The 56,695-nt window shown below is 54.6% G+C and carries 54 protein-coding genes and 1 other RNA gene (2 of these 55 running past the window's edge); 43 read left to right on the forward strand and 12 right to left on the reverse strand.

Annotated features, from left to right (window positions below; translation table 11 throughout):
- The 15 genes from nnr to ACQE3Z_RS08345 all read left to right on the forward strand — a co-directional run.
- Positions 1-873, forward strand: the 3' portion of a protein-coding gene (gene nnr / locus ACQE3Z_RS08275; RefSeq protein WP_426973248.1) for a bifunctional ADP-dependent NAD(P)H-hydrate dehydratase/NAD(P)H-hydrate epimerase. The gene continues 651 nt to the left of window position 1, outside the view; only the last 873 of its 1,524 coding nucleotides appear in the window; its start codon lies beyond the left edge, outside the window; its stop codon occupies positions 871-873.
- Positions 870-1,346: a tRNA (adenosine(37)-N6)-threonylcarbamoyltransferase complex ATPase subunit type 1 TsaE gene (gene tsaE, locus ACQE3Z_RS08280; RefSeq protein ID WP_426973249.1), complete on the forward strand. Its 477-nt coding sequence runs from the start codon at positions 870-872 to the stop codon at positions 1,344-1,346. Before nnr ends, tsaE begins: the two co-directional genes overlap by 4 nt.
- Entirely contained in the window at positions 1,346-3,001 is a 1,656-nt protein-coding gene (gene amiB, locus ACQE3Z_RS08285) for an N-acetylmuramoyl-L-alanine amidase AmiB (RefSeq protein ID WP_426973251.1), read from the forward strand. The genes tsaE and amiB overlap by 1 nt, the downstream gene beginning before the upstream one ends.
- An 85-nt stretch (positions 3,002-3,086) precedes the next feature.
- A complete protein-coding gene (gene mutL, locus ACQE3Z_RS08290) occupies positions 3,087-5,027 on the forward strand; it encodes a DNA mismatch repair endonuclease MutL (protein WP_426973253.1) in 1,941 nt (646 codons plus the stop codon).
- The gene (gene miaA, locus ACQE3Z_RS08295) at positions 5,020-5,970 is read left to right on the forward strand and encodes a tRNA (adenosine(37)-N6)-dimethylallyltransferase MiaA (protein WP_426973254.1); all 951 of its coding nucleotides are present in this window, start codon (positions 5,020-5,022) and stop codon (positions 5,968-5,970) included. Before mutL ends, miaA begins: the two co-directional genes overlap by 8 nt.
- A 102-nt stretch (positions 5,971-6,072) precedes the next feature.
- Positions 6,073-6,384 carry an RNA chaperone Hfq gene (hfq, locus tag ACQE3Z_RS08300; RefSeq protein WP_103059170.1) on the forward strand — a complete coding sequence of 104 codons (312 nt, stop codon included), beginning with the start codon at positions 6,073-6,075 and terminating at the stop codon, positions 6,382-6,384.
- An 80-nt stretch (positions 6,385-6,464) separates the two neighbouring features.
- On the forward strand, positions 6,465-7,745 hold the full coding sequence (gene hflX, locus ACQE3Z_RS08305; RefSeq protein ID WP_426973256.1) for a ribosome rescue GTPase HflX: 1,281 nt from the start codon (positions 6,465-6,467) through the stop codon (positions 7,743-7,745).
- A 68-nt stretch (positions 7,746-7,813) separates the two neighbouring features.
- Complete coding sequence (hflK, locus tag ACQE3Z_RS08310) at positions 7,814-9,052, forward strand: FtsH protease activity modulator HflK (RefSeq protein WP_250650965.1); 1,239 nt, start codon at positions 7,814-7,816, stop codon at positions 9,050-9,052.
- Between the two features lie 3 nt (positions 9,053-9,055).
- Positions 9,056-10,063, forward strand: a complete 1,008-nt coding sequence (gene hflC, locus ACQE3Z_RS08315; protein ID WP_250650964.1) for a protease modulator HflC — start codon at positions 9,056-9,058, stop codon at positions 10,061-10,063.
- A gap of 228 nt (positions 10,064-10,291) precedes the next feature.
- Positions 10,292-10,492, forward strand: a complete 201-nt coding sequence (locus ACQE3Z_RS08320) for a DUF2065 domain-containing protein (RefSeq protein ID WP_085069869.1) — start codon at positions 10,292-10,294, stop codon at positions 10,490-10,492.
- A gap of 156 nt (positions 10,493-10,648) precedes the next feature.
- Entirely contained in the window at positions 10,649-11,947 is a 1,299-nt protein-coding gene (locus ACQE3Z_RS08325; protein WP_085069870.1) for an adenylosuccinate synthase, read from the forward strand.
- Between the two features lie 207 nt (positions 11,948-12,154).
- Complete coding sequence (gene nsrR / locus ACQE3Z_RS08330) at positions 12,155-12,601, forward strand: nitric oxide-sensing transcriptional repressor NsrR (protein ID WP_426973259.1); 447 nt, start codon at positions 12,155-12,157, stop codon at positions 12,599-12,601.
- Between the two features lie 16 nt (positions 12,602-12,617).
- Positions 12,618-15,050, forward strand: a complete 2,433-nt coding sequence (rnr, locus tag ACQE3Z_RS08335; RefSeq protein ID WP_426973260.1) for a ribonuclease R — start codon at positions 12,618-12,620, stop codon at positions 15,048-15,050.
- Between the two features lie 75 nt (positions 15,051-15,125).
- Complete coding sequence (rlmB, locus tag ACQE3Z_RS08340; RefSeq protein WP_085069873.1) at positions 15,126-15,860, forward strand: 23S rRNA (guanosine(2251)-2'-O)-methyltransferase RlmB; 735 nt, start codon at positions 15,126-15,128, stop codon at positions 15,858-15,860.
- A 143-nt stretch (positions 15,861-16,003) separates the two neighbouring features.
- Positions 16,004-17,629, forward strand: coding sequence for an isovaleryl-CoA dehydrogenase (locus ACQE3Z_RS08345; protein ID WP_426973261.1), 1,626 nt, complete (start codon positions 16,004-16,006; stop codon positions 17,627-17,629).
- Here ACQE3Z_RS08345 and bsmA read toward each other — a convergent pair.
- Together bsmA and ACQE3Z_RS08355 are read right to left on the reverse strand one after the other, a co-directional pair.
- Positions 17,603-17,935, reverse strand: a complete 333-nt coding sequence (bsmA, locus tag ACQE3Z_RS08350) for a biofilm peroxide resistance protein BsmA (protein ID WP_426973262.1) — start codon at positions 17,933-17,935, stop codon at positions 17,603-17,605. The genes ACQE3Z_RS08345 and bsmA overlap by 27 nt on opposite strands.
- 55 nt (positions 17,936-17,990) lie before the next feature.
- On the reverse strand, positions 17,991-19,922 hold the full coding sequence (locus ACQE3Z_RS08355; protein ID WP_426973263.1) for a methyl-accepting chemotaxis protein: 1,932 nt from the start codon (positions 19,920-19,922) through the stop codon (positions 17,991-17,993).
- A gap of 174 nt (positions 19,923-20,096) precedes the next feature.
- Here ACQE3Z_RS08355 and yjfP point away from each other — a divergent pair, with 174 nt between their 5' ends.
- The 5 genes from yjfP (at position 20,097) to rplI (ending at position 22,525) form a co-directional block, all read left to right on the forward strand.
- A complete protein-coding gene (gene yjfP / locus ACQE3Z_RS08360) occupies positions 20,097-20,873 on the forward strand; it encodes an esterase (RefSeq protein ID WP_426973264.1) in 777 nt (258 codons plus the stop codon).
- A 210-nt stretch (positions 20,874-21,083) separates the two neighbouring features.
- Positions 21,084-21,479 (forward strand): 30S ribosomal protein S6, encoded by a 396-nt coding sequence (gene rpsF / locus ACQE3Z_RS08365; RefSeq protein WP_104958681.1) that lies wholly within the window; start codon positions 21,084-21,086, stop codon positions 21,477-21,479.
- Positions 21,480-21,485: 6 nt separating this feature from the next.
- Positions 21,486-21,803 carry a primosomal replication protein N gene (priB, locus tag ACQE3Z_RS08370; RefSeq protein WP_085069878.1) on the forward strand — a complete coding sequence of 106 codons (318 nt, stop codon included), beginning with the start codon at positions 21,486-21,488 and terminating at the stop codon, positions 21,801-21,803.
- A gap of 4 nt (positions 21,804-21,807) precedes the next feature.
- Positions 21,808-22,035, forward strand: a complete 228-nt coding sequence (gene rpsR, locus ACQE3Z_RS08375; RefSeq protein WP_000135199.1) for a 30S ribosomal protein S18 — start codon at positions 21,808-21,810, stop codon at positions 22,033-22,035.
- Positions 22,036-22,075: 40 nt separating this feature from the next.
- Positions 22,076-22,525 (forward strand): 50S ribosomal protein L9, encoded by a 450-nt coding sequence (gene rplI / locus ACQE3Z_RS08380; RefSeq protein ID WP_085069879.1) that lies wholly within the window; start codon positions 22,076-22,078, stop codon positions 22,523-22,525.
- A gap of 82 nt (positions 22,526-22,607) precedes the next feature.
- On the opposite strand, the gene ACQE3Z_RS08385 is transcribed toward rplI, so the two are convergent.
- Positions 22,608-23,147: a LysM-like peptidoglycan-binding domain-containing protein gene (locus ACQE3Z_RS08385; protein ID WP_426973273.1), complete on the reverse strand. Its 540-nt coding sequence runs from the start codon at positions 23,145-23,147 to the stop codon at positions 22,608-22,610.
- A gap of 216 nt (positions 23,148-23,363) precedes the next feature.
- Here ACQE3Z_RS08385 and fklB point away from each other — a divergent pair, with 216 nt between their 5' ends.
- The gene (gene fklB / locus ACQE3Z_RS08390) at positions 23,364-23,984 is read left to right on the forward strand and encodes an FKBP-type peptidyl-prolyl cis-trans isomerase (protein WP_085069883.1); all 621 of its coding nucleotides are present in this window, start codon (positions 23,364-23,366) and stop codon (positions 23,982-23,984) included.
- 230 nt (positions 23,985-24,214) lie between these two features.
- Positions 24,215-24,505: a class IIb bacteriocin, lactobin A/cerein 7B family gene (locus ACQE3Z_RS08395; protein ID WP_426973274.1), complete on the forward strand. Its 291-nt coding sequence runs from the start codon at positions 24,215-24,217 to the stop codon at positions 24,503-24,505.
- 146 nt (positions 24,506-24,651) lie between these two features.
- Here the strand turns inward: ACQE3Z_RS08395 and ACQE3Z_RS08400 are convergent, their stop codons facing one another.
- Positions 24,652-26,592, reverse strand: a complete 1,941-nt coding sequence (locus ACQE3Z_RS08400; protein ID WP_426973275.1) for a bifunctional 2',3'-cyclic-nucleotide 2'-phosphodiesterase/3'-nucleotidase — start codon at positions 26,590-26,592, stop codon at positions 24,652-24,654.
- A gap of 325 nt (positions 26,593-26,917) precedes the next feature.
- On the opposite strand from ACQE3Z_RS08400, the gene cysQ reads away from it, so the two are divergent.
- A complete protein-coding gene (cysQ, locus tag ACQE3Z_RS08405) occupies positions 26,918-27,661 on the forward strand; it encodes a 3'(2'),5'-bisphosphate nucleotidase CysQ (protein ID WP_426973277.1) in 744 nt (247 codons plus the stop codon).
- A 7-nt stretch (positions 27,662-27,668) separates the two neighbouring features.
- Here the strand turns inward: cysQ and ACQE3Z_RS08410 are convergent, their stop codons facing one another.
- Positions 27,669-28,223, reverse strand: coding sequence for a YtfJ family protein (locus ACQE3Z_RS08410; RefSeq protein WP_426973278.1), 555 nt, complete (start codon positions 28,221-28,223; stop codon positions 27,669-27,671).
- A gap of 320 nt (positions 28,224-28,543) precedes the next feature.
- Here ACQE3Z_RS08410 and ACQE3Z_RS08415 point away from each other — a divergent pair, with 320 nt between their 5' ends.
- Positions 28,544-28,750 (forward strand): DUF1107 domain-containing protein, encoded by a 207-nt coding sequence (locus ACQE3Z_RS08415; RefSeq protein WP_085069893.1) that lies wholly within the window; start codon positions 28,544-28,546, stop codon positions 28,748-28,750.
- An 84-nt stretch (positions 28,751-28,834) separates the two neighbouring features.
- Here the strand turns inward: ACQE3Z_RS08415 and ACQE3Z_RS08420 are convergent, their stop codons facing one another.
- Positions 28,835-30,157, reverse strand: coding sequence for a hemolysin family protein (locus ACQE3Z_RS08420; RefSeq protein WP_250650954.1), 1,323 nt, complete (start codon positions 30,155-30,157; stop codon positions 28,835-28,837).
- A 508-nt stretch (positions 30,158-30,665) separates the two neighbouring features.
- Here ACQE3Z_RS08420 and tamA point away from each other — a divergent pair.
- Genes tamA through ACQE3Z_RS08435 form a run of 3 tightly spaced genes read left to right on the forward strand, consistent with a single transcriptional unit; the run spans position 30,666 to position 36,531 of the window.
- Positions 30,666-32,405 carry an autotransporter assembly complex protein TamA gene (gene tamA, locus ACQE3Z_RS08425; RefSeq protein WP_426973279.1) on the forward strand — a complete coding sequence of 580 codons (1,740 nt, stop codon included), beginning with the start codon at positions 30,666-30,668 and terminating at the stop codon, positions 32,403-32,405.
- On the forward strand, positions 32,402-36,172 hold the full coding sequence (gene tamB / locus ACQE3Z_RS08430) for an autotransporter assembly complex protein TamB (RefSeq protein ID WP_426973280.1): 3,771 nt from the start codon (positions 32,402-32,404) through the stop codon (positions 36,170-36,172). Before tamA ends, tamB begins: the two co-directional genes overlap by 4 nt.
- 2 nt (positions 36,173-36,174) lie before the next feature.
- Positions 36,175-36,531 (forward strand): gamma-glutamylcyclotransferase family protein, encoded by a 357-nt coding sequence (locus ACQE3Z_RS08435; protein WP_426973282.1) that lies wholly within the window; start codon positions 36,175-36,177, stop codon positions 36,529-36,531.
- A gap of 61 nt (positions 36,532-36,592) precedes the next feature.
- Here the strand turns inward: ACQE3Z_RS08435 and ppa are convergent, their stop codons facing one another.
- Entirely contained in the window at positions 36,593-37,123 is a 531-nt protein-coding gene (gene ppa, locus ACQE3Z_RS08440; RefSeq protein WP_250650950.1) for an inorganic diphosphatase, read from the reverse strand.
- 102 nt (positions 37,124-37,225) lie between these two features.
- Complete coding sequence (locus ACQE3Z_RS08445) at positions 37,226-37,675, reverse strand: DUF441 domain-containing protein (RefSeq protein ID WP_426973283.1); 450 nt, start codon at positions 37,673-37,675, stop codon at positions 37,226-37,228.
- Positions 37,676-37,913: 238 nt separating this feature from the next.
- Between ACQE3Z_RS08445 and ACQE3Z_RS08450 the strand changes: the two genes are divergently transcribed.
- Positions 37,914-39,479, forward strand: a complete 1,566-nt coding sequence (locus ACQE3Z_RS08450) for a methyl-accepting chemotaxis protein (RefSeq protein WP_426973285.1) — start codon at positions 37,914-37,916, stop codon at positions 39,477-39,479.
- Positions 39,480-39,549: 70 nt separating this feature from the next.
- Here ACQE3Z_RS08450 and fbp read toward each other — a convergent pair whose 3' ends face one another.
- Positions 39,550-40,557: a class 1 fructose-bisphosphatase gene (gene fbp, locus ACQE3Z_RS08455; protein WP_426973286.1), complete on the reverse strand. Its 1,008-nt coding sequence runs from the start codon at positions 40,555-40,557 to the stop codon at positions 39,550-39,552.
- Between the two features lie 168 nt (positions 40,558-40,725).
- Here fbp and mpl point away from each other — a divergent pair, with 168 nt between their 5' ends.
- Entirely contained in the window at positions 40,726-42,081 is a 1,356-nt protein-coding gene (mpl, locus tag ACQE3Z_RS08460; protein WP_426973288.1) for a UDP-N-acetylmuramate:L-alanyl-gamma-D-glutamyl-meso-diaminopimelate ligase, read from the forward strand.
- Between the two features lie 95 nt (positions 42,082-42,176).
- Here the strand turns inward: mpl and yjgA are convergent, their stop codons facing one another.
- Positions 42,177-42,722: a ribosome biogenesis factor YjgA gene (gene yjgA, locus ACQE3Z_RS08465; protein WP_085069914.1), complete on the reverse strand. Its 546-nt coding sequence runs from the start codon at positions 42,720-42,722 to the stop codon at positions 42,177-42,179.
- Positions 42,723-42,897: 175 nt separating this feature from the next.
- Between yjgA and pmbA the strand changes: the two genes are divergently transcribed.
- The 11 genes from pmbA (at position 42,898) to ACQE3Z_RS08520 (ending at position 52,476) form a co-directional block, all read left to right on the forward strand.
- Positions 42,898-44,238, forward strand: a complete 1,341-nt coding sequence (gene pmbA / locus ACQE3Z_RS08470; RefSeq protein WP_426973289.1) for a metalloprotease PmbA — start codon at positions 42,898-42,900, stop codon at positions 44,236-44,238.
- A gap of 406 nt (positions 44,239-44,644) precedes the next feature.
- A complete protein-coding gene (locus tag ACQE3Z_RS08475) occupies positions 44,645-44,974 on the forward strand; it encodes a glycine dehydrogenase (protein ID WP_426973291.1) in 330 nt (109 codons plus the stop codon).
- A 55-nt stretch (positions 44,975-45,029) separates the two neighbouring features.
- Positions 45,030-45,386: an SFCGS family glycine-rich protein gene (locus ACQE3Z_RS08480; protein ID WP_085069919.1), complete on the forward strand. Its 357-nt coding sequence runs from the start codon at positions 45,030-45,032 to the stop codon at positions 45,384-45,386.
- A gap of 2 nt (positions 45,387-45,388) precedes the next feature.
- Positions 45,389-45,688: a DUF4312 family protein gene (locus tag ACQE3Z_RS08485; protein WP_250650944.1), complete on the forward strand. Its 300-nt coding sequence runs from the start codon at positions 45,389-45,391 to the stop codon at positions 45,686-45,688.
- 33 nt (positions 45,689-45,721) lie between these two features.
- On the forward strand, positions 45,722-46,498 hold the full coding sequence (locus ACQE3Z_RS08490; RefSeq protein WP_085069922.1) for a DUF4311 domain-containing protein: 777 nt from the start codon (positions 45,722-45,724) through the stop codon (positions 46,496-46,498).
- A 13-nt stretch (positions 46,499-46,511) separates the two neighbouring features.
- Positions 46,512-47,156: a DUF4310 family protein gene (locus ACQE3Z_RS08495; protein WP_426973293.1), complete on the forward strand. Its 645-nt coding sequence runs from the start codon at positions 46,512-46,514 to the stop codon at positions 47,154-47,156.
- Between the two features lie 47 nt (positions 47,157-47,203).
- Positions 47,204-48,337: an amidohydrolase/deacetylase family metallohydrolase gene (locus tag ACQE3Z_RS08500; RefSeq protein WP_426973294.1), complete on the forward strand. Its 1,134-nt coding sequence runs from the start codon at positions 47,204-47,206 to the stop codon at positions 48,335-48,337.
- Positions 48,321-49,442 carry a DgaE family pyridoxal phosphate-dependent ammonia lyase gene (locus tag ACQE3Z_RS08505; RefSeq protein ID WP_426973296.1) on the forward strand — a complete coding sequence of 374 codons (1,122 nt, stop codon included), beginning with the start codon at positions 48,321-48,323 and terminating at the stop codon, positions 49,440-49,442. The genes ACQE3Z_RS08500 and ACQE3Z_RS08505 overlap by 17 nt, the downstream gene beginning before the upstream one ends.
- Complete coding sequence (gene dagF, locus ACQE3Z_RS08510) at positions 49,439-50,179, forward strand: 2-dehydro-3-deoxy-phosphogluconate aldolase (protein ID WP_426973298.1); 741 nt, start codon at positions 49,439-49,441, stop codon at positions 50,177-50,179. The genes ACQE3Z_RS08505 and dagF overlap by 4 nt, the downstream gene beginning before the upstream one ends.
- A 46-nt stretch (positions 50,180-50,225) precedes the next feature.
- Positions 50,226-50,525, forward strand: a complete 300-nt coding sequence (locus ACQE3Z_RS08515; RefSeq protein WP_426973299.1) for a beta-propeller fold lactonase family protein — start codon at positions 50,226-50,228, stop codon at positions 50,523-50,525.
- 40 nt (positions 50,526-50,565) lie between these two features.
- Positions 50,566-52,476: a BglG family transcription antiterminator gene (locus tag ACQE3Z_RS08520; RefSeq protein WP_426973300.1), complete on the forward strand. Its 1,911-nt coding sequence runs from the start codon at positions 50,566-50,568 to the stop codon at positions 52,474-52,476.
- A gap of 68 nt (positions 52,477-52,544) precedes the next feature.
- Here ACQE3Z_RS08520 and rnpB read toward each other — a convergent pair.
- Together rnpB and rsmI are read right to left on the reverse strand one after the other, a co-directional pair.
- Positions 52,545-52,922, reverse strand: an RNA gene (gene rnpB / locus ACQE3Z_RS08525) — RNase P RNA component class A.
- A 32-nt stretch (positions 52,923-52,954) separates the two neighbouring features.
- Positions 52,955-53,818 carry a 16S rRNA (cytidine(1402)-2'-O)-methyltransferase gene (gene rsmI / locus ACQE3Z_RS08530; RefSeq protein WP_426973302.1) on the reverse strand — a complete coding sequence of 288 codons (864 nt, stop codon included), beginning with the start codon at positions 53,816-53,818 and terminating at the stop codon, positions 52,955-52,957.
- A gap of 61 nt (positions 53,819-53,879) precedes the next feature.
- On the opposite strand from rsmI, the gene ACQE3Z_RS08535 reads away from it, so the two are divergent.
- The 3 genes in view from ACQE3Z_RS08535 to diaA are tightly spaced (at most 14 nt apart) and all read left to right on the forward strand, a layout consistent with a single transcriptional unit that may run on beyond the window.
- On the forward strand, positions 53,880-55,943 hold the full coding sequence (locus ACQE3Z_RS08535; RefSeq protein WP_426973303.1) for a penicillin-binding protein activator: 2,064 nt from the start codon (positions 53,880-53,882) through the stop codon (positions 55,941-55,943).
- Positions 55,901-56,296, forward strand: a complete 396-nt coding sequence (locus ACQE3Z_RS08540) for a YraN family protein (protein WP_250650936.1) — start codon at positions 55,901-55,903, stop codon at positions 56,294-56,296. The genes ACQE3Z_RS08535 and ACQE3Z_RS08540 overlap by 43 nt, the downstream gene beginning before the upstream one ends.
- A 14-nt stretch (positions 56,297-56,310) precedes the next feature.
- Positions 56,311-56,695 carry the 5' portion of a DnaA initiator-associating protein DiaA gene (gene diaA / locus ACQE3Z_RS08545; RefSeq protein ID WP_426973305.1) on the forward strand. The gene runs 203 nt beyond the window's last position, so the window shows 385 of its 588 coding nt (coding positions 1-385); the start codon lies at positions 56,311-56,313; its stop codon lies off the right edge, out of view.

Consider the following 56,695-nt stretch of genomic DNA (forward strand, 5'->3'; position numbering starts at 1 on the left):
GGGCTGGAAGAGTGGCTTAGCGGCCAGCAGGCGCCAATGGCGCGCTACGATGCGCCATTCCTGCCCCACTGGCTCCAGCCGCGCCGTGCAACATCCCATAAAGGCGACCATGGACGCCTGCTCGTCGTGGGCGGCGATCGTGGAACGGCAGGAGCGATTCGCATGACCGCAGAAGCGGCTTTACGCACCGGCGCGGGTTTAGTGCGAGTGCTTACTCACAAGGACAATATTATTCCCATTCCTGGCGCACGCCCGGAGATTATGGTTGATGAATTAACCGACGAGGCGCTACAGCAACAGCTGGAATGGGCCGATGTGATTGTTATCGGACCGGGACTCGGTCAGAAAGCGTGGGGTAAAAAAGCCCTCAGCCAGGTAGAAAATTCTCAGAAACCGATGCTATGGGATGCTGACGCACTTAACCTGCTGGCATTCAATCCCGATAAACGTCAGAATCGTATCATTACGCCGCACCCCGGTGAAGCAGCGCGGTTGCTGAACCTGAAAACCAAAGAAATTGAAAGTGACCGCTTACTTGCAGCTCAGCGTCTGGTAAAACGCTATGGCGGTGTCGTGGTGCTGAAAGGCGCGGGCACCATTATTGCCAGTGAGAGCGGAGAAATGGCGTTTGCCGATGTGGGAAATGCCGGCATGGCCTCGGGCGGTATGGGCGATGTTTTGTCGGGCATTATTGGCGCACTGTGCGGCCAGCATTTGACGCTGTATGATGCTGCCTGTGCGGGCTGTGTCGTACATGGAGCGGCAGCGGATGCTGTGGCGGCGCGCGTTGGCACGCGTGGTATGTTAGCCACTGACCTGTTTTCCGAGCTGTATCAATTCGTTAATCCTGAGATGTTAAACATTAAAGCATGAATACCTGTGTTATCGCATTGCCTGACGAGGCGGCAACCCTCGCTCTGGGCGCACATCTGGCCCGCGCCTGCGACAGCGCGGCGGTCATCTATCTTTATGGCGATTTAGGGGCAGGGAAAACCACCTTTAGTCGCGGCTTTTTACAGGCGTCAGGTCATCAGGGTAATGTCAAAAGCCCTACCTATACGCTGGTTGAGCCTTATCAGCAGCTTGCCCGGCCGGTTTATCATTTCGATCTCTATCGCCTGGCCGATCCGGAAGAACTGGAGTTTATGGGCATTCGCGACTATTTTGCAGGCGATGCCATCTGTCTGGTGGAGTGGCCGCAGCAGGGCGCGGGCGTGCTGCCTGAACCCGATCTCTCTTTGACGTTAAGCTACGTTAATCAGGCGCGCGAGGCGGCGCTGGTGGCGCATTCACCGCTGGGAGAACGCCTGATTTCACAGGTGTTAAACCATAAGGATTCCGCATAATGGCACGCATCAAGGTTATGCTGTTGATGCTGCTGTGCCTGTTATCCTGTACCACGCTGGCAGCTAACCTGTCCGATATTCAGGTATCAAACGGTAACACTCAGGCCACGATAACCCTTAGCTTTAACGGGCAGCCAGTCTACGGCTTTTTCCCGCTGCATAACCCGGATCGCGTGGTGCTGGATATTCGTCAGTCCGGCGTGATCAAAGGTTTGCCGCTTAATTTTAGCGGCGATAACCTGGTCAAGCGTATCCGCACCAGCCAGCCCAAAGATAACCAGAGCATTCGGTTGGTATTTGAATTGACGCAGCGCGGCAAAACCCGCGCATCCACGCAGCGCGACGGCAATAATTATAAAGTGGTATTTACCATTACCGGCAAGCCAGCCGCCGTTACGCCTGCGCCGGTCAGCAGCGCCCCACGCTCTCGCCCTCAGCCAACCGCACCGGCGCATAATCCCTTTGACGGCAATAAAGTGACGGCGGTGTCCAACACCAACAGTCGGGTTTCGCCGGGCCGGAGCAACAGCGTTGCCAGTGATACGGTGATTGTCGCCATTGATGCCGGACATGGCGGTCAGGATCCGGGCGCGATTGGCATGAACGGCCTGAAAGAGAAAAACGTCACTATCGCTATCGCCCGTAAGCTAAAAGCGATGCTTAATGACGATCCGATGTTTAAGGGCGTGTTAACCCGCGATGGCGACTATTTTATCTCGGTTATGGGGCGTTCCGATGTGGCGCGTAAGCAAAACGCCAATCTGCTGGTATCCATTCACGCGGATGCCGCACCGAACCGCAGCGCACGCGGCGCTTCAGTTTGGGTGCTGTCAAACCGACGAGCGAACAGCGAAATGGCCAACTGGCTGGAGCAGCATGAGAAACAGTCGGAATTGTTGGGCGGAGCGGGCGATTTGCTGGCCAACAGCCAGGCAGATCCCTATCTGAGCCAGGCGGTGCTGGATCTGCAGTTCGGTCATTCGCAGCGCGTGGGTTACGATGCGGCGACCAAAGTGATTCAACAGCTACAGCAGGTAGGGGCGCTGCATAAACGCCGACCTGAGCATGCCAGCCTTGGTGTACTGCGCTCGCCGGATATTCCGTCACTGCTGGTTGAGACGGGCTTTATCAGTAACCCTTCGGAGGAACGTCTGCTGGGCAGCAGTGCGTATCAGGAGAAGATTGCCAGGTCGATTTACCGTGGCCTGCGTAATTATTTCCTGGCGCATCCGTTACAATCTGTCCCAAAGCAGGAAAACCGACCGTTGGTGTCCTCAACGGCGGTTGAAGCAGAAGCGAACAGCAGCCGCTCCTCGCTAAGCTATAGCGGCCCGGTGAAGCGTCATGTGGTAAAGCGTGGCGAGACGTTGTCTGGTATTGCGGCGCACTATGGCGTTTCGATGAGCACCCTGACGCAGCTGAACAAGCTTAAAAAACAGAGCGTTTGGGTAGGCCAACGGCTTAAAGTACCGACCAGCGGCACGGTAAGCTCAGCGGCAAACCGTGGTCCGCTGCGTCATAAAGTGGTGCGCGGTGACTCGCTGACCGCTATCGCGGTACACTATGGCGTCAGCGCGCAGGCTATTATGCAGGTCAATAATATGAAGTCGACTAACGTTATGCTGGGACAAACGCTGAAAATCCCCGCCTCCTGATAATAGCTTTGCTTGCCGCGCGTTTGTTTCTCGCCAGCCTCTACGGAGGCTGGCGCCATTTCCGCCCGATTAAGGATACTGCGCTATGCCCATTCAGATCCTGCCTCCTCAGTTGGCTAACCAGATTGCTGCCGGTGAAGTGGTTGAACGTCCAGCGTCGGTGGTGAAAGAACTGGTGGAGAACAGCCTTGATGCTGGCGCCACGCGCATTGATATTGATATCGAAAAAGGCGGCACAAAGCTGATCCGCATCCGTGATAACGGCTGCGGCATCGATAAGGAAGAGCTGGCTATGGCGCTGGCGCGTCACGCCACCAGTAAAATTACCTCGCTGGATGATTTAGAAGCGATCATGAGCCTCGGCTTTCGCGGTGAGGCGCTGGCCAGTATTAGCTCGGTTTCACGTCTGACGCTAACCTCGCGCACCGCCGATCAAAACGAAGCCTGGCAGGCGTACGCGGAAGGGCGCGATATGACGGTAACGGTAAAACCGGCAGCGCATCCGGTCGGCACCACGCTGGAAGTGCTCGATCTCTTCTACAATACGCCCGCCCGACGCAAGTTCCTGCGTACAGAGAAAACCGAGTTTACCCATATCGATGAAGTGGTGCGCCGGATTGCGCTGGCACGCTTTGATATCGCCATTTCCCTGACGCACAACGGTAAACTGGTGCGACAGTATCGTGCGGCGACCCAGGAGAGCCAGCAGCTACGGCGTCTGGGCGCAATCTGCGGCGCAACCTTTATGGAACATGCGCTGAAAATCGAATGGCAGCATGGCGATTTAATTCTGCGCGGCTGGGTTGCCGATCCGGCTGGCGCACGTCAGATCAGCGAGCTGCAGTACTGTTATGTAAATGGCCGCATGATGCGCGATAAGCTAATCAATCATGCGATCCGCCAGGCCTATCAGGAAAAGATAAGCGGAGAGCACCTGCCCGCCTATGTGCTCTATCTGCATATCGATCCTCATCAGGTGGATGTGAATGTGCATCCTGCCAAGCATGAGGTACGTTTCCACCAGTCACGCCTGGTACATGATTTTATCTATCAGGGCGTGATTTGCGCCTTGCAGGAAAGCGGGGCGGAAAGTCTGCCGTTAACCGCAGAATCAGAGACGCAGCCGCGCTGGCAGCCGGAGAATCGCCCGGCAGCGGGCGGTAATCATTTCTCCAGCCCGCCTTCGACGCCAGAGGCAGTACGCCCGCCAACGCAGCTGTCGTCGCGTCATCTTGATTCCCCGACGGAGCACCACGCCGCGCAACCGGCTGGGGAGGCTGCGCGTGGGAACCACGGCGGCGGAACGGCGCGCGCCGCCGGCGGCCCGTCAGGCTGGCCGCAGCAGCAGCCGGGCTATCAAAAGCGCGAAGGCGCGCTTTACCAGCAACTGTTGCAAACGCCCGCACCCCGCACAGAAGAAGCCGCGCCTGTCACATCGCCTGCGGCGGGCCCGGCACCTTTACCCGCGCATAGCCAAAGCCTGGGACGACTACTCACCGTGCTGCATGATAACTATGCGGTGGTGGAGCGTCAGGGCGGACTGGCTCTGGTGGCCTTGCCCGTTGCGGCGCGCTGGCTAAGGCAGGCTCAGCTGGAGCCGGGAACGGAAGGATTGAAACCGCAGCCGCTGCTGATTCCGGTGCGGCTAAAGCTGGCTGCGCCAGAGCGTCAGGCGATGCAGCAGCGTACCGAATTGTTGCAACAGTTTGGTATTGATTTGCAAAGTGATGGACAGCATGTGACTCTGCGCGCGGTGCCTTTACCTTTGCGCCAACAAAATTTACAAAACTTGATTCCAGAACTGTTAGGCTATCTCGCCCGTCAGCAGGAAATTTCTTCGGGCCAGCTTGCACAATGGCTGGCACGACAGGCTGAGGCAGAGCTTACGCCCTGGAATCACTCGCGGGCGATTGCGCTGCTGGCGGAAGTCGAACGGCTTTGTCCGGCGCTATTAAAATCGCCGCCTCCAGGTTTATTACAACCGATCGACACAGAAACGGCGTTAAGCGCTCTGAAGCATGAGTGAAAGTGAAATGGCGGGCCGGCCTAAGGCTATTTTTCTGATGGGGCCAACGGCCTCTGGCAAGACAGCGTTAGCGATGTCGCTACGTCAACGCTTGCCGGTTGAGCTGATTAGCGTGGATTCTGCTCTGATTTACCGTGGTATGGATATTGGCACCGCCAAGCCAACTGCGGAAGAGCTGACGTTGGCGCCTCATCGTCTGCTGGACATTCGCGATCCGTTGGAAGCCTACTCGGCTGCTGACTTTCGGCGTGATGCGCTGGCGGAAATGGCGGATATCGTTTCAAAAGGGCGAATTCCGTTGCTTGTTGGTGGAACCATGCTCTATTTCAAAGCGCTACTGGAAGGATTGTCGCCGTTGCCCTCGGCCGATCCGGAAGTACGCGAACGAATTGAGCAAACGGCGCGTGAACTGGGTTGGGACACGCTGCACCGTCAGTTATGTGACATCGATCCCGTTGCTGGTGCTCGTATTCATCCGAATGATCCCCAGAGACTCTCGCGAGCACTGGAAGTTTTTTTCATTTCGGGTAAAACTTTAACGGAACTGACGAAAACCGCGGGTGAGGCTTTGCCTTACGATGTGGTTCAGTTTGCTATCGCTCCGGCGAGCCGTGAATTATTGCATCAGCGTATTGCGTTACGTTTTGAGCAAATGCTGGCTTCAGGTTTTGAAGCGGAAGCGCGTGCGCTGTTTGCACGAGGAGATTTGCATACGGATTTGCCTTCCATTCGTTGTGTTGGCTATCGCCAGATGTGGTCATACCTTGAAGGCGACATTAATTACGACGAAATGGTTTATCGGGGAATTTGCGCCACCCGGCAACTCGCGAAGCGCCAGATTACCTGGCTTAGAGGCTGGCAGAATGTTCACTGGCTTGACAGCGAACATCCAGAGTTGGCTCTCAGCAAGGTATTACAGGTTCTTGGTGCGAACCTTGGGTGAATGTGTACAATTGAACCGTTATCGTGCGCAAATTTTTTTACGCAGTATTTAGAGCCGTAGGGTTCTCAGTAATAAACAACAAGCATATAAGGAAAAGATAGAATGGCTAAGGGGCAATCATTACAAGACCCGTTCCTGAACGCACTGCGTCGCGAGCGTGTTCCGGTTTCAATTTATTTGGTGAATGGTATCAAACTGCAAGGTCAAATTGAGTCTTTCGATCAGTTTGTTATTTTGTTGAAGAATACGGTAAGCCAGATGGTGTATAAGCACGCTATCTCCACCGTTGTCCCGTCCCGTGCAGTCTCCCATCATAGCAACAATGCAGGTGGCAGCAGCAACTATCATCACGGCGGCAATAATCAGGCAGCGCAATCGCAGCCACAACAGCAAGACGGTGACAGCGCTGAGTAAGCCTTTTCATCGTTCTGCCAAAACGGGGAATGCATTAATGACCTTCCCCGTTTTGGTCAATCTATTAGAGAGGTTTAAGCTTGTTTGACCGTTATGATGCCGGTGAGCAGGCCGTACTGGTACACATCTGGTTCTCGCAAGACAAAGAGACGGAAGACCTGCAAGAATTTGAAACGCTGGTCTCTTCCTCAGGCGTCGAAGCGCTGCGCGTGATAACCGGTAGCCGCAAAGCGCCACATCCCAAATATTTTGTCGGTGAAGGTAAAGCTGTCGAAATCGCTGAAGCGGTGAAAGAGACCGGAGCATCAGTGGTGCTGTTCGATCATGCTTTGTCACCCGCTCAGGAACGTAATCTTGAGCGTCTATGCGAATGCCGTGTGCTGGACCGCACGGGATTGATTCTGGATATTTTTGCCCAGCGCGCCCGCACTCACGAAGGTAAATTACAGGTAGAGCTGGCTCAGCTTCGCCATCTCGCTACGCGTCTGGTACGTGGCTGGACCCACCTTGAGCGTCAAAAAGGGGGGATAGGCCTGCGCGGACCGGGTGAAACCCAATTAGAAACTGACCGCCGGTTGCTGCGTAATCGTATCAGTCAGATTTTGTCGCGCCTGGAACGCGTAGAAAAACAGCGTGAACAGGGGCGTCAGGCACGTGCCAAAGCGGATATTCCAACGGTTTCGTTGGTGGGCTATACCAACGCCGGAAAATCCACGCTGTTTAATAGCGTCACCTCTGCGAATGTTTATGCCGCCGACCAGCTATTTGCTACTCTCGATCCAACGCTGCGCCGTATCGACGTCGCGGATGTGGGCGAGGTGGTTCTGGCCGATACGGTAGGCTTTATCCGTCATCTGCCGCATGACCTGGTCGCAGCCTTTAAAGCGACGCTGCAGGAAACGCGCGAAGCAACGCTACTGCTGCATGTTATCGACGCTGCCGATGTCCGGCTCGATGAAAATATCGAAGCGGTAGAGGCGGTGCTGGAAGAGATCGAAGCCGACGATATTCCCGTACTGCAGGTAATGAACAAGATCGATATGCTGGACGGCTTTGAGCCGCGCATCGATCGCAACGATGAAAACCAACCGGTTCGGGTCTGGCTCTCTGCCCAAACGGGCGTAGGTTTGCCGCTGCTGTTTCAGGCGCTAACCGAACGGCTCTCTGGTGAAATCGTACAGCAGCAGCTGCGTTTGCCTCCTGAACTGGGACGTCTGCGTAGCCGTTTTTATCAGCTGCAGGCGATTGAGAAAGAATGGAATGAAGAGGATGGCAGCGTAAGTATGATGATACGCATGCCCATTGTTGACTGGCGCCGCCTGTGCAAACAGGAACCGACGCTGGTGGATTATATTGTTTGAATGATGTTGCCTGAGAGGCGTATCCCGGACTGGGATACCACCGCACACACAATAAATGGAGTATAAACATGGCGTGGAATCAGCCCGGGAATAACGGACAAGACCGCGACCCGTGGGGAAGCAGCAATAATAAAGGCGGCAACTCTGGGGGTAATAAAGGAGGACGCGATCAGGGACCTCCCGATCTCGACGATATCTTCCGTAAGCTGAGCAAAAAGCTTGGCGGTCTGGGTGGCGGCAACAAGGGCGGCGATAGCTCGCGCAGCTCAGGTAACGGCGGTAAGCTGGTTGGTATTGTGGCCGTAGCGGCCGTGGTTATCTGGGCCGCAAGCGGCTTCTATACCATCAAAGAAGCGGAGCGAGGTGTGGTGACGCGCTTTGGTCAGTTTAGCCATCTGGTTGAGCCGGGCCTGAACTGGAAACCGACCTTTATCGATCAGGTTCGTGCCGTTAACGTTGAAGCGGTACGTGAACTGGCTGCTTCTGGCGTGATGCTGACGTCGGACGAAAACGTGGTGCGCGTCGAGATGAACGTGCAGTATCGCGTGACCGATCCGGAGCGCTATCTGTTTGCGGTCACCAGTGCTGATGACAGCCTGCGTCAGGCCACCGACAGCGCGCTACGTGGCGTTATCGGCCGCTCCAGCATGGATCGTATTTTGACTGAAGGACGTACCGTGGTGCGTAGCGAAACGCAGCGCGAAATCGATGAGACCATTCGTCCTTACGACATGGGTATTACCGTGCTGGACGTAAACTTCCAGGCGGCGCGTCCGCCAGAAGAAGTGAAGGCCGCGTTTGATGATGCGATTGCCGCCCGTGAAAACCGCGAGCAGTACGTTCGCGAAGCAGAAGCCTATGCGAATGAAGTTCAGCCGCGCGCTAACGGTCAGGCGCAGCGTATTCTGGAAGAGGCACGCGCGTATAAATCCCGCACCGTGTTAGAGGCTCAGGGTGAAGTCGCGCGCTTCGCTAAAATTCTGCCGGAATACAAAGCCGCACCGGAAATTACCAAAGAACGTTTGTATATCGAAACCATGGAGCGCGTGCTGAGCGGTACACGTAAGGTTTTGGTAAACAGCAACAACAATAATCTGATGGTGTTGCCGCTGGATCAACTGATGCGGGGCGCGGGTTCAACCAATGCCGCTGGCAGCCAGGAGAGTAGCAGCCTGATGCGTCTGCCGCCGGCGACCGGCAGCAACGATCGCGCCAACAGCGGTTCGTCCTTCTCACAGGATGACATTATGCAAAGCCGCCGTGCTAACGCACAGCGCAATGACACCCAGCGCGAAGGGAGAGAGTAAGCGATGCGTAAGCCATTAATCGTATTAATTATCGTTGTGCTGGTGGTGCTTTACGCGTCATTGTTTGTGGTTCAGGAAGGTCAACGTGGAATCGTGCTGCGTTTCGGCAAAGTTCTGCGTGATGATGAAAACAAGCCGCAGGTTTTTGAACCGGGCCTGCATTTCAAAATTCCGTTCCTGGAGTCGGTGAAGACGCTCGACGCACGTATCCAGACCATGAATAACCAGGCCGATCGCTTTGTGACCAAAGAGAAAAAGGATCTGATTGTGGATTCTTATATCAAATGGCGCATCAGCGACTTTAGCCGTTACTACCTGGCAACCGGCGGCGGTGATATTTCACAGGCCGAAGTGCTGCTGAAGCGTAAATTCAGTGACCGTCTGCGTTCAGAAATGGGCCGTCTTGATGTTAAAGACATTGTGACCGATTCCCGTGGACGCCTGACCACTGACGTACGCGATGCGCTGAACACCGGTAGCGCCGGACGTGATGATGAAGTCCAGACCCCGGCAGCGGATGATGCTATTGCCAGTGCGGCAGCGCGCGTAGAGCGTGAAACCAACAGCAGCGGACCGGCAATTAACCCGAACAGTATGGCTGCGTTGGGTATTGAGGTGGTTGATGTGCGCATTAAGCAGATCAACCTGCCAACTGAGGTTTCCGATGCGATTTACAACCGTATGCGCGCTGAGCGTGAAGCGGTAGCGCGTAGTCAGCGTTCGCAAGGTCAGGAAGAGGCAGAAAAATTGCGTGCTCAGGCGGACTATCAGGTCACCCGCACTCTGGCAGAAGCGCAGCGTGAAGCTTTAATCACACGTGGTGAAGGCGATGCCGAAACGGCTAAGCTGTATGCCGATGCGTTTAGTCAGGATCCCGATTTCTACGCCTTTATTCGTAGCCTGCGCGCCTATGAGAAGAGCTTCAATAACAATCAGGATGTGATGGTGTTAAGCCCGGACAGTGATTTCTTCCGTTATATGAAATCGCCTTCTGGTGCCGCAACACGCTAAACCCGTGAAAAGAGCCGACAGCCTGTCGGCTCTTTTTTTGCCTCTTTTTCGGCTCCCGCTTCTTTATCGCACAACGTGATCCCCCCTGTTTAGCCTGATAAATTCAACAGATGACGTCATGATATATCCCGTCACTCTTTTTACATCCGCTTCAGCTAACCCCGTATTTACTGATTCTGTATCCGTGTGCATAATCGCCTGCTTCTGCCCGTTTGCTACTGAGAAATAATGAATACAACCATTTGGATGGCGCTGGCGTTAGTGCTGGTATTAGAAGGCCTTGGGCCAATGCTGTGGCCGCGTGTCTGGCGGCGTATGATCCTGGCCATGGCACAATTACCGGATCGTCTGCTGCATCGCTTTGGCGGTGGGATTGTGGTGGCTGGCGCGGTGGTTTACTACATGTTGAGTGTTCACGGCGGCAGTTAATGCCATATCCAGGAAAGGCTTTTCACAGAGGCAAAATGGCAGGGAACGCCTGGTGAAATCAGCCGTAAAAAACTGCGCAATCGTATGCTAAAAGTGCTGAAAGTGGAAAATCATGGTGGTAGAATCCTTTTTTAAGCAATCGGTGGTTTCAAAAAAATGGGTAAGAACGTTGTCGTACTGGGCACCCAATGGGGTGACGAAGGCAAAGGTAAGATTGTTGACCTTCTGACAGAGCGCGCTAAATACGTTGTGCGCTATCAAGGCGGCCATAATGCGGGTCATACGCTTGTCATCAACGGTGAAAAAACCGTTCTCCACTTAATTCCTTCTGGCATCCTGCGTGAAAACGTCACCAGCATCATCGGCAACGGTGTAGTGCTGTCTCCGGCTGCGCTGATGAAAGAGATGAAAGGTCTGGAAGAACGCGGCGTCCCGGTACGTGAACGTCTGTTAATTTCTGAAGCTTGCCCGTTGATTCTGCAATATCATGTTGCGATGGATGTGGCGCGTGAAAAAGCGCGTGGCGCGAAGGCGATCGGCACCACCGGACGCGGCATCGGCCCCGCTTATGAAGATAAAGTTGCCCGCCGTGGCCTGCGCGTAGGCGATCTGTTTAACAAAGAAACCTTCGCCGTGAAGCTGAAAGAGATCGTTGATTTCTACAACTTCCAGCTGGTTCACTACTACAAAACAGATGCGGTCGACTATGACACCGTGTTGAAAGATGTCATGGAAGTCGCTGATATTCTGACCAGCATGGTTGTTGATGTCTCCGATCTGCTGGATAATGCGCGCAAGCGTGGCGACCTGATCATGTTTGAAGGCGCTCAGGGTACGCTGTTGGATATCGATCACGGCACCTACCCGTACGTGACTTCCTCTAATACCACCGCAGGCGGCGTAGCTACCGGCTCTGGTATTGGCCCGCGTTACGTTGATTATGTGCTGGGTATTATCAAAGCCTACTCAACCCGCGTTGGCGCCGGTCCGTTCCCGACCGAGCTGTTTGATGAAACCGGCGAGTTCCTGTGTGAAAAAGGCAATGAGTTTGGTGCCACCACCGGGCGTCGTCGTCGTACCGGCTGGCTGGATATCGTTGCCGTGCGCCGTGCGGTGCAGATTAACTCGCTGTCTGGCTTCTGCATGACCAAACTGGATGTGCTGGACGGGCTGAAAGAGGTTAAAATCTGCATTGGCTATCGTATGCCGGATGGACGTGAAGTGACCACGACACCGCTGGCTGCAGAAGGTTGGGAAGGCATTGAGCCGATCTATGAAACCCTGCCAGGCTGGAGCGAAAGCACGTTTGGCGCGAAGTCCGTTGATGCGCTGCCGCAAACCGCACGTGATTACATCAAGCGTGTTGAAGAACTGACGGGCGTACCGGTTGATATCATCTCTACCGGCCCGGACCGCAGCGAAACCATGATCCTGCGCCATCCATTTGACGCCTGATTATGTAAAAGGCCGGACACGCTCCGGCCTTTATCTTCTGACTTACTGCAGACGCACCGCGCTTTATTCCCATCCTTTTGCTTACCGCTTTTTCCTGAAATCCGGCTTGCTTAAAAAAATGCCCTTAATCTTATGGGCTGGTTTATCATCATTAGATAATAATTATGCTAAACGGATGAAATTCACCGGAAATTCACCGAGGTTATTGTGCAACTGACGAGCTTTACCGATTTTGGCCTGCGTGCGCTGATTTACATGGCGTCTTTACCCGCCGGGCAGATGACGAATATTACCCAGGTTACCGACACTTACGGCGTGTCGCGCAACCATATGGTCAAAATCATTAACCAACTGAGTCGTCTGGGCTATGTGGCTGCCGTTCGTGGCAAAAACGGTGGCATTCGCCTCGGAAAACCGGCATCAGAGATTGTTATTGGGCATGTTGTTCGGCAAATGGAGCCACTACAGCTGGTGAACTGTGATGCTTGCGCTATCACTTCCGCCTGCCGTCTACGTCAGGCGTTGAAAACCGCCACCGAACAATTTTTGCGTGAGCTGGACAACTACACGTTGGCCGATCTGGTGAAGGATAACCATCCGCTTTATAAAATTTTATTGCCGGAGCCTGGGATCCCCACGCTAACCGGCTACTGACAACGGAGGAACCGCTATGTCAAAAGATCCTTTTCAGGAAAGAGAAGCTGAAAAATATGAAAACCCTATTCCCAGCCGCGAATTTATCCTCGCCCATTTAGAAAAACGTGAAAAACCTGCCAGCCGGGAAGAGTTGGCTGTTGAAATGAACATTAGCGGTGAAGAGCAGCTTGAAGCGCTGCGCCGCCGACTGCGTGCCATGGAGCGTGACGGGCAACTGGTGTTCACTCGTCGTCAATGTTATGTGCTGCCTGAACGCCTGGATCTGCTGCGCGGTAAAGTAATGGGTCATCGCGATGGCTACGGCTTCCTGCGCGTGGAAGGGCAAAAAGATGATCTCTATCTCTCCGCTGAACAGATGAAGTTCTGCATGCACGGCGACGTTATCCTGGCGCAGCCGCTGGGTGCCGATCGTAAAGGCCGCCGTGAGGCTCGTGTGGTCCGTGTGCTTGAGCCGCGTAACAGCCAGATTGTTGGCCGCTATTTTACCGAAGCTGGCGTGGGCTTTGTGGTACCGGATGACAGTCGTCTGAGCTTCGATATTTTGATCCCGCCGGAAGAGATCATGAATGCGCGTATGGGCTCGGTGGTAGTGGTCGAGCTGGTGCAGCGCTCAACGCGTCGTACCAAAGCCATTGGCAAGATTACCGAAGTGCTGGGTGACAATATGGGCACCGGGCTGGCGGTGGATATGGCGCTGCGTACGCATGAAATCCCGCACGTCTGGCCGGCAGAGGTAGAAGAGCAGGTCGCTAAACTGCGTGAAGAGGTGCCGGAAGAGGCGAAGCAGGGCCGCGTGGATTTACGCCAGCTGCCGCTGGTAACCATCGACGGTGAAGATGCCCGCGACTTTGATGATGCGGTTTACTGCGAGAAAAAACGTGGCGGCGGCTGGCGTTTATGGGTTGCGATTGCAGACGTCAGCTATTACGTGCGCCCCGGCACGCCGCTGGACAACGAAGCGCATAATCGCGGCACCTCGGTTTATTTCCCGTCGCAGGTCGTCCCGATGCTGCCGGAAGTGCTCTCTAACGGCCTCTGTTCTCTGAACCCGCAGGTAGATCGTCTCTGCATGGTCTGCGAAATGACCATCTCCTCCAGCGGTAAGCTGACCGGCTATAAGCACTATGAAGCGGTGATGAATTCCCATGCGCGTCTGACCTACACCAAAGTCTGGTCGATTTTGCAGGGCAATCCGGAGCTGCGTGAACAGTATGCGCCGCTGGTGGGTCATCTCGAAGAGCTGCACCGTATGTATGAAGTGCTGGAAAAAGCGCGTGAGCAGCGCGGCGGCATCTCTTTCGAAACGGACGAAGCGAAATTTATTTTCAACGCCGAACGCCGTATTGAGCGCGTGGAGCGCACCGTACGTAACGATGCCCATAAGCTGATTGAAGAGTGCATGATCCTCGCCAACATCGCCTCGGCACGTTTCGTTGAGAAGCATAACGAGCCTGCGCTGTTCCGCGATCACGATCGTCCCAGCGATGAGAGCATCAAAAGCTTCCGCTCGGTGCTGGCCGAACTGGGCCTGTCGCTGCCTGGCGGCAACAAGCCGCAGCCGCTGGACTATGCCGAACTGCTGGAAACCATCGCTGACCGTCCCGATCACGAAATGCTGCAAACCATGCTGCTGCGCTCCATGAAGCAGGCGGTTTACGATCCGGAAAACCGTGGTCACTTCGGCCTGGCGCTCGCCTCCTATGCGCACTTTACGTCACCGATCCGCCGCTATCCCGATCTGCTGCTGCATCGGGCGATTAAGTATCTGCTGGCGCAACAGCAGGGCACGCTGCAGGGCAACAGCACGCCGACCGGCGGCTATCACTATGAAATGCAGCAGATGCTGCAGCTGGGCCTGCACTGCTCCTTAACCGAACGCCGTGCTGATGAAGCCACGCGTGACGTCGCTGACTGGCTGAAGTGTGACTTTATGCAGGATCAGGTGGGCAACACCTTTACCGGCGTGATTGCCAGCGTAACCGGCTTTGGCTTCTTTGTCCGTCTGAACGATCTGTTTATCGATGGGCTGGTGCATGTGTCGACGCTGGATAACGACTATTACCGCTTTGATGCGGTAGGGCAGCGCCTGATTGGCGAATCTGGCGGACGCACTTATCGTCTCGGCGATACCGTAGAAGTACGCGTTGAGGCGGTGCATATGGACGAGCGTAAAATCGACTTTGCGCTGATCTCCAGCCAGCGCAGCCCGCGCGGCGAAGGCAAAACCGCGCGTGAGAAGGCGAAGAAAGGCGCTTCCGGCAGCCATAACAAGCGCCGCCGCGAAATGCGGAAAACCGCGAATTTCGAGCCGGATGCAGCGTTCCGTGGCGACAAAAAACCTGCGAAGCCAAAAGGCGAGAAAAAAGCGAAAAAACCGTCGGAAAAAACGCGTAAAATCGCCGCCGCAACCAAAGCTAAGCGTGCATCGAAGAAAAAAGAGGCATAAGCGGTAACAGGCAATCCCTGTCGCGCCGCAGGCCAAAGGGCGGCAGGGCCGCCCGTAACCAGCATCGGATAACATATGAGTGAAGTAGTTTTCGGCATTCACGCCGTACAGGCGCTTTTAGAGCGCGATCCGCAACGTTTCCAGCAGGTCTGGATCCTGAAAGGCCGTGACGATCGTCGTCTGCAGTCGCTGATTACTGCGCTGGAAGCGCAGGGGATCGTGATTCAGGTTGCTACGCGCCAGTGGCTCGACAGTAAATCAGAAGGCGCTGTGCATCAGGGTATCGTGGCGCAGGTAAAACCAGGAAGGCAGTATCAGGAAGGCGATCTGCCGGATCTGCTGGCGTCGATTGAATCGCCGCTGCTGTTGATCCTGGATGGCGTCACCGATCCGCATAACCTTGGTGCCTGCCTGCGCAGTGCGGATGCCGCTGGCGTGCATGCGGTTATCGTACCGAAAGATCGTTCTGCTGCGCTGAACGCCACGGCGAAAAAAGTTGCCAGCGGCGCGGCGGAGAATGTCCCGCTGATTCGGGTGACCAACCTGGCGCGCACCATGCGTCTGCTGCAGGAGTATCATGTCTGGATTGTCGGCACTGCAGGCGAAGCGACCCATGAAATATGGGAAAGCAAAATGACCGGTCCGCTGGCACTGGTGATGGGCGCGGAAGGCGAAGGCATGCGCCGTCTGACGCGTGAGCACTGTGATGATCTGATCAAACTGCCTATGGCGGGCAGCGTCTCTTCACTGAACGTTTCGGTAGCGACCGGCATTTGCCTGTTTGAAGCGGTACGTCAGCGTCGCGGCTGATCGCTGCGGGGCGTGATGAGCGCCCCGAATATCCTCTCTGTTACGGGCATCTTCTGCGGCTTTCTGCATAATGACTCTACTGCTGGATAATTCAAAGCCCTGGCCGCTGGCTCATCGGGCTTTCCGCATGGAGATTCCCGCTTATGTCCGTTACCCATACCGTTTTTAATCAGCCTCGCCCACTCAGCAATAGCAACCTGTTTCTTTCCGATACGCCGCTGCGTGAAGCCGTGGCGCGCTTTGGTGCGAACTGGGACCAGGATCTGCTGGCATCGGTAGGGCAGCAGCTTGGCAGCAGCGAGTCGCTGGAGCTGGGAAGGCTGGCTAACGCTTTTCCCCCTGAGCTGCTGCGCTACGACGCGCGCGGCGAACGGCTGGATGATTTACGCTTTCATCCTGCCTGGCACCTGTTGATGCAGGGGCTGTGCGCTAACCGCGTGCATAACCTGCCCTGGCAGGCCGGGGCGCGCTCAGGCGCGTTTGTGGCCCGCGCTGCGCGTTTTATCCTGCACGGGCAGGTAGAAGCTGGCACGCTTTGCCCTGTTACCATGACTTTTGGCGCGACGCCGCTGTTGCAGACCAGCCTGCCGTCCCTGTTTGCCGACTGGCTGCCGCCGTTATTAAGCGATCGTTACGATGCACACCTCCACGCTGCGCCGCAAAAGCGCGGGCTGCTGATCGGCATGGGCATGACGGAAAAGCAGGGCGGTACCGATGTCCTGAGCAATACCACGCGCGCAGAACCTGTTGCAGCGCGCGGTAACGGCGAGAGTTATCGTCTTACCGGCCATAAATGGTTCTTTTCTGTGCCGCAGAGTGATGCGCATCTGGTGCTGGCGCAGGCGCCGGGCGGCATCAGCTGTTTTTTCTTGCCGCGCCTGCTGCCGGACGGTACGCGCAACGCGGTACGCATTGAACGCCTGAAAGATAAGTTGGGCAATCGCTCTAACGCCAGCAGTGAAGTAGAGTTTGACGGCGCAACAGGCTGGCTGTTAGGCGACGAAGGCGACGGCGTGCGTCAAATTTTAAGAATGGGCGGCTATACCCGTTTCGACTGTGCGCTGGGCAGCCATAGCCTGATGCGGCGCGCCTTCTCAGTGGCGCTCTATCATGCGCATCAGCGTCAGATGATGGGAAAAACGCTGGTTGAGCAACCGCTGATGCGTCAGCAGCTCTGTCAGCAGGCGCTGCAGCTGGAAGGGCAGACCGCCCTGTTAATGCGTATCGCTCATGCCTTTTCGCAACCGGCGGATGAACAGCAGCGTGCTTATGTGCGTCTGTTTACGCCTGCCGCGAAGTTTGCAGTGTGCAAAAACGCGACGCCTTTCATCGCTCAGGCGATGGAGATATTAGGCGGCATCGGCTATTGCGAAGAGAGTGAGCTACCGCGTCTTTATCGCGAAGCGCCGGTAAACAGCATCTGGGAAGGCGCAGGTAATGTTATGTGTCTGGATGTGCTGCGGGTGTTGAGAAAGCAGCCAGCGGTAACAGAGATGCTGGCTGCTCAGTTTGATGAGGTTAAAGGCCTTAACCGCCATTTCGATAGCTGCTGGCGTCAGCTCAAACTGCGGCTGCGGAAGCCGCAGGAGGCGCAGGCGCGCGCGATAACCAGTCAGCTGGTGTTATTAGCGACTGGCCAACAGCTTTTGACCACCCTGGAACCGCCGTTGGCGGATGCCTGGTGTCAGCACTTTTTAGATACGCGCGGCGCGGTATCTGTTGCAAACGCTGTTGGCGAACGTTTATTGCTGCGTGCCAGCGGTGGATGAGCCCGCCGGGCCATACAGCACCGCTGAGGCGTACCACATTCCCGGCATCACCGTTTCGCTGAGCGCCACTATCTGATAATAGGTGGCGCCAGCCTGATTGGCCTTTCGCGCAATTTCGCGCTGGGCATCGTCCGGCGAGCCGCGCGTAGTGCTGGTAATGCTGCCCAGCCTTGGCAGGTTAGCGGTCTGCGCCCGGTGAATCTCTTGGGCCTGCGGCAACGGCGGCGGCGGCGCTTCCGGCGTCGAACGCAGCGTACTGCAGGCGCTTAAGGTCAGAGTTAACAGCAGTAAAGGCCAGTAACGCATCGTAAACTCCTCACGGTAGGGGATCGCTAAAGTGTATGCGATCCCCACTGTTCCGTTAGCCTTTCAGGGTAAAAACACTCACCAGCTCGGTCAGATGATGACCTTTTTTGCTAAGCTCATGCGCTGTTTCTTCTGACTGGGCCACCAGCTCGGTATTTTGATGCGTTGCCTGGCCGATCTGCGTCATCGCGATATTGACCTGACCGATCCCGGCGGACTGCTCCTGAGAGGCGATATTAATTTCGCCCATCAGCGCTTTAACCTGCTCAATGCGGGTAACAATATTTTCCATCGCGCTGCGCGTTTGTTCGGACAGGATATGGCCCTGATTCACGCTGCTAATAGAGTTACTGATCAGCCCATCGATCTCCTTCGCTGCCTGCGCGCTACGGCTCGCCAGCGCGCGGACTTCAGCCGCAACAACCGCGAACCCTTTACCATGCTCGCCTGCGCGTGCTGCTTCTACCGCTGCGTTCAGTGCGAGGATATTGGTCTGAAAGGCAATGGATTCAATGACATGGGTGATATCAGCAATGCTCTGTGAGGAGACCTTGATCGCCGACATGGTATTGACCGAGTGCGCGACCGTTTCGCCGCCTTGCTGCACGGCGCTTGCGGCTTCCGCTACCAGCTGTAGCGCCTGCGCAACGTTCTCCGCATTCTGTCCAACGGTAGCGCCCAACTGCTCCATACTGGCGGAGGTTTCTTCTACGCTGCTGGCCTGGCGGGTAATTTGCTCGCTGATATTTTCACTGCTGACGGCAATCGCGTCGGTGCCCTGACTAATATCCTGCGCGGCGGTGCGCACCTGGGAAACGATTCGTTCCAGCCCGTCACCGATGCCGTTGATGGCGGTAATCAGCTGGCCTACCTCATCTTTACGCTGCGTTTGCAACGTTGCCTGCAGGTTGCCGTCCGCATACTGTTCAGCCAGATGGATCACCTTCTGTAGCGGAACGCTAACCCAGCGGCGCGTGATAACGACAAAACCTACGGCAAACAGGATCACCAGTCCCATCCCAAGCAGCAGGAAAGTATTGCGGGCCGAAGTAATGGGCGCCAGCAGGCTGTCTTTATCCACATCACCAAGAATGATCCAGTTCCAGCCAGGCAGATGCTGCCAGGCAACGATACGCGGTTCGCCATCCTGTACCGTTTCCAGCGTGCCGCTCTGCTGGGTGGTGAGCTGCTGCATGGTTTCCGGCGACCAGTGCGCCATTTTCCCCTCTTCTTGCGGATGGAACAGCCAGGTACCGCGAGAAGTTCCTGCCGCGCCGTTCATCACCATAAAGCGGCCGGTATCGCTGAAGGACTTATCCAGCACTTTATCGCGCATCAGCGCGATCTGCTTACCGATCTCCACGCCGACAAACAGGATGCCAACAACCGTCCCGCTGGCATCTTTTACCGGCTGGTACTGGGTGATGTAGCGTTTGCCGAACAGGGAGGCCAGGCCGCGATACGCTTCACCTTTACTTACCTGGGCGAAGGCCGGGCTTTGGCGATCGAGCTGAGTTCCCATCGCACGCGAACCGTCTTCTTTCAGCAGTGAGGTGGCAACACGCACGTAGTTATCGCCGTCACGGACAAAAATCGTTGAAATAGCGCCGGTACGCGCTAAAAAGTCATCAACAACGGTTTCATCCAGATTCAGGGTTTTTAACCCGGCGCGTAAAGTTGGCGTAGAGAAGCCGCCTACCGTAATACGAGCGCTTTCATCACGGCTAAACTCTTTCGGCAGGAAGCTTTGGAACAGCCTGGTATAATTGGCTACTTCTTCGCTTAGCGTGGCGTTAAACATGCCCGCCATGTCGCCAATCCCTGCCACCTGGTTTTGCATATTTTCCAGCGTTAATGCCTGCAGCTGTTTGGCTGCATTATTGCTTAAAGCGAGCGTGAGGATAAAAAACAGCACGGCCACGCTCAACGAGGTCATGACAGACAGCTTGACGCCCAAACTGGCGCGGCTGAGTGAGAGACGCTTCATGAATTCTACCTTTTGGTAATATTATGGGATCTCGTTAAACGGCAAAAAATGATGAATTTTTACCCTACAAACTGCAGGGAGAAGGATCTTTTTTTCTGCAGCTGATTGAGAAATCGCGCAATCCCTTATAATCAAAGGCTATTTTCCATGCATAGTGAGCGGATCATGACGGCAATGACGCAGAAAAAAATCCCCACAGGTAGGGCGATCGATATTGTTACCGAATCTTTTAGCGGCATTGAGTGCCTGCATGCCGCGCCGGCTGGTCAGCGCGCTACCGCTCTGCCTGTGGTGATTTTCTGGCATGGTTACCTCTCATCCAAAGAAGTCTATGCCTGGGCTGCCGTCGCGCTGGCGCAGGCAGGCTTTCGTGTGATTATGCCGGATGCCGATCAGCATGGTTCCCGTTATGGCGGCAACAGCGCATACCGGCTGGCCCATTTCTGGGATATTTTGCGCAGCAGTATCGATGAGCTGCCGCAGCTGGAAGCCGCGTTGCGAACGCAAGGCTTAATAGCCGAAGGCCGCTTCGGCGTGGCGGGCGCCTCAATGGGCGGCATGACCGCGTTAGGGGCCATGGCGCGCTATCCGCATATTAACCGCGTCGCCTGCCTGATGGGATCGGGCTATTTTATGTCGTTAAGTCAGACGCTCTTTCCGCCCATGCAGGCAGAAACGCCGGAAGAGCAGGCGGAACGGGCGCGCCTGCTGGCACCGCTCGCCGGATACGATCCCAGCCGTCAGCTGGAGCGGCTGGCGGATCGTCCGCTGCTGCTGTGGCATGGCGAAGCGGATGACGTTGTTCCGGCAGCGGAAACTCAACGGTTGGTTCAGGCGCTGACCAGCGCGCAGCTTGACCAGCAGCTTAGCTGGCTAACTGAACCAGGAGTAGGGCATAAAATAACGCCGCAGGCGTTAGAGGCGCTGGTCAATTTTTTCGCATCTCTTTGATAGTTGAGATGAAGGGCGCAGGCGGGAGAGCATAATGCGCTGCCGCCCCGACCCGGCGCTTTTTTTCCGTGATTCCCGCTTGAGTTTCCCCCGCCATGCCAGTATGATTACGCGTCAATTTTTTCAGCCGTACACTTAAAACGTTCCTTGCTTCCATGGGCCGCGGTTGACCCTGACAGGAGGCTGAATAATCCGTAAGGAGCAAATTCGATGCGTCATTACGAAATCGTCTTTATGGTTCATCCTGACCAGAGCGAACAAGTTCCGGGCATGATCGAGCGCTACACTGGTGCCATCACTGGTGCAGAAGGTAAGATTCACCGTCTGGAAGACTGGGGTCGCCGTCAGCTGGCTTACCCGATCAACAAACTGCACAAAGCGCATTACGTTCTGCTGAACGTAGAAGCACCGCAGGAAGTGATCGATGAGCTGGAAACTAACTTCCGCTTCAACGACGCCGTTATCCGCAGCATGGTTATGCGTACCAAAAACGCAGTAACCGAAGCATCTCCGATGGTTAAAGCGAAAGACGAGCGCCGTGAGCGTCGTGAAGATTTCGCTAACGAAACCTCTGACGATGCAGATGCCGGGGATTCTGAAGAGTAATCGACCGTGACGGCGAACCGGCTGCGTTTGTCTGGCACTGTGTGTCGGGCACCGTTGCAAAAAATAAGTCCGTCAGGGATTCCACACTGCCAGCTGGTGCTTGAGCATCGCTCGCAGCAGGAAGAGGCCGGATTCTTCCGGCAGGCCTGGTGTCGTATGCCCGTGATTATTAGCGGTAAGACGCATCAGGTGATTACTCAACATATAACGGTCGGCACGCAGCTTACCATTGAAGGCTTTATTTGCAGTCATCAAGGGCGCAATGGCCTCAGTAAAATTGTGCTGCATGCCGAGCAGATTGAATTGATAGATTCTGGAGACTAGCCAAATGGCACGTTATTTCCGTCGTCGCAAGTTCTGCCGTTTCACCGCGGAAGGCGTTCAAGAGATCGACTACAAAGATATCGCTACGCTGAAAAACTACATCACTGAAAGCGGTAAGATTGTACCGAGCCGTATCACCGGTACTCGCGCCAAATACCAGCGTCAGCTGGCTCGTGCTATCAAGCGCGCGCGCTACCTGTCTTTGCTGCCGTACACTGATCGTCATCAGTAATCGGCCACTGTCCAATTATCGACTTTGAGAGGATAAGGTAATGCAAGTTATTCTGCTTGATAAAGTAGCAAACCTGGGCGGCCTGGGCGATCAGGTTAACGTTAAAGCGGGCTATGCTCGTAACTTCCTGGTTCCGCAGGGCAAAGCTGTGCCGGCAACCAAGAAAAACGTTGAGTTCTTCGAAACTCGCCGTGCTGAACTGGAAGCCAAACTGGCTGACGTTCTGGCAGCAGCCAACGCTCGTGCTGAAAGCATCAATGCACTGGGCACCGTAACCATCGCTTCTAAAGCGGGTGACGAAGGCAAACTGTTCGGTTCTATCGGTACCCGTGACATCGCTGACGCTGTAACTGCAGCTGGCGTTGAAGTGGCTAAGAGCGAAGTTCGCCTGCCGAACGGCGTTCTGCGTACCACTGGTGAGCACGAAGTGAGCTTCCAGGTTCACAGCGAAGTGTTTGCTAAGCTGAACGTGAACGTAGTTGCTGAATAAGTTATTTCAGTAACATGAAAATGCCGGCCCTGGGCCGGCATTTTTGTTTTTGCATCTAACCACTGCTTGTTTCTGCTGCGTTTTATTGTGCTCGCAAAAAAGAGCCGTCCGGCTGGCGGGTAAACAGCACCGGGCCGTTCTCGCCCTCTACCGTAAGCCCGGTCACCACGCCATTGCTGTCCTGACGAATTTTCACCTGCTGTCCACTTTGCAGGCTGCTTAGCGGCTTATCATCGCCTTCAACGCGCGCCATCGCGAAAACATCGTTCACCTGGAGATTATTATCCCGGAATAGCTGCGCCAGCGTTTGACCAGAGGCGATCTGATAGCTGCGCCACTGATCATTATCCTGGGTGGGCTGAGCGGGTGGCGTCGCAGGTGGGTTATCATAAATTTCCGCCTGCAGCGGCACCTCTTTACTGCCATCGTCGCTGACCGGGCGCGGCGCACTGTCACGTGGCGCTGAGACTGGCCAGAGAAAAGCCAGCAGCACCACGATAAGCACCAGAATAATGCCACGCCGATGCGCTGGCGGCAGTGGCTGCATCCAGCTAATACCATCCGGCAGATGCCAGAGGCGGGTCAGCCATAAGCGAATGCCAGAATGGGAGTCCTTGAGCATAATATTACCTCCGGCACCTTGTGCGCGTCGCGGTTGCTTTCCTCGATGCAGTATGGGCAAAAAAGACGCAAAGTGCCTGTCTGGGTTATAAAAATTGCGATGGCGTTATTGTTTCCTTTTCATTACAAAAAGTCATCGAAAGAATGCAGATTTTACCCCTGCAACGCAGGCTGTTATGCTGCGTCTTCTTTTGATTGATTGGTGAAAGGATAAAATATGACAACCCCTTCTTTTGACAGCCTTGAAGCGCAGGCAAGCTACGGTATTGGTTTGCAGGTAGGGCAGCAGTTGCTGGATTCTGGCCTGCAGGGATTACTGCCGGAAGCGATGGTAGCGGGCCTGCGTGATGCGCTGGAAGGGAATGCGCCAGCGGTACCGGTTGATGTAGTGCATCGCGCGCTGCGCGAAGTACATGAGCGTGCGGATGCCGTACGTCGTGAGCGTCAGCAGGCGATGGCGGCAGAAGGTCAAACCTGGCTGCAGGAAAACGCCCAGCGTGAAGGGGTAAACAGCACCGAATCCGGGCTGCAGTTCCGTGTCATCAATCAGGGTACCGGCCCGATTCCTTCTCGTCAGGACCACGTGCGCGTTCACTACACCGGTAAGCTGATCGACGGCACGGTATTTGACAGCTCGGTCGCGCGTGGCGAGCCAGCAGAGTTTCCGGTAAGCGGCGTGATTGCTGGCTGGATTGAAGCCCTGACGCTGATGCCGGTGGGTTCTAAATGGGAGCTGACGATTCCACACAATCTGGCCTATGGTGAGCGTGGCGCAGGCGCATCGATTCCACCGTTCAGTACGCTGATATTTGAAGTGGAATTATTAGACATTATCTAACCACTCTTATTTAATAATATAAAGGCAAAAAGGATAAACTTTTTGCCTTTATTATAATGTAGTAAAAATGCCTGTTGTTTCCCCTGCTTTGTTTTTATTTATCCTTATTTATATATTTCCTAATTCGATGTATCCGCTTATTGCTTTATGAAATTGATTTTCACTATACTTTGCTTGCCTTAATAATAAGGAATTTAGTAAATCAACCTACACATAAAAGAGGGACTATTATGCGTCAGTTAAACGACAAGGAAATGGAGCAAATCTCCGGCGGCCTGCTTGGTGTATTCGATAAAATCGGTTTGAATATTGGGGCCGCTATTGGCAGCATTGTAGATAAAGGGACTGCACTGGGCGGTCTGGTCACAAACGCAACAGAAGCAGGTACCCTGTTAGGCTCAGGCATTGGCAAACTGCTGGATTTGAACATCACAGGCGCAATCACCGATATTGGTAATGGTGTAGTCAGTATTGTCGATAACGGTTTGAGCGCTATCAAACAACTGTTCGGCAAAAAATAATGCTGTTTTACTCCAGATAATATTTTATAGCTTCCTTGATTATGTAAAACGGGTCATTTGTTTTCACGCTATGGGAGCTAATGGGATATTATTGCCTGGTGTTAATTCAGGAATCATAAAAAGCCAGCCGAAGCTGGCTTTTTATATTATTTTTGCAGGTCGATGCGATAAATAGCAAAGCCATTTTCGTCCTGGCTGATATAGCTTAGCGGATAACGACCATAGCGGGAAATAAAATCTGCGGCTTTCGCTGAGGGCGAGGTTTCAAAACGAATATCCAGCGGTACAGCGCTCTGAACAGGAGCCAGACGCCAGTTATTATCCGCCTGCGGATGCACTTCCCCCTGCGCTTTGGTTTGCGCGCTAATCCAGGCTGAAACGATCGCGCGGTTCTCATCAGGTGAAGAGAAAGCAATATATTTTTCTCCGGTCCCGGCAAACTTGCCGCCCCAGGCACGATAGTTATTGGTTGCGATCAGGAAGGTGGCGCTGGCCTCGATGGGTTTACCCTGCCAGGTGAGATTTTTAATGCGTGACGCTTGCGGATGAATTAACTGACATTCCTCATCATAACGAGCTGGTTGCGTCACATCTATCTGATAGTTCACGCCATCAATCACATCAAAATTATAGGTGCGGTAGTTCCAGTTAATCAGCGCCTGCGGCTGCCGCTGTTGCGGGTCGATCTGATTAAACTGTCCGGCAGAACATTCCAGCCATTGCTTTACCTGCTCGCCGTTAACTTTCATCACCACCAGCGTATTGGGATAGAGGTAAAGGTCTGCAGCGTTACGAAACGTGAGTTCGCCCTTTTCCACTTCCACATAGCTGGCCGGATCGTTTTTACGCCCTCCCGCTTTAAAAGGCGCGGCGGCGGAAAGCACCGGAATATTGGCCAGATCGGGGTCGCCCTGAATAAAATGCTCAACGTAAGCGCGCTGCGCGTTATTCACGATTTGCACCGTAGGATCGTCCTGCACCAGCGACAGATAGCTGTACATCACGTCTGAAGATTTACCGATCGGCTGTGCGACAAAATCACGCGTGGCGCGATGAGCGTCAGCCAGCACCTGCACCAGGGCGCGATCTTCCTGCGCCAGCGATTTTTTCGCCGCCTTATCATAAATTGGGCGCGCCTCGGCACGTGCCTGGGTCACTTTCCATTGTCCTTCGTCATTATTTAGCGTCAGATCCACTATGCCAAGGTGATCGCCCCACATGCCCGGCATGACCGCCGGTATTCCGTTGAGCGTGCCCTGTTTGATATCCGCACCGGGAATAGCGGCAAAATCGGCGCTGGGGAAGACGGCGTGCGCATGGCCAAACATAATGGCGTCAATGCCCGGCACTTTGCTGAGATACCACACGGAATTTTCAGCCAGCGCATGATAAGGTTCGCTCGATAAACCAGAGTGCGCGACGGCGATGATCACGTCCGCGCCCTGTTGACGCATCACAGGCACCCAACGTCTGGCGCTTTCAGTTATATCATCAACCGTTATTTTTCCCTGCAGGTTCGCCCGGTCCCAGACCATAATTTGTGGCGGTACAAAACCGATATAGCCCACGTTCAATGTGTAGCTTTTTCCGTCCCGCCCGATCACTTTCTCTGGTTTAATCAGCCAGGGAGTAAAGCGTGGTTTGCCCGTAGCGGTATCGATAATGTTGGCGTTGATATAGGGGAAATGTGCTCCTGCCAGCGCCTTCTGCAGATAGTCCAGACCATAGTTAAATTCATGATTACCCAGATTGCCGACGCTGTAGCCCAGCGTATTCATCGCCTGATAGACCGGATGCGTTTCTCCCGCCTTTAGTCCCTTTGCGGCCATGTAATCACCAAGCGGGCTGCCCTGGATAACGTCGCCGTTATCTACCAGCACGCTATTTTTAACTTCCGCACGCGCGCCAGCGATCAGCGTGGCGGTGCGCACCAGGCCAAATTTATCGCTGGGTTTGTCTTTGTAATAATCGAAATCCATCATGTTGCTGTGCAGATCGGTGGTTTCCATAATGCGAAAATCCACCGTGGCAGCGGAAAGCGGAATCGAAACCGTGGCCATCACCAGAAGCGCAGTACCCTTAACCATTTTTTCCTCCTGAAAGTAATCGCTACAAACTTCTCAAATTAATCTGCAAAGGTTACGTTTCATCGCACGAATTTGTGATAGCGAACAGATAAATAACCCTTATTAAGGTCTGTGACCGTTATGCGCGAAATGGCCCAGGGAAAGGGTAATGCAGTAATGCGTGAATTATGCTATTGATAACTAAACGATCTACAAATACGACTGGCTGGCAGCCGCTGACTGTGGCATCTGAATGCCAGCTGCTATGCTTAAACAGCATGATCAATCATCGTAAGTCCCGGCACTGTCGTCAGGCTTACTTCGGTCATCGACAAAGAGGTGAAAAATGTTAGAGCAAATCTGCCAGCTGGCGCGTGAAGCGGGCGACGCCATCATGAATATTTACGATGGTCAGGCGCCGCTCGACGTTTCTCACAAATCTGACGATTCGCCCGTGACCACTGCCGATATTGCGGCGCACCGCGTGATTATCCGGGGGCTGCAGCAGCTTACGCCCGAGGTGCCGATTGTTTCCGAAGAGGATCCGCCTGCTTTTGAGGTACGTCAGCACTGGCAGCGTTATTGGCTGGTCGATCCGCTGGATGGCACCAAAGAATTTATTAAACGTAACGGTGAGTTTACGGTAAATATCGCGCTGATCGATCAGGGCAAACCGGTACTTGGCGTTGTCTATGCGCCGGTGCTGGGCGTGATGTATTCCGCTGCGGAAGGTAAAGCCTGGAAAGAAGAGAACGGGCAAAAAACGCAGATTAAAATCCGTGATGCGCGACCGCCGCTGGTGGTTGTCAGCCGTTCTCATCAGGATGGCGATGAGCTGACGGAATATCTCAAGCAGCTGGGCGAACATCAAACGGTGGTCATTGGCTCCTCGCTTAAATTTTGCCTGGTTGCGGAAGGTAAGGCTCAGCTCTATCCGCGCTTTGGGCCGACCAACAGCTGGGACACCGCTGCTGGTCACGCGGTAGCGCTGGCCGCAGGCGCGCATGTTCATGACTGGAAAGGGCGCTCGCTGGACTATACGCCGCGCGAGTCCTTCCTCAACCCTGGCTTTCGCGTCTCTATTTTCTGAGGTGCATCTATTTAAGCAGCTGATGCAGCAGGGAGATAACCTGCTGCGTTTCTTGCGCCGTCAGCGCACCATCTTTCGCAAAGCGCACCCTGCCATTTTTATCTAACACCACTACCGCAGAGCCGCCATCCTCCAGCTGCCAGGCCCGTTTCGCCGCACCGTTGCTGTCGACGATAAACTGTGACCAGGGATACTGTTTCTTATTGCTCTCAATGCTGCTGCGCACAAACATACCGGTACCGGGGATAGCGTCGTCAGTATTGATAATGGTGGTGGTTTGATAGCGATCCTGCGGCAGATGCGCCTGTTTTATCGCTTCCACCAGCGCAGCATTTTTCTCTTTAGCGGATGAGCGTCCGGCCATATGTTGCACCACGCGCACTTTACCGATCAGCTGCGCGCTATTCCACGGCTGATAGCTAAAATTATCCTGTTGATAGTTAAGCTCTCCTTTATCACTGATGCCTACCGGCGCAACGCGCTGGCCGTTGACAAAATCATGAGCATGGCTGCTAAAAGGCAGCAACAGGCTAAATACGAGGGCGAGCGGGGCGTGTCTCATTATTATCTCCATGTTGGCAGGTGATCCGACCAGTTGGTCATGTTTTTGAAATAATAAGCAGCCATTATGCTGCTGTCGCATCAACTTGCCAGCTTTGCGGCTGACTGCACAAATTGGCTCAGGCAGGGGGTTTATACTGCTTTATACGAGTGCATTAACAGAGTCTCCTGTAATGATGTGTCAATACAGTAAAAAAAGTTAATTTTAGGAACACAGGAAGCGGACGATGTTCTATAGTTTACCGGCACTTTGCGCTTCAAGGGCTCGTACCGATTTTGGCAACGGCGGAGCGTATTAATTTTTCAGGAGTTGAAAGCAACATGAAGATTTTTCAGCGTTATAATCCTTTCCAGATCGCCAAATACGTTAAAACACTGTTTAAAGGAAGGATTTACATCAAGGATGTAGGCGCGTTCGAGTTCGATAAAGGCAAAATCCTCGTTCCACGCGTTAAAGACAAGCAGCATTTTAGCGTAATGTCGGAAGTCAACCGTCAGGTGCTTCGGCTGCAGGCAGAGTATCAGTAATAAAACAGGGCGCGATTAACGCGCCCTTGTGCTGTCTGGCGGCAAACAATTGGCTGAGCCGCCTGAAAAATCCTGCAAACCTTCCTATTCTTCCATATCTTTGTTTATCGTCAGGGTTGCCGGACGTTCATCAATACGCGTAACCAGTAGCTGATCGATACGATAGCTATCAATATCCACCACTTCGAACTTATAGCCTGCAAACTTAACAAAATCGGTACGCTTGGGGATTTTGCGCAGCATGTACATCATGAAGCCGCCGATGGTTTCATAGTTGCCCGACTGCGGAAACTCGTTGATATCCAGCACGCGCATCACATCATCAATCGGTGTGCCGCCTTCTACCAGCCAGGAGTTTTCATCACGGGCGACAATCTGTTCTTCCAGCCCTTGCCCTACCAGATCGCCCATCAGCGTGGTCATTACGTCGTTCAGCGTAATAATGCCCACTACCAGCGCGTACTCGTTCATGATAACCGCAAAATCTTCACCGGCGGTTTTGAAGCTTTCCAGCGCTTCGGAAAGCGTCAGGGTATCAGGAACAATCAGCGCAGAACGGATTTGCAGGCCGCTGTTGAGCGCCATGCTTTGATTACCCAGCACGCGCAGCAGCAGCTCTTTGGAATCGACATAACCGACGATATGGTCGATATCGCCGTTACAGACTAAAAACTTGGAGTGGGGATGCAGCGCAATCTTCTCTTTCAGGCTGCTTTCTTCTTCATGCAGATCGAACCAGATAATGTTCTCGCGCGAGGTCATTGAAGAAGGGACCGTGCGCGATTCCAGCTCAAACACATTCTCAATCAACTCATGCTCCTGCTTGCGCAGCACGCCCGCCAGCGCGCCCGCTTCCACAACGGCATAAATATCGTCAGAGGTGATGTCGTCTTTACGCACCATGGGAATTTTAAACAGGCGGAAAATCATGTTCGCCATACCGTTGAAGAACCACACCATCGGGCGGAACATCAGCAAACAGAAACGCATGGGATTAATAATGCGCAGCGCGATAGCTTCCGGCGAGATCATCCCGATACGCTTTGGCGTCAAATCGGCGAACAGAATAAACAGGCTGGTCACCAGGGTAAAGGAACAGATAAAACTGAGCTGTTCCGCCAGTTCAGGCGAAACCAGACCATCGAACAGTTTCTGGAAAGAAGGAGAAAAAGCGGAGTCGCCAACGATACCGCCAAGAATAGCCACGGCGTTCAGGCCAATTTGCACCACGGTAAAGAACATCCCCGGCGTTTCCTGCATTTTCAGCACGCGCTGCGCGTTGATATTGCCATCATCGGCCAGCAGTTTGAGTTTAATTTTACGCGCGGCGGCCAGCGATATTTCTGACAGAGAAAAGAAGGCGCTGATCGCAATCAACACGAGTATGACAAGCAAGCTATCTAACATAAAGATTCCGTTGGTTTTTGATACTTGTCATTTTTGGCCTGGGCAGCGCGCGTTGCGGCATCACTGCAGCTTTCCATTTATGCTGGGCTATCCGTGCCAAAAATGTCTGCGCCGGTTCGACACACAGGTCGGGGCAGAAAGGGATGATAACAGCCGCATAAGCGGCCGCTGTGGATTATAGCAGTAGCTCTGCTCAGCCCGCCAGCGCTGTTGCTGCGCCATCTTGTTTAATAAACAAGCGGACATTCCCGGGGCATTAAAACAACCATATTCGCCGTTATTGCGCGAACAAGCAGCATTGTTGGTTGTAACGCGGCGCAGCTTTGCCGACAATAACGGCAAAATTTGCTTTTGGGGCGCTTTTTTATTTGCTGTGCGCATAGTCGCAACGGCAAGAGGAAAGCTATGCTGTTAACCAAACTCGACATCGACATTAGCGCCTGTTGGTTCGCAATGTTATTTGTCCCCTGGGAAAAAGGGGGATTCGGCAACATTAACAGGAGTAAGCGTGCCACGATTTCATCTCTATTGCATAGCCTGTTTGCTGATAGCAGCGCCTGGCGCTCAGGCCGCGAACATTCGCTTACAGCTCGAGGGATTAACCGGAGATTTGCAGAAAAACGTCAGGGCACAGCTTTCCACAATCGATACCGATGAAGTGAGTGCTGACGGCCGTTTTCGTGCGCGGGTTAAAAAAGCCATTGAAGAAGGGCTGCGCGCGCTGGGCTACTACGAACCTGATATCAATTTTGAAAGCCGTCCGGCTCCGGCAAAAGGCGGCAGACCGGTACTGATTGCACGCGTTTCAGCAGGCGAGCCGGTAAAGATCGCCGGTAGCACCATTATTCTGCGCGGCGATGCGCGTAATGATGCGGAGTACCAGCAGTGGGTAAGAGAGGGACGTCCTGAAAACGGCACCATTCTTAATCACGGCAAGTATGAAAGTTTCAAAAAAGGCTTTACCAATCTGGCGCTGCGCAACGGCTATTTTGACGGTGATTTCAAGAAAAGTCAGCTGAGCGTATCCGTAGAGCGCCGCGAAGCGTTCTGGGATCTCGATTACGACAGCGGCAAGCGCTATCGCTTTGGCGACGTGACCTTTGAAGGATCGCAGATCCGCGATGAGTATCTGCAAAACCTGGTGCCGTTTCACGAAGGCGATTATTACAGCTCACGCGATCTGGCTGAGCTAAACCGTCGCCTGTCGGCGACCGGCTGGTTTAATTCAGTGGTGGTCGCGCCGGAATTCGATAAAACCACGGCGGATAAAGTTTTACCGCTGAGCGGCGTGGTCTCGCCGCGCACCGAAAACACCATTGAAACCGGCATCGGCTACGCTACTGACGTCGGGCCGCGGCTGAAAACCACCTGGCGTAAGCCGTGGGTGAATTCACGCGGACACAGCCTGTCGACCAGTGCCAACCTATCAGCACCTGAGCAGCAGCTTGATTTTAGCTATAAGGTGCCGCTGCTGAAAAATCCGCTGGAACAATATTATTTGGTTCAGGGCGGCCTGAAGCGCACCGACCTGAACGATACCAAAGCAGATTCCAGCACGCTGGCGCTGTCGCGCTACTGGGATAACAGCTCCGGCTGGCAAAAAGCCATCAATTTGCGCTGGAGTCTGGATCACTTTACCCAGGCGAACGTCACCAACACCACCATGCTGATCTATCCCGGCGTCAGTGTTAACCGCACCCGCTCGCGCGGCGGGCTGATGCCAGACTGGGGCGACTCCCAACGCTATTCTGTCGATATTTCTGATACCACCTGGGGATCGGATGTCGATTTTCTTGTTTTACAGGCGCAAAACGTCTGGATCCGTACGCTGGCGGAGCGGCATCGCTTTGTGGCGCGCGGCAACCTCGGCTGGATTGAAACCAACGACTTTGAAAAAGTGCCGCCCGATCTGCGTTTCTTCGCCGGAGGCGACCGCAGTATTCGCGGCTACAAATATAAAGGCATCTCTCCACGCAATGATGACGGCAAGCTGACCGGGGCGTCGAAACTGGCGATCGGCTCGCTGGAGTATCAATACAACGTGACCGGCAAATGGTGGGGCGCGGTATTTGTGGATTCCGGCGAAGCGGTGAACGATATCAAGCGAAGCAACTTTAAAACCGGCGTCGGTATAGGCGTACGCTGGGCCTCGCCGGTTGGGCCGATTAAGTTCGACCTGGCGCGGCCTGTGGGTGATAAAGAGGAACACGGTTTGCAGTTTTACATCGGACTGGGGCCTGAACTATGAAGCTATGGAAAAAGGTCCTGATTGGGATTCTGATTTTTTTAGCAGTGCTGGCAGGCGGCGGGCTGCTGCTGGTGGGCACTACGCCCGGCCTGCATCTGCTGTTGAACGGCGCAGCGCGCTGGGTGCCAGGTTTATCTATTCAGCAGGTGAATGGCGGCTGGCGTAACCTGACGTTGAAAGGGGTGCGCTATGAAATGCCGGGCGTAACGCTGAACGCTGGCGAATTCCACCTGGCCGTACAGCTGGGCTGTCTGAAAAACTCCGCGTTCTGCGTTAACGATCTTGGGCTGAAAGATCTCAATGTTGTGGTGGACAGCAGCAAAATGACGCCATCCAACGCACCGCCGCCGGAAGAAGAGAGCGGCAGCGGTGAGATCAGTACGCCTTATCCCATTACGCTGCGTCATCTCAGCCTGCACAATATCAATCTTAAAATTGATAATACCGCAATTTCCCTGCTCGATTTTTCTACCGGCCTGCACTGGCAGGAGCGTGCGCTTACCTTAACGCCAACGCGTATTCAGAGCCTGCTTATCGCGCTGCCGAAAGCGGCGCAGGTGGCTAATGAACAGGTGGTACAACCCAAGATCCAGCAGCCTCAGGCGCAGGAGAAACCGCTGGGCGAAACGCTGAAAGCAATGTTCGAGCAGCCGCTGCTGCCAGTGATGCCTGATTTCCGCCTGCCGCTTGATATTGAGGTACAGGAGATCGTGGGCGAACAGCTGCGGATCACCGGCGATACCGAGCTGGCAGTCAATCGTTTACTGCTGAAAGCGAAAACGCAGGATCGTCTGTTACAGTTGCAAACGCTGGATATTGATTCGCCGCAGGGGCAGCTTAAGGCCAGTGGACAGGCGCAGCTTGCCGGTAACTGGCCGGTAGCTTTCAACCTCAACGGCGCGCTGAACGTCGAGCCGCTGAAGGGCGAGAAGATCAAAATGACGCTTGGCGGCGCTATGCGTCAGCAGCTTCAGCTGGGAGTGAATCTCTCCGGCCCGCTGAATGCACAGCTTACCGGCCAAACCGAGCTGGCCACCGTTGGTCTGCCGCTGCAGCTAAAATTAACCAGTCCACAGCTGCGCTGGCCGCTCAGTGGCGCAACGCAGTATCAGGCGGATAATCTGGATTTCAGCTTTAGCGGCAAGGCAACCGACTATGTGATGTCGTTGCGCACCGCTTTGCAGGGCGAAGCCATTCCGCCAGCCGATCTGGCGCTGGACGGCAAGGGCAATGTTGAACAGTTCAGCCTTGATAAATTGCGGCTGTCGACGTTACAAGGCCATGCCGATCTTAGCGGTCTGGTGGACTGGAGCAAAGCGATCAGCTGGCGCAGCGAACTCACGCTGAACGGGATTAATACTGCCCGGCACTATCCTGACTGGCCCGCCACGCTGGAGGGTAAAGTCACCACGCGCGGCAGCCTGTATGGCGGGAGCTGGCAGATGCGCGTGCCGGAACTCCGGCTGCGCGGCAAAGTGCGGCAGAACGCAGTTTCGGCAGATGGCTCGCTGTATGGCAACAGCTACAACCAGTGGAATATTCCCGGGATTAAACTGGTGCTGGGACGCAACAATATCGATCTGAAGGGGGAACTGGGTGATGCGCTTAACCTGGATGCCAATATTGACGCGCCGCATCTGGACAACGCGCTGCCTGGTCTGGGCGGCGTGGCGAAAGGCACCATCAAAGCGCGCGGAACGCTACAGGCGCCGCAACTGCTGGCAGATATTACCGCCACCGGCCTGCGCTGGCAGGAGCTGACCATTGCCCGCGTGCGGCTGGATGGTGATGTGAAATCAAGCGAACAGGTGGCAGGCAAGCTACATCTGCGCGTTGAACAGCTGAAGCAGGCATCGCTGGCGATTAATCAGCTAACGCTGAACGCAGACGGCAATGAGCAGAAACACCAGGTGAAGCTTAACGTCAACGGCGATCCGGTTTCGGGCCAGCTGGCGCTGAACGGCAGTTTCGATCGTCAGCAGCAACGCTGGCAGGGGACGCTGAATAACACCTTCTTTGATACGCCGGTAGGCGAGTGGCGACTCACCCGCGCCATCTCAATTGATTATCAGAACGCGCGACAAACCGCGACCATTGGCGCGCACTGCTGGCGCAATCCCAATGCGCAGCTCTGCGTGCCGCAGCCGATTGAGGCGGGGCCGGACGGTCATGCACGCGTAACGCTAAACCGCTTCGACCTGGCGATGATTAAGCCTTTCCTGCCGCAAGAGACGCAGCTGGTAGGCGTGTTCAGCGGCGATGCCGATGTTAGCTGGCATAGCGACGGCTCGCTGCCTACCGGACGGGTAGCGCTGAAAGGCAACGGCGTTAAAGTCACGCAGGATGTGCAGGGTAATGCGCTGCCGATCGCCTTCGATACCCTGAATCTTAACGCTGCCATGCGTAACGGCCAGGCGCAGCTGGAGTGGCTGCTGCGCATTGCCAATAACGGGCAGTTTGACGGCAAGGTTCAGATTAGCGATCCACAAAACCGCCGTAATCTCTCCGGCAATATCAATATCAACAACATGTCGCTGGCGCTGTTTAATCCGGCGCTGATGCGCGGCGAACAGGTGGCAGGTATGCTCAACAGCAATCTGCGCCTTGGCGGTAACCTACAAAAGCCGCTGGTTTATGGGCTGCTGGGGCTGCGTGATGTGGACGTGGAAGGCAGTTTTATGCCGGTTGATCTGACCAGCGCTAACCTGACGATGGCATTTAACGGCATGAGCTCAACGCTGGCGGGGTTAATCCAGACTGCGCGCGGACAGATTAACCTGGACGGCAATGCCGACTGGAGCCAGCTGGATAACTGGCGCGCTCATATTGCCGCACGCGGCGATCGCGTGCGGGTGACCGTTCCGCCGATGGTGCGCATGGATGTTTCGCCAGATCTGACGTTCGATGCTTCGCCCATCGCCTTTACGCTTGACGGTAAGGTGGATGTGCCCTGGGCGCGAATTACGGTTCAGGAGGTGCCAGAGAGCGCCGCCGGCGTCTCTTCCGATGAGGTGCTGCTGGATGAAAATCTACAGCCAGTAACCCCACAAACGGCGGCAATCCCAATTAACAGTAATCTGATTATTCACGTGGGCGATGATGTCCGTCTCAGCGCCTTTGGCCTGAAAGCGAAGCTGAATGGCGATCTCAAGCTGGTACAGGATAAACGCGGGCTGGGACTGAATGGTCAGATCAATATCCCCTCCGGTCGTTTCCATGCTTATGGACAGGATCTGCTGGTGCGTAAAGGCGAACTGCAGTTTGCCGGGCCGCCGGATCAGCCTTATATCAATCTGGAAGCCATTCGTAATCCCGAGGCAACCGAGGATGATGTGACCGCCGGGTTGCGTGTGACCGGGCTGGCGGATGAGCCAAAAGCGGAGATTTTCTCCGATCCGGCGATGTCGCAGCAGGAAGCGCTTTCTTACCTGTTGCGCGGGCAGGGACTGGATGCGGATGGCGACAGCAACGCCCTGACTTCCGCCCTTGTTGGTTTAGGGGTTGCGCAAAGTGGTCAAATTGTGGGTAAAATCGGCGAGACCTTCGGCGTTAGCAATCTTGCCCTTGATACTGCCGGTGTCGGTGACAGCCAGCAGGTTCAGGTCAGCGGTTATGTCCTGCCGGGTCTACAAGTAAAATATGGAGTGGGTATCTTTGATTCACTGGCGACTTTGACATTGCGTTATCGCCTGATGCCTAAGCTCTATTTGGAAGCAGTGTCCGGCGTCGACCAGGCACTCGATTTGCTCTATCAGTTTGAGTTTTAGCAATGCGAATAATTGTCTACGGCAGTTTACGGCGCAAACAGGGAAATAGTCACTGGATGACAAACGCGCAGTGGCTCGGCGATCATCAGATCGAGGGCTACGATCTTTACAATATTGGTCTCTATCCCGGCGTCGTGCCGGGAGAGGGCACCGTATATGGTGAAGTTTACCGAATTGATGCCAGTACGTTAGGTGAACTGGACGCGCTTCGAACCCGCGGCGGCGAGTATAAGCGTCAGCTGATTCAGACGCCGTACGGCAGCGCCTGGCTGTACGTGTATCAACGATCGGTAGCAGGATTGACGCATATCCCAAGCGGCGACTGGCTGCAACGGGATAATATTTCATCAGGTGAATAAAAAGCCACCTCCTTTGGAGGTGGCTTTACATAGTGGTAAGAGGGCTCTCACCCGATGGGCATTACTTCTTCGCAGCGCGTTCGAAAGAGGTACGGATCTCTTCTTTGGCCGCTTCCGCGTTATCCCAACCTTCAACTTTAACCCACTTGCCTTTTTCCAGATCTTTGTAATGTTCAAAGAAATGGGTAATCTGGGCACGCAGCAGTTCCGGCAGATCGTTCACATCTTTAATGTGATCGTATTCTTTGGAGAGCTTGGTGTGCGGTACGGCAACCAGCTTCGCATCTTCACCTGATTCGTCGGTCATTTTCAGCACGCCAACCGGACGGCAGCGAATGACTGAACCCGGCTGCAGCGGATACGGTGTCGGCACCAGTACGTCAACCGGGTCGCCATCCAGAGACAGCGTGTGGTTGATATAACCGTAGTTGCACGGATAGAACATAGCAGTCGACATAAAGCGGTCAACAAACAGCGCGCCAGACTCTTTATCTACTTCATATTTGATCGGATCGGCATTAGCCGGGATCTCGATAATGACATAAATATCTTCTGGCAGGTCTTTACCGGCAGGAACCTGGTTCAAACTCATCTCGCTTTCCTTCATTCGTCATAAGTTGAGTGACGGCTATTATAGCCAACTGACAATGAAAGTATGCCCCCTTTTTCCGCTTTCGGAATGCTCCAGCCAGGGTTATTTATTGAAAATAAACAGCGAAACCAGTCCGGCCGCGATCAGCGGGCCCACCGGCACGCCGCGAAACAGGGAAACGCCGATAATCGTACCGATCAGCAGGCCGCCGACAATGGTTGGCTGGCTGCTCATCAGCGTGACGCCGCGCCCGCCGAGCCAGGAAACCAGGATCCCTACCGCAATCGCCAGCAATGATTTCCAGTCGAGAAAAGATTTCAATAGCGTATTAAGCGGCAGAGAGCCACTGACCAGCGGCGAAAGCACGCCAATAGTAAGAATGATGATCCCCAGGGTCAGCCCCTGCTTTTCGATATAGGGGAAAAATTGTGACAGCGGCGTTAATTTAATCACCAACAACGCCGCGACGGAGAGCGTCACGGCGGTATTGTGAACCAACAAACTCAAACCACCGAGAACCAGCAAAATACATATTGAGGCAAAGGCCGTCATGTAACGCTCCATGACCCGACAGGAAACAAAAAAATACTATAACAACGGATACCGGCGGAGGCGAGCAGTGGCTGCGCCAGAAGTATTAACGCGCAGAAATATCATTAGTACGCAAATTAGTAAGTTATGTCCGTTATAGAGTTTGTTAATTATGCCGATATTTATAGAGAACAATAAGAATTCACCATGATCTTCAGACGAAGGAACGCAGAATGTATTATTTTATGGAAACTATCTTATGTTGAAAAATATATCGTTGCGTACAGCATTAATTTTCCTGCTAACAACAGTCACGCTGCTGTTGCTTATCGTCAGCGTTATTGGGCTTAGCGCGGTGCAAAAATCAAATGATTTTCTTGAGGAAATTGATTATATCGACAGCGAGATCATCAGTCCGCTTTATCAGCATAACAGTAATCTGTTTCGCGCACGTGCCACGGCGGCGACGGCGTTTTACCAACTCAGCAATAATCAACGGGCGGAAGCAGAAAAAAATATTACCCGCGTGATCGGTTATATCCGACAAGCGCAAAAAGCGATGGACAGGGTCATTGCCAGTCATATCGATACAGAAAACGGCAAAGAGCTATTTACGTCGCTTGAAGCCAGCTATCAACGTTACAGACAACAAGGCATCGACCCTTTATTACAGGCGCTGGAAAATAAAGACGCCAGTGCTTATTACCAGCTGGTAGGAAATGTGCTTACCTCTTCTACCGGCGGCTATCAACAGGCGTTTGATGCCTTCGCGCAGGACGCTAATCAAATCAGCAATATGCGCCTGGAGCAGGCGAAACTGAATGAGCAGGTAATGCAGATCAGTATTATCGTCTGCTGCCTGTTAACCCTGACGCTGCTGGTTATCGCATGGATGACATTAAAAGCGGTGCTGCTTAAACCATTGAATCAGGCGGTTGAACAGCTGGAACATATCGCCATCGGCGATCTGACGCAGCCGATACCGGATGCGGGCCGCAATGAACTGGGGCGCTTACTTGAAGCGATGAGAAAAATGCAACAGGGACTGCTTGATTCCGTTAGCCAGGTGATGGAAGCCTCGTTACAAATCGATGTGGGTAGTCGTGAACTTTCGTTAGGCAATCTCAACCTGTCACAGCGCACAGAAGAGTCGGCGGCCTCGCTGAAGCAAACGGCGGACAGCATTGAAAAATTAACCCTGACGGTGAAACAGAACGCTGACAATGCCTTGCAGGCGCATCAGCTGGCGCGCAATGTTTCCACTACTGCCGAAACGGGTGCTGAAGAGGTCAGCAGCGTTACCGGCAAGATGCAGGAAATAGCTGAAAGCGCCAACCATATCGCTGATATTTTGGGCGTTATTGACGGCATTGCTTTCCAGACCAATATTTTGGCATTGAACGCCTCGGTGGAGGCGGCGCGCGCTGGGGAGCAGGGGCGCGGCTTCGCCGTGGTGGCGAGTGAAGTGCGCAACCTGGCGCAGCGCAGCGCAGGAGCGGCAAAAGAGATCCGTCAGTTAATTGGCGAGTCGCAAGGTCGGGTGAAAGAGGGGAGCGACATGGCGCAGCGCGCCGGCGCAACCATAAATGCTATCGCGACCGAAGTGAAACATGTTACCGCCCTGATGAGAGAGATTTCTGACGCATCGCTGGAGCAAAGCCACGATATCGAGCAGATCAATCAGGCGGTGAGTCAGATGGATGAAGTGGCGCAGCAAAATGCCGCATTAGTCGAGCAGGCCACAGCGGCCACGCAGTCGCTGGAAGAGCAGTCGCGTCAGCTGGTAAGTAGCATGTCGCAGTTTCGGGTAAGTATAGCGAAATAAGCGCAGCAGGCAGGCGCATCGGGCCATAATGAAAAAGGCCGCCCGAATCATGGGCGGCCTTGTTTATCTTTTAAGCCTGATGATCGTCTGGATATTCACGCATAAAGCGCTCGACATCTTCAACCATCGCATCGTTACCGACAAAGAAGGGGCAACGCTGATGCAACGCTTCCGGCTGTAGATCAAGGATACGGTTTTTACCGTCGCTGGCTTTACCGCCTGCCTGTTCGGCGAGGAAGGCCATCGGGTTGCACTCGTACAGCAGGCGCAGCTTACCGCTGGGGTGGCTGGCGGTGCTGGGATAGAGATAGATGCCGCCCTTCAGCAGATTGCGGTGAAAATCCGCTACCAAAGAGCCGATATAACGCGAGGTATAAGGACGATGTGTCGCTTTATCCTCTTCCTGACAGAACTTCAGGTACTTCTTCACGCCCTGCGGGAAGCGAATATAGTTGCCTTCGTTAATGGAGTAGGTATAGCCCTTCTCCGGGAAGGTCATACGCTCCTGACTCAGACAAAATACGCCCAACGACGGATCGTAGGTAAAGGCATGTACGCCGCAGCCCGTGGTATAAACCAGCATGGTTGAGGAGCCGTAAACCACGTAACCTGCAGCCACCTGCTTATTGCCTGGCTGCATAAAGTCCGCTTCGGTCACTGGCGTACCGGGTGGTGTCACGCGACGATAAATAGAGAAAATCGTACCGACCGACACGTTGACATCGATATTCGACGAGCCATCCAGCGGGTCCATTAAAACCACATATTTACCATTTTCCACGCCTTCGAAGATAACGATTTCGTCCTCTTCTTCAGACGCGATGCCGGCTACGATGCCGCGCGCTTTTAACGCCGCCTTGAGTTTTTCGTTGGCGAACAGGTCGAGCTTCATCTGCTGCTCGCCCTGAACGTTTTCAACGCCGCTGGCGCCCAGAATATCAACCAGCCCGGCTTTATTAATATCGCGATGGATAATTTTAGCACCGAGCTTAATAGCGGAGATCAGCGCCGTCAGTTCACCTGTGGCATGCGGAAAGTCGTGTTGCTTCTCGACGATGAATTCGCCTAATGTTTTCATAACACAATCCCTGAATCTACGATGGAGTAGCAGCATAGGGTACAAAGCTGCAACGTATGCCATCGCAGTTTAACGGAATGAACCGCAAAGACCATAGGTCAAATCCGTTTCTTCCCGCGCTGCTCGGCGCTACACTGTGCCCCGAACTTTTTCGAAAACGGATCTTTTATGCGTATTCATATCCTGGGTATCTGTGGCACTTTTATGGGCGGGCTGGCGATGCTGGCGCGTGCGATGGGCCATGAAGTCACCGGCTCTGACGCCAACGTTTATCCGCCCATGAGCGTGCTGCTGGAGAATCAAGGCATTGATTTGATTCAGGGTTACGACGCCAGTCAGCTCGATCCCGCGCCCGATTTAGTCATTATCGGCAACGCAATGACGCGGGGCAACGCCTGCGTTGAAGCGGTGCTTGAGCGCAATATTCCCTATATGTCCGGACCGCAGTGGCTGCATGATTTTGTGCTGCGCGACCGCTGGGTGATCGCCGTTGCGGGAACCCATGGGAAAACCACCACCGCAGGCATGACAGCGTGGATTTTACAGGCTTGCGGGCTGGAACCGGGGTTTGTTATTGGCGGCGTGCCGGGAAATTTCTCGGTATCGGCAACTTTAGGAAAAAGCCCATTCTTCGTGATTGAGGCTGACGAATATGACTGCGCCTTTTTTGATAAGCGCTCCAAGTTTGTTCATTACTGCCCGCGCACGCTGATTTTGAACAACCTCGAATTCGATCACGCCGATATTTTTGACGATCTGCGCGCAATTCAGAAGCAGTTCCATCACTTAGTCCGTATCGTGCCGGGTCAGGGCAAAATTTTGCTGCCGGAGCACGATACCAACCTGAAACAGGTAATGGCGATGGGATGCTGGAGCGAGCAGGAAACGGTGGGTGAGAACGGCCGCTGGCAGGCGAAAAAAGTGACGGCGGACGCTTCATGTTGGGAAGCCTGGCTGGATGGCGAACGCGTTGCGGAAGTGAACTGGTCGCTGGTGGGCGAACACAACATGCATAACGGCCTGATGGCTATTGCCGCTGCGCGACACGTTGGCGTGAAGCCGGAAGATGCCGGACGCGCGCTGGATGAATTTATCAACGCGCGTCGGCGTCTGGAACTGCGCGGCGAAGCCAGCGGCATTAAAGTCTATGACGACTTCGCTCATCATCCTACGGCGATTCTGGCGACGCTGGCTGCGCTGCGCAGCAAAGTAGGTGGCACCGCCCGTATCCTTGCCGTGCTGGAGCCACGCTCGAACACCATGAAGCTGGGGGTCAGCAAAGATGACCTCGCGCCTGCTCTGGGGCGTGCCGATGAAGTCTTTCTTTTCCAGCCGCATCATATTCCCTGGCAGGTAGCAGAAGTGGCGGATGCCTGCATCCAGCCCGCTTTCTGGAGCGCTGATGTTGATGCCCTGGTAGAGATGATCGCCAAACATGCGCATCCGGGCGATACCATTCTGGTAATGAGCAACGGCGGCTTTGGCGGTATTCATCAGAAACTGCTGGATCGCTTAGCAAAATAACGGAACGTCAAGCGCAAACCGCATCATTAACGGTGGGAAGTCAGCGTTACGCTCAGTGTGGAGAGCGTAACGCTGTTGCTGCGGGGCACGACAACTTACGCGCTTTCAGCCAGTTCGCGCAGATACTGGAAGATCTGACGATACGACTTTGGCGGTTTGTTGGCGGCCTTTTCTTTTTGCGCGTTGCGGATCATGCTGCGTAGCTGCTGGCGATCGGCATGTGGATAGAGGTTAAGCACCTCAGGCATTGCGTCATCGCCCTGTTCGACTAAACGGTCGCGCATCGCTTCCAGCTTATGGAACAGTGCAATCTGCTGGTTATGCCGGTTCTTCAGCTTATCCAGCGCCTGGTAGATCGGATCGGGATCGCGCGCGCGCAGCAGCTTGCCAATCAGCTGCATTTGACGGCGTCGGCCCTCTTTCTTGATGCGTTGCGCCAGCTCGATCGCGTCGCGCAGCTCTTCATCCAGCGGCAGGCGATCAAGAGAGTTTTTCCCCAGATCGACCATCTCCGCACCGAGTCGCTTTAGCTCCTCGGCATCACGTTTAATCTCACTCTTACTGACCCAGATAATCTCTTCATCTTCTTCTTCTTGATTATCCGGTACGTCGTCGAGCCACTCTTCGGGGTGTTTCGTCATTATCAGGCTCCTGAAAAAGAGGCTAATGCTATCAGGTTACGCGGCTACTGCGAAATTGTTCTCTGACTCTGTTAGACTCCAGATAAGGATACAACTCACGCGTTGCCTTGCAATGTCTGGCTCAGCAGGACCCGCCGGCGCAGGCAGACCGTACTCATCATATTATGGTAGATCAATGAAAATACTCACTCAGGTTGCAGAACAACGTAAAGTGCTGGAGCAGGCGGTAGCCCAGGCGCTGGAGCTGGCGAAAGCAGGTACCGACGGCGCTGAGGTAGCGGTCAGTAAAACCACGGGTATTGGCGTCAGTACCCGTTATGGTGAGGTAGAAAACGTTGAGTTTAACAGCGATGGCGCGCTGGGCATTACTGTCTACTACCAAAACCGCAAGGGAAGCGCCTCTTCCACCGATCTCAGCAGTGACGCAATCAAACGCACCGTACAGGCAGCGGTAGATATCGCCCGTTACACCTCGCCCGATCCCTATGCCGGGATGGCCGATCGCGAGCTGCTGGCCTTTGACGCGCCGGATCTCGATCTTTTCCACCCGTGGGAGATCGATCCTGACAAAGCGATCGAGCTGGCGGCGCGTGCGGAGCAGGCTTCGCTGCAGGCGGATAAACGTATTACCAATACCGAAGGCGGCAGCTTCAACAGTCACGTCGGGATTAAAGTCTTTGGCAACAGTCACGGTATGCTGCAAAGCTATTGCTCCAGCCGCCACTCGCTCTCCAGCTGCGTGATCGCCGAAGCGGAAGGGGATATGGAACGTGATTACGCCTATACCATTGGCCGCGCATTAGACGATCTTCAGTCGCCAGAGTGGGTTGGGCAAGAGTGCGCACGCCGTACTCTGTCACGCCTGGCACCGCGCAAGCTGCCAACCATGAAGGCACCGGTCATTTTCGCCCCGGAAGTCGCAACTGGCCTGTTTGGTCACCTGGTTGGCGCAATCAGCGGCAGCAGCGTCTATCGTAAATCCACCTTCCTGCTTGATGCGCTGGGCACCCAGATCCTGCCGGAATGGCTGACCATTGAAGAAAAGCCGCATCTGTTAAAAGGGCTGGCTTCCACGCCGTTTGATAGCGAGGGCGTACGCACTCAGGATCGTGAGATCGTCAAGGCGGGCGTGCTACAAACCTGGCTGCTGACCAGCTACGCGGCGCGTAAGCTGGGGCTGCAAAGCACCGGTCATGCGGGCGGCATCCATAACTGGCGTATCGCGGGTCAGGGCAGCAGCTTTGACGATCTGCTTAAACAGATGGGCAAGGGTTTGGTTGTCACTGAGCTGATGGGGCAGGGCGTAAGCGGCATCACCGGTGACTATTCACGCGGCGCAGCGGGATTCTGGGTTGAGAATGGCGAAATTCAGTATCCGGTAAGCGAGATTACCATTGCCGGCAACCTGAAAGATATGTGGCGTAATATTGTGACCGTAGGCAACGATATTGAAGCACGTAGTAATATCCAGTGCGGCTCCGTGCTGCTGCCGGAAATGAGCATCGCCGGACAATAATGGAATAAATATAAAAACCGGGTGCGCTGGCGTATCCGGTTTTTGTAATCAGCACCATAAAATGCCTCTTTTTAACCTATTACTAAATAATGGGTGCCAACTCACATTTCCTCACCATTTTTTATTCATAACTTTTTCTTATTTATAAAAAAATAGGGCGTTTCCCTCTTTTTCGTTCCCGCTGTTTATTTCTGACTGTTGCGTAAATTCGCGCTATTCCCTGCATGAAATGGGTTTCTTTTCCCCTTATTTTGCACAGAATAACTTTTTTGCGACTTTGCGCAGCGGATGCGCTGTTATTTCCACTTCGTGGCGGAAAAATTCGGGCTACAAACCCACCGGCGATAGCGCTACTTTGTTTTCAACGCGAAACAAATGGACCTTCAGGCAATCAGGAGTGGGAAAGGTGAATAACAGTGCGGTGCAAAAGCCGGTCAGCGATGCAGAAATAGATGCGCTTGCCGAACAGGTAAAAAAACAAATAGACCAGATCTTTGCCGCAGAGGCTATTCATGCCAATGCGGTACAGCAACAGATGCTGGCTTCCCACGTACGCGCTATGGCGCTGCGCTCATTAACCGGTGAGCCGCTGCCAGAAGTTGAAGCGGAACTGTTTGAGGATATCTCTCCTGAATCAATGCGGCTGGCACAGCAGGTCGTGGATCTGTTTGGCAACCTGCCACGTGAAGAGACGTGGCTGCTTTCGGTTCATTTCGAAGTAGCGAAATCAAATTAATCAACGGCAGGCCGAGGCCAGCCAGCAGTTAGCAACCCAACAGAAGGAACGCAATATGGTAACCGTAGTGATTGGCGATCGTTTAGGTAAAGGACAAAAAGTTGCGGCCGGGATCGAAAAAGCGGGCGGGCGTGCGGTAGTGGTGCCTGGCGTCGCGGCGGATATGAAACTGGGCGATGTGATGAAGGCGGAAAACGCCGACTTCGGCATCTCTTTTTGCGGCAGCGGCGGTGCAGGCGCGATCACGGCGCAAAACAAATATGGCTATAAGGCCAAACACGGCATGCGCTCGATAGATGAAGGCGTGACGGCGATTAACGAAGGCGCCAACGTACTGGGATTTGGCTTTATGGATAAAGAGGAACTGGGCGAGAAGCTGGTGCTGGCCTGGAATAAAAAATACGGCAGCTAAACATGAAACAGCAATTCACCACTTCGGTTCTGGTCAGCGGCAAAGGCGATACGCAAAGCAGAGCTTTTGCCGATGCGCTCAGCCATGTGCAGCACAAGGTGCTGCAGTCCACCCAGAAAGTTTTGCTGCGCATCGAGCCACAGGACGTAAAGGTTATTCGTGCGCAGCAAAGCGTCAGAAAAGAGAAGTTTCTGTTCTTTTTTCTGCCGCGTGAACGACGGAGCTACAGCGTGGAGCTGGAAATTACCGTCAACGTGACCGTGATTGATACCGACAAGGTGGAATTTACGATCGCGCAATAAAAACGTTAGGCGATAAGACATAAGGAAAAACTGATGTTTTTAATTATTTTGCTTAAGTCGCTGGTGATTGGGGGGCTGGTCGGCGTGGGCGTCGGCGCAGGTGCCGCGCGCATGTTCCATGCGCCAACCTCTCAGGGCATGGGCGCATTTCGAACACTGGGCGAACTTAACTCCTGTGAAGGCGATCCTGCCTCTCACTTCTCCTTTGGCCTCGGCTTCTTCTTTAACGCATGGGCCTCCTCGGTGGCCGCCGGTTCTTTTACGCAGGATGTTGATCATCGCATTATCCCTAACTGGGGCGCGGCCGCGCTCATGATCAAAAACCGCAACGTCGCTGAAACGCTACACGACCCGAAAAAAATGGCGATTGCCTGCGGCCTTATCGGCATGTTTGTGGTGGCCTTCCTGAACTCAACCGCTTCGGCGGTGCCGGAAGCGCTACAGGTCACGGCAGTTAAGGTATTGGTTCCGGCCGCTAATTTGCTGGTGAATACGGTCATGCCGGTGATCTTCTGGCTGGCAGCGATTGATGCCGGAAAAAAATCAGGCTTTTGGGCCACGATTTTCGGCGGGCTGGCACAGCTGATTATGGGCAACGCCGTGCCAGGCCTGGTGCTGGGCATTCTGATTGGCAAAGGCGTGGAAGAAAGCGGCTGGAACAAAGTCACCAAAGTCATGATGGTCTCGATTGTTCTGCTGTTTGTGCTGAGCGGTTTCTTCCGCGGCTTCGATATCAAACTGCTGGAATCATTCCATGCGGGCGTGCCGGGCTGGCTTGAGATGATCCATAACAGCCTGAGCGGCAAATAACCGGGAGCATACGATGAACGAGACTAAAAGTGGATTTTGGTACGCCGACTGGTCCTTCCCGATCTTTGTTGGCCTGCTTTCCGCCGGTGTATTCGCCGGTACCCATATGTATTACCTGTATGGCATCGGCGCCTTTAACGAAGTTGCCTTTGTTTCCATGCTGCGCGCCGGGATGGAAACCGGCGCCTATGGCGCGGTAGCCGCCTTTGGCGCCAGCTTTCTGTTTGCACGCATTATCGAAGGCTCGCTGGTGGGCATTCTGGATATCGGCGGTGCGATTCAGACCGGCGTTGGGCTGGGCGTTCCGGCACTGTTGCTGGGCGCAGGCATTATCTTTCCGGTGGCGAACTTTGCCGCTTCGCTGGCGACCGGCCTGATTATCGGTGTGGCGATTGGCTACGTCATTATTCTGGCGCGTAAATTCACCATCAACCAGAGCGACTCTACTTACGGTGCAGATGTGATGATGGGAGCAGGCAACACCTCCGGGCGCTTCCTCGGGCCGTTAATTATCCTCTCTGCGATGGGTGCCTCTATTCCTATCGGTCTCGGTTCGCTGATCGGCGCGCTGCTGTTTTACCTGTGGAATAAGCCGATTACCGGCGGCGCGATCCTTGGCGCAATGGTGCTGGGCGCTATTTTTCCGGTGGCGCTGTAAACCACAGCGGGCTTGCTGCCCAGGCCGGCCCGCCAGAAGGAGTTGTTATGTTCGATTTGATTATTCGTCGCGCCCGTCTGGTGGATGAGCGGCTGGTCGATATCGCTATCCAGGACGGGAAAATTGCCGCCATTGGTGAGGTAACCGCGCCAGCAAAAGATGAGCGGCTACTGGATGGCAGTGTTTATCTCAGCGCAGGCTGGATTGATTCGCACGTTCACTGTTATCCCAAATCACCGATTTATTATGATGAGGCGGACAGCATCGGCGTCGCGACTGGCGTGACCACCGTGGTGGATGCGGGCAGCACCGGCGCGGATGATGTCGACGATCTCCGGCAGCTAACCCGTGAAGCGCGAACGCAGGTCTATGCGCTGCTTAATATCGCCCGTACCGGCATCGTCACGCAAAACGAGCTGGCCGATCTTAGCCAGATCGATAAGCCCGCCGTGCACGCTGCGCTACAGCGCCTGCCTGGTTTTATTGTCGGCATCAAGGCGCGTATCAGCAGCAGCGTGGTGGGAGAAAACGGCATCCGGCCGCTGCAGCTGGCAAAAGAGATCCAGCAGGAGAATGGTGATCTGCCGCTGATGGTGCATATCGGCAATAACCCGCCGAATCTGGACGATATCGCCGGGCTGCTGACCGCAGGGGACATTATTACCCACTGCTATAACGGCAAGCCGAACCGCATTTTGACGCCAGAAGGCGAGCTGCGACAGGCGGTGAAAAAAGCGCTGCAGCGTGGCGTACGGCTGGATGTCGGCCACGGCAGCGCCAGCTTCAGCTTTGAAGTAGCGCGGCGCGCCATCGCGCAGGGCATTCTGCCCGATACCATCAGCTCTGATATTTATTGCCGTAATCGGATCGAGGGACCAGTGAAGAGCCTGGCGCACGTTATGTCGAAGTTTCTCAGTATTGGCATGACGCTGCCGCAGATAATCGACTGTGTGACCTGGAAAGCGGCAGAGGGGCTGCGTCTGGCGCATAAAGGGCGACTGGAACCCGGTTTCGATGCCGATCTTACCCTGTTTACGCTGAGCCACGAGGCGCGCCCGCTGCAGGATTCAGAAGGCGAAACCGTACAGGGAGCGCAGCATTTCACCCCGCTGGCGGCGGTCGTTGCTGGTCAGTGGATGGTTACCGATGAAGGGAAAGCAAAAAATGTCTTCAATTTATGAGAAATATCATCTGAAACAGGTGATCAACGCCTCCGGGCGTATGACGATTCTTGGCGTCTCCACGCCATCGGCAGACGTAGTGGATACAGTGAAATATGGCCTGAACCACTATTTTGAAATGAAGGATCTGGTGGATAAAACCGGTGCCTGGATCGCCAGACTACTCGGTGCGGAAAATGCGCTGGTGGTCTCCTGTGCTTCTGCGGGGATCGCCCAGTCGGTAGCGGCGGTGATTGTGAAGGATAACGCCTGGCTACTGGAGAATTTGCACGCCGCGCCGCTTACGGTGCCGCACGATATCGTGTTGCCAAAAGGACATAACGTTAACTTTGGCGCGCCGGTGGGCACCATGGTGGCGCTGGGCGGCGGTCGTCTGGTAGAGGCAGGATATGCCAATGAATGCTCCGCAGAGCAGCTTTCTGCGGCGATAACGCCCCAAACGGCAGCCATTTTGTATATCAAATCACATCACTGCGTGCAGAAAAGCCATCTGAGCGTGGAGCAGGCGGCAGTGGTGGCGCGTAAACATAATGTCCCGCTGATTGTTGATGCGGCAGCGGAAGAAGATCTCCAGCGCTACTACCAGTGCGGTGCGGATCTGGTGATCTACAGCGGCGCAAAAGCGATCGAAGGGCCGACCAGCGGCCTGGTGGTCGGGAAACAGCAGTATGTTGAGTGGGTTAAGCGCCAGTCATCAGGCATTGGTCGGGCGATGAAAGTGGGAAAAGAGGGCATTCTTGGCCTGACGCAGGCCATCGAAAACTATCTGACGCAGGAAAAAGAGAGCGGTGCGCAGATGGTTGAAAAAATGACGCCTTTTATCGACAACCTGAACACGCTGAATGGCGTTAACGCCCGGGTGGTCTGGGATGCCGCCGGACGCGATATTGCCCGTGCCGAGATCCATTTTGACGAGGCGGCTATCGGACAGACCACCGGCGAGCTGGTACAGGCGCTGAAAAATGGCGCGGTCGCAATCTATTTTCGTGGCTACAAGGCCAATGAAGGCATCGTTGAAGCTGACGTACGCAGCGTAACGCCGGCGCAGCTGAACACCATTTATCTGAGCATTAAAGCTTTACTTACAGGAGAGAAACAAGCATGACGCTGACGCCAAACTTTTATCACCACCGGGTTTGCCTGAACGTTCTGGCAGGATCAAAAGATAACGCCCGGGCCATTTGGCAGGCGGCCGAAGGCCATGTGCTGGTTGGCGTATTATCGAAAAATTACGCCAGCGTGGAGCGTGCCGTCGACGATATGCGTCAGTATGCCGCGCTGATTGATAATGCGCTTTCCGTTGGGCTGGGCGCGGGCGACCCGCGTCAGTCGGCGATGGTCAGCGAGATCTCTGGTGAAGTACAGCCGCAGCATGTTAATCAGGTATTTACCGGCGTAGCAACCAGCCGCGCGCTGCTGGGGCAGCAACAAACCGTGGTCAACGGCCTGGTATCGCCCACCGGAACGCCGGGGAAAGTTAAAATTTCCACCGGACCACTCAGCGCCCAGGCGCCAGATGCGATCGTGCCGGTTGAAACCGCCATCGCCATGCTGAAAGATATGGGCGGCAGCTCGATAAAATATTTCCCTATGGGCGGCCTGAAGGCGAGAGATGAGTTTACTGCAGTGGCGCAGGCCTGTGCCGAGCACGATTTCTGGCTGGAGCCGACCGGCGGTATCGATCTGGACAACTATGAGGCGATTTTACAGATTGCGCTGGATGCGGGCGTCAGCAAAATTATTCCGCATATTTACAGTTCTATTATCGATCAAGGCTCTGGCGATACGCGACCTGAAGATGTCAAAACGCTACTGGCGATAACCAAAAGGCTGGTGGGCTAACGCCCGGCAGGAGCAGCGCAACGGCATACTGATTCAGGATAATCTTATGCGAAAACAGCTGATTGTCGCCTTATCTGTGGCATTGTTTGGCGTTGCGCCGCTGGCTGCGGCAACCCCTTTTGCGTTTACAGGAACTTATCAGCCGCACGGGACGCTGACCCTGATCGAGCGTCTCCGGACGCGTAGCGACTTGACGCTGTCCGAAGATGGCAAAACGCGCTATGTGCTTAACCAGCACAGCGACAACCTTACGCGTTTTTATATTGATAGCAGCAGCGGAATGCTGCGTTTTAGTGATGACTACACTGCCATTGGTGCGCCGTTCCAGATGGTGATTGTGCCATGATGATACGTTAATTTACGTAGCCAACAGGGGGAGAGCTGCCGTGAGATTTCCGAACCAGCGACTGGCTCAATTATTTGATACGTTGCAAAAAGAGACGCTGCCGCAGGATGAGCTGGCGCGCCGTTTTGCGGTTTCCACGCGCACGGTGCGTACCGATATTAATATGCTTAACGAGATGCTGGCCGATCACGGTGCGCTGTTTGTGCTCTGTCGCGGCGAAGGCTATCAGCTGCGTATTCTCGATCCGGTGCGCTATCAGCGCCTGACGCAGCAGTCGCCGGCGCATTTGCGCATTCCCCGTACCTCAACAGAGCGCATTCATTATCTGCTGACGCGTTTTCTGACGTCGGCCTGGGCGATCAAGCTCGAAGATCTGGCGGAAGAGTGGTTTGTCAGCCGCGCCACGCTGCAAAGCGATATGGCGGAAGTCAGGGAGTGGCTCAGCCGCTATCAGCTTACCATTGAGGCGCGCCCGCGCTACGGCATGAAGCTGTTCGGCAGTGAAATGGCGATTCGTACCTGCCTGACCGATCTGCTCTATCAGATTGCGCAGGAAAATAGTGAAAACCCGCTTTTGCAGATGGAAGCGCTCAACAGCGGTGTGCTGCTGACGCTTCAGCCGCTGCTGTTGCAGTGCTTTGCGCGTTTTAATATCCGTATGACCGACGAGGGCGAACTTTACCTGCGTCTTTACTGTGCCGTTGCGGTGCGCCGCATCAGCGAAGGCTATCCGCTTTCCGATTTCAGCGCCGATGAGGTGGAGAGCGATGTGCAGGCGGCGGCGCGCCATATCATTAACCTGATGCGCCCGATTACCGGTAAAGTTATTGCGCCTGCAGAAGAGGCCTGGCTGCGTCTGAATATCGCCGCCCGACGGGTAGAAGAGATTGCGCCCAGCGCTATCAGCGCCGACGACGGCGATTCGCTGGTGAATTACATCCTTAGCTATATCAACACCCACTACAACTATAACCTGCAAAACGACCAGCAGCTGCGTGCCGATCTGCTTACGCATATCAAAACCATGATCACCCGCGTCCGCTATCAAATCACTATTCCCAATCCGCTGTTAACCAATATCAAGCAGCACTATCCGATGGCGTATGACGTGACGCTGGCGGCCGTTTCCAGCTGGAGTAAATATACGCCGTATGTGATCAGTGAAAATGAGATCGGTTTTCTGGTGCTGCATATCGGCGTTGGCCTGGAGCGTCACTATAACGTGGGCTATCAGCGTCATCCTCAAGTCATGCTGGTATGCGATACCGGCAATTCAACCGTACGCATGATTCAGGCGATGCTGCTGCGTAAATATCCCCAAATCGTTGTCACGCGCATCATTTCGCTGCGTGAATATGAGATGCAGGAGAGTATTGAAGAGGATTTTGTTATCTCCACCGTGCGGTTAAGCGAGAAGGGCAAGCCAATAGTGGTGATGTCACCTTTCCCCACCGATTATCAACTGGAGCAGCTGGGAAAACAGGTGCTGGTGGATCGCACGAAACCTTACATGCTGGAGCGATTTTTCGACGCGCGTCACTTTTGCATTATCGATCGGCCGATGGAGCAGGCACAGCTGTTTCGCCAGCTGTGCCAGCAGCTGGAGCAGGAGGGCTTCGTGGACGCGAGCTTTTATCCTTCCGTTGAGGAGCGCGAAGCGATTCTCAGTACCATGCTGGGCGAGGGGATTGCGCTGCCGCACTCGCTGGGCCTGCTGGCGAAAAAAAGCGTGGTCTATACCGTATTAGCGCCGCAGGGCATCATCTGGGGAGAAGAAACCGCCTATGTGATTTTCCTGTTAGCCATCAGCAAGGATGACTATGAAGAGGCGATGGCGATCTACGATCTGTTTGTGACCTTTATGCGCGAGCGCGCCATGACGCGCCTGCGCGACAGCAGCGACTTCGCCAGCTTTAAAAGCGTGGCGCTGGACTGTTTAAGTCGCCTGTAAGCGATACCTGTTCAGCCCTGTTTGCCGCGATATAAAGCAAAAACCCCGCCGAAGCGGGGTTTTATAAAGAGTGAAGCTGACCGGTAAGCCGGGTTCTGTCTTGGACAGTCATTCATCTAGGCCAGCAATCGCTCACTGGCTCAAGCAGCCTACCCGGGTTCAGTACGGGCCGTACCTTGTGAACCCCTATTTGGCCTTGCTCCGGGTGGAGTTTACCGTGCCACGAACTGTTGCCAGACGCGCGGTGCGCTCTTACCGCACCCTTTCACCCTTACCTGTGCTCACGAATGAGCCATCGGCGGTTTGCTCTCTGTTGCACTGGTCGTAGGCTTGCGCCTCCCAGGCGTTACCTGGCACCCTGCCCTATGGAGCCCGGACTTTCCTCCCCTCTGCCCGTCTCCCCCGAAAGGGGACGGCGACAAAGCGGCGACTGTCTGGTCAGCTTCGGCGCGGATAATAGGGCATTCTGAACGTTTTGTCATCCTTCTTGCTGTTCGAGTGCATATTTATACAGCGCGTTCTTTTTCACGCCGTGAATTTCCGCCGTCAGCGCCGCCGCTTTTTTTAACGGCAGCTCTTTTTGCAGCAGCGCCAGGGTGCGCAATGCTTCGATCGGCAGCGCCTCTTCATCGGCATGATGCCCTTCGACAACCAGCACCATTTCGCCTTTACGCCGGTTCTCATCCTCTTCAATCCACGCCAGCAGCTCCGCTACCGGCGCACCGTGAATCGATTCCCAGGTTTTGGTGATCTCACGCGCCAGCACCACATAGCGATCTGCCCCCAGTTCGCTGATCATATCGCGCAGGCTATCAAGCAGACGATGGGTTGATTCATAAAAAATCAGCGTACGTGGTTCCTGAGCCAGAGCGCGTAGCGTATCGCAACGCGCTTTGCTTTTGGCCGGTAAAAAGCCTTCATAACAAAAGCGGTCGGAGGGCAAACCGGCAGCGCTCAGCGCGGCGATCGCGGCGCAGGCACCCGGCAGCGGTACCACGCGGATACCGGCTTCGCGACAGCGGCGCACCAGATGATAGCCGGGATCGTTGATTAATGGCGTACCGGCGTCGGAGACCAGCGCTATGCTCTGGCCTTCCTGCAGTTTCGTCAGCAACAGCTCCGCTTTTTGCTGCTCATTATGATCGTGTAATGCGAACAGTCGCGCATTGATGGCGAAATGTTGTAGCAACAGTCCGGTATGACGTGTATCTTCCGCAGCCACCAGATCGACGCTTGTAAGCACCGCCAGCGCCCGCTGGGTGATGTCGCCCAGATTGCCTATTGGGGTGGGTACAATATAGAGCGTGCTGGCAGAAATCTCTGCCCGATCGTGTTGTTTCATTGTTTCATCCGAATTGCCGATTTAATATTGAGCATCCTGAAAAAAACTTACTGGATACAGTATGCTTCCTTCAAAAGTCGTTCGAAAAAAAGCAGGGCGCTTTGTGCCTGTTCTCCTGGCTGGGCTGATCTTAGCAGCCTGTACCGGCCAGACGCCGCAGGCTCCCTCGGTAAATATTCAGGGACCGGCAACGGGCACATCCAGCTACTACCTGCAGCAGGTGCAGCAAAGCCCAGATGATAACAAGGCTGACTGGCAATTACTTGCGATACGTGCACTGCTTAACGAAGGGAAGTATCCCCAGGCATACCAGCAAATTAATCAGCTGCCGCAGCAGCTGAGCGACACGCAGCGTCAGGAGCTACAGTTGCTTACCGCCCAGCTGCGTCTTGGCAATCAGGATATCCCCAGCGCGCAGGCGATACTGGCGAAGCTTGATCCCTCAATCCTGTCGAAAGATCAGCAGCAACGCTACTACGGCCTGAAAATTGCCGCTAACCAGGGACGACCGTCGTTGGATCTGGTGCGCATGCTGATTGCGCAGGAGCCGCTGTTAACCGACAAAGCGCATCAGGATAATATCGATGCCACCTGGCAGACGCTGACGCAGCTGCCGCCAGAGGAGATGAACAGCCTGGCGATTAACGCGGATGAAAATACGCTGCAGGGCTGGCTCGATCTGCTCAACGTGTACAAGGCGAATCGTACCGAGCCCGATATGCTGAAAGCGGGGATTAGCGACTGGCAGATACGCTACCCGCAAAACCCGGCGGCAAAAACGCTGCCTACGGCGCTCGGCCAGGTGCAGAACTTCCAGCCCGCCTCCACTAATAAAATCGCGCTGCTGCTGCCGCTGAGCGGCCAGGCGCAGGTTTTTGCCAGCGCAATCCAGAAAGGTTTTAACGATGCGAAAAACGGCCTGCTGAATGCACCACCGGCGCCTGCCGTTGGCAGTGCGCAAAATCCGGTTGCGTTATCCAACGATGGCGCGCAGAGCGCTGAACCGGCAGCCGGCGATGCTGCAACGCAGAACGCAGATGCGGTTGTCAGTCCCTCCGCCGCGCCTGGCGACAGCGCAGCCAGCACCGAAACAGCACCGCCTGCCGCGCAGCCTGCGGCCAGCGTCACCACCGCCCCGGCCAGCAACGCCGAGGTAAAAGTGTATGACACCAGCTCGCAGCCGATTCAGCAGGTATTGGCGCAGGCGCAGCAGGATGGCGCGACACTGGTGATTGGGCCGTTGCTGAAGGATAAGGTGCAGCAGCTGGCGGATTCCTCCACGCCGTTGAATGTGCTGGCGCTTAATGAGCCGGAAAAAATCCAGAACCATCCGAATCTTTGCTACTTTGCGCTTTCTCCTGAAGACGAGGCGCGAGATGCTGCGCATCATATCTGGCAACAGGGCAAACGCATGCCGTTATTGCTGGTGCCGCGTAGCTCGCTGGGCGATCGCGTCAGCAAAGCATTTGCACAGGAGTGGCAAACGCTGGGCGGCGGTACGGTGCAGCAGCAGGGGTTCGGCTCCTCAGCTGAGCTGAAGCAGGGCATCAACAGCGGCGCAGGCATCAGCCTGAGCGGTACGCCGGTGACGCCAGCGGCAAGCGAACCGCAGGGCATTACTATTGCTGGCCTGACGATCCCGGCACCACAGAGCAGCACGCAGCCTGAGGCTACAGCCAGCGGCGGCGCGGTGGATGCGGTTTATATCGTGGCCACTCAGAGCGAACTGCAACTGATTAAGCCGATGATCGCCATGCGCATCAGCAGCCGCAACAATGTTGCGCTCTATGCCAGCTCGCGCAGCTTCCAGGCCGGTGCCGGTCCTGATTTCCGTCTGGAAATGGAAGGGCTACAGTTTAGCGACATTCCGCTGCTGTCGGGCGCGAATCCAGGGCTGATGCAGCAGGCAGCGCGCAGCTTTAATAATGATTACTCGCTGGTTCGCCTGTATGCGATGGGCATTGATGCCTGGACGCTGGCTAACCACTTTAGCGAAATGCGTCAGATGCCCGGTTTCCGTATTGATGGCAACACCGGTCAATTGAGCGCCACGGATGATTGCGTTATCAACAGGAAGTTGACATGGAGCCAGTATCGTCAGGGGCAGGTGGTCCCGGCCAGCTAAGCCGTCAGCAACAAGGCGCGCGCTATGAACGCATAGCGCGCCGTTATCTGGAGCAGGCGGGGTTGGTATTTGTCGCCGCCAACGTGCGATATCGTGTTGGCGAGCTGGATTTAATTATGCGTGACGGGCGACAGTGGGTGTTTGTCGAGGTACGCTATCGTCGCGACGCGCATTTTGGCGGCGCGGCCGTCAGCGTAACCTGGCGCAAGCAGCAAAAACTGTTACGCAGCGCCGCCCTGTGGCTGGCGGCGCGCAACGCCAGTTTTGATACGGTAGAGTGTCGTTTCGACATCGTCGCCATTACCGGGCAGCAGCTAACCTGGCTGCCCGATGCGTTTCAAGCCCACATTTAGAACCAGGTGGTAGTGTGCTGGAAAGAATAAAAGCCTGTTTTACGGAAAGTATACAGACCCAGATAGCCGCTGCGGAGGCGTTACCCGATGCCATTTCCCGTGCGGCAATGACCATAGTGCAATCGCTGTTGAACGGCAACAAGATCCTCTGCTGCGGCAACGGCACTTCGGCGGCAAATGCCCAGCATTTTGCCGCCAGCATGATTAACCGTTATGAAGCAGAGCGTCCCAGCCTGCCGGCGCTGGCACTAAGCGCGGACAATATCCTGCTGACGGCGATTGGCGACGATCGTCTGCACGTCGAGGTTTATGCTAAACAGGTCCGGGCGTTAGGCCAGACGGGGGACGTGCTGCTGGCGATCTCTACGCGTGGCAACAGTCGCGATATCGTTAAGGCGG

It is taken from the genome of Pantoea sp. FN0307, from assembly GCF_050113815.1.
In the GTDB taxonomy this organism is placed as follows: Bacteria; Pseudomonadota; Gammaproteobacteria; order Enterobacterales; family Enterobacteriaceae; genus Mixta; species Mixta alhagi.

What these genes read in the sequence shown, in the direction of transcription:
- tsaE (WP_426973249.1), top strand. Translation starts at nt 870, where the DNA reads ATGAATACCTGTGTTATCGCATTGCCTGACGAGGCGGCAACCCTCGCT.
- amiB (WP_426973251.1), top strand. Translation starts at nt 1,346, where the DNA reads ATGGCACGCATCAAGGTTATGCTGTTGATGCTGCTGTGCCTGTTATCC.
- mutL (WP_426973253.1), top strand. Translation starts at nt 3,087, where the DNA reads ATGCCCATTCAGATCCTGCCTCCTCAGTTGGCTAACCAGATTGCTGCC.
- miaA (WP_426973254.1), top strand. Translation starts at nt 5,020, where the DNA reads ATGAGTGAAAGTGAAATGGCGGGCCGGCCTAAGGCTATTTTTCTGATG.
- hfq (WP_103059170.1), top strand. Translation starts at nt 6,073, where the DNA reads ATGGCTAAGGGGCAATCATTACAAGACCCGTTCCTGAACGCACTGCGT.
- hflK (WP_250650965.1), top strand. Translation starts at nt 7,814, where the DNA reads ATGGCGTGGAATCAGCCCGGGAATAACGGACAAGACCGCGACCCGTGG.
- hflC (WP_250650964.1), top strand. Translation starts at nt 9,056, where the DNA reads ATGCGTAAGCCATTAATCGTATTAATTATCGTTGTGCTGGTGGTGCTT.
- ACQE3Z_RS08320 (WP_085069869.1), top strand. Translation starts at nt 10,292, where the DNA reads ATGAATACAACCATTTGGATGGCGCTGGCGTTAGTGCTGGTATTAGAA.
- ACQE3Z_RS08325 (WP_085069870.1), top strand. Translation starts at nt 10,649, where the DNA reads ATGGGTAAGAACGTTGTCGTACTGGGCACCCAATGGGGTGACGAAGGC.
- rnr (WP_426973260.1), top strand. Translation starts at nt 12,618, where the DNA reads ATGTCAAAAGATCCTTTTCAGGAAAGAGAAGCTGAAAAATATGAAAAC.
- rlmB (WP_085069873.1), top strand. Translation starts at nt 15,126, where the DNA reads ATGAGTGAAGTAGTTTTCGGCATTCACGCCGTACAGGCGCTTTTAGAG.
- ACQE3Z_RS08345 (WP_426973261.1), top strand. Translation starts at nt 16,004, where the DNA reads ATGTCCGTTACCCATACCGTTTTTAATCAGCCTCGCCCACTCAGCAAT.
- bsmA (WP_426973262.1), bottom strand. Translation starts at nt 17,935, where the DNA reads ATGCGTTACTGGCCTTTACTGCTGTTAACTCTGACCTTAAGCGCCTGC.
- ACQE3Z_RS08355 (WP_426973263.1), bottom strand. Translation starts at nt 19,922, where the DNA reads ATGAAGCGTCTCTCACTCAGCCGCGCCAGTTTGGGCGTCAAGCTGTCT.
- yjfP (WP_426973264.1), top strand. Translation starts at nt 20,097, where the DNA reads ATGACGCAGAAAAAAATCCCCACAGGTAGGGCGATCGATATTGTTACC.
- rpsF (WP_104958681.1), top strand. Translation starts at nt 21,084, where the DNA reads ATGCGTCATTACGAAATCGTCTTTATGGTTCATCCTGACCAGAGCGAA.
- rpsR (WP_000135199.1), top strand. Translation starts at nt 21,808, where the DNA reads ATGGCACGTTATTTCCGTCGTCGCAAGTTCTGCCGTTTCACCGCGGAA.
- rplI (WP_085069879.1), top strand. Translation starts at nt 22,076, where the DNA reads ATGCAAGTTATTCTGCTTGATAAAGTAGCAAACCTGGGCGGCCTGGGC.
- ACQE3Z_RS08385 (WP_426973273.1), bottom strand. Translation starts at nt 23,147, where the DNA reads ATGCTCAAGGACTCCCATTCTGGCATTCGCTTATGGCTGACCCGCCTC.
- fklB (WP_085069883.1), top strand. Translation starts at nt 23,364, where the DNA reads ATGACAACCCCTTCTTTTGACAGCCTTGAAGCGCAGGCAAGCTACGGT.
- ACQE3Z_RS08395 (WP_426973274.1), top strand. Translation starts at nt 24,215, where the DNA reads ATGCGTCAGTTAAACGACAAGGAAATGGAGCAAATCTCCGGCGGCCTG.
- ACQE3Z_RS08400 (WP_426973275.1), bottom strand. Translation starts at nt 26,592, where the DNA reads ATGGTTAAGGGTACTGCGCTTCTGGTGATGGCCACGGTTTCGATTCCG.
- cysQ (WP_426973277.1), top strand. Translation starts at nt 26,918, where the DNA reads ATGTTAGAGCAAATCTGCCAGCTGGCGCGTGAAGCGGGCGACGCCATC.
- ACQE3Z_RS08410 (WP_426973278.1), bottom strand. Translation starts at nt 28,223, where the DNA reads ATGAGACACGCCCCGCTCGCCCTCGTATTTAGCCTGTTGCTGCCTTTT.
- ACQE3Z_RS08415 (WP_085069893.1), top strand. Translation starts at nt 28,544, where the DNA reads ATGAAGATTTTTCAGCGTTATAATCCTTTCCAGATCGCCAAATACGTT.
- ACQE3Z_RS08420 (WP_250650954.1), bottom strand. Translation starts at nt 30,157, where the DNA reads ATGTTAGATAGCTTGCTTGTCATACTCGTGTTGATTGCGATCAGCGCC.
- tamB (WP_426973280.1), top strand. Translation starts at nt 32,402, where the DNA reads ATGAAGCTATGGAAAAAGGTCCTGATTGGGATTCTGATTTTTTTAGCA.
- ACQE3Z_RS08435 (WP_426973282.1), top strand. Translation starts at nt 36,175, where the DNA reads ATGCGAATAATTGTCTACGGCAGTTTACGGCGCAAACAGGGAAATAGT.
- ppa (WP_250650950.1), bottom strand. Translation starts at nt 37,123, where the DNA reads ATGAGTTTGAACCAGGTTCCTGCCGGTAAAGACCTGCCAGAAGATATT.
- ACQE3Z_RS08445 (WP_426973283.1), bottom strand. Translation starts at nt 37,675, where the DNA reads ATGACGGCCTTTGCCTCAATATGTATTTTGCTGGTTCTCGGTGGTTTG.
- ACQE3Z_RS08450 (WP_426973285.1), top strand. Translation starts at nt 37,914, where the DNA reads ATGTTGAAAAATATATCGTTGCGTACAGCATTAATTTTCCTGCTAACA.
- fbp (WP_426973286.1), bottom strand. Translation starts at nt 40,557, where the DNA reads ATGAAAACATTAGGCGAATTCATCGTCGAGAAGCAACACGACTTTCCG.
- mpl (WP_426973288.1), top strand. Translation starts at nt 40,726, where the DNA reads ATGCGTATTCATATCCTGGGTATCTGTGGCACTTTTATGGGCGGGCTG.
- yjgA (WP_085069914.1), bottom strand. Translation starts at nt 42,722, where the DNA reads ATGACGAAACACCCCGAAGAGTGGCTCGACGACGTACCGGATAATCAA.
- pmbA (WP_426973289.1), top strand. Translation starts at nt 42,898, where the DNA reads ATGAAAATACTCACTCAGGTTGCAGAACAACGTAAAGTGCTGGAGCAG.
- ACQE3Z_RS08480 (WP_085069919.1), top strand. Translation starts at nt 45,030, where the DNA reads ATGGTAACCGTAGTGATTGGCGATCGTTTAGGTAAAGGACAAAAAGTT.
- ACQE3Z_RS08485 (WP_250650944.1), top strand. Translation starts at nt 45,389, where the DNA reads ATGAAACAGCAATTCACCACTTCGGTTCTGGTCAGCGGCAAAGGCGAT.
- ACQE3Z_RS08490 (WP_085069922.1), top strand. Translation starts at nt 45,722, where the DNA reads ATGTTTTTAATTATTTTGCTTAAGTCGCTGGTGATTGGGGGGCTGGTC.
- ACQE3Z_RS08495 (WP_426973293.1), top strand. Translation starts at nt 46,512, where the DNA reads ATGAACGAGACTAAAAGTGGATTTTGGTACGCCGACTGGTCCTTCCCG.
- ACQE3Z_RS08500 (WP_426973294.1), top strand. Translation starts at nt 47,204, where the DNA reads ATGTTCGATTTGATTATTCGTCGCGCCCGTCTGGTGGATGAGCGGCTG.
- ACQE3Z_RS08505 (WP_426973296.1), top strand. Translation starts at nt 48,321, where the DNA reads ATGTCTTCAATTTATGAGAAATATCATCTGAAACAGGTGATCAACGCC.
- dagF (WP_426973298.1), top strand. Translation starts at nt 49,439, where the DNA reads ATGACGCTGACGCCAAACTTTTATCACCACCGGGTTTGCCTGAACGTT.
- ACQE3Z_RS08515 (WP_426973299.1), top strand. Translation starts at nt 50,226, where the DNA reads ATGCGAAAACAGCTGATTGTCGCCTTATCTGTGGCATTGTTTGGCGTT.
- rsmI (WP_426973302.1), bottom strand. Translation starts at nt 53,818, where the DNA reads ATGAAACAACACGATCGGGCAGAGATTTCTGCCAGCACGCTCTATATT.
- ACQE3Z_RS08535 (WP_426973303.1), top strand. Translation starts at nt 53,880, where the DNA reads ATGCTTCCTTCAAAAGTCGTTCGAAAAAAAGCAGGGCGCTTTGTGCCT.
- ACQE3Z_RS08540 (WP_250650936.1), top strand. Translation starts at nt 55,901, where the DNA reads ATGGAGCCAGTATCGTCAGGGGCAGGTGGTCCCGGCCAGCTAAGCCGT.